Annotated in this window: 50 protein-coding genes (2 of these 50 only partly in view); 16 read left to right on the top strand and 34 right to left on the bottom strand. The window is 68.2% G+C overall.

What is annotated here, in order from left to right; genetic code table 11:
* The 6 genes from OXG83_17805 to OXG83_17830 form a co-directional block, all read right to left on the bottom strand.
* Positions 1-603, bottom strand: the 5' portion of a protein-coding gene (locus OXG83_17805; GenBank protein MCY3966870.1) for a hypothetical protein. 282 nt of this gene lie to the left of the window's left edge; 603 of the gene's 885 nt are visible here — the first part of the coding sequence; its start codon is at positions 601-603; its stop codon lies beyond the left edge, outside the window.
* A gap of 239 nt (positions 604-842) precedes the next feature.
* Positions 843-4,109 carry a sigma 54-interacting transcriptional regulator gene (locus OXG83_17810; protein MCY3966871.1) on the bottom strand — a complete coding sequence of 1,089 codons (3,267 nt, stop codon included), beginning with the start codon at positions 4,107-4,109 and terminating at the stop codon, positions 843-845.
* Entirely contained in the window at positions 4,106-5,422 is a 1,317-nt protein-coding gene (aroA, locus tag OXG83_17815; protein ID MCY3966872.1) for a 3-phosphoshikimate 1-carboxyvinyltransferase, read from the bottom strand. Before aroA ends, OXG83_17810 begins: the two co-directional genes overlap by 4 nt.
* Positions 5,419-6,096, bottom strand: a complete 678-nt coding sequence (locus tag OXG83_17820) for a UDP-2,3-diacylglucosamine diphosphatase (protein MCY3966873.1) — start codon at positions 6,094-6,096, stop codon at positions 5,419-5,421. The genes aroA and OXG83_17820 overlap by 4 nt, the downstream gene beginning before the upstream one ends.
* A gap of 15 nt (positions 6,097-6,111) precedes the next feature.
* The gene (locus OXG83_17825) at positions 6,112-7,185 is read right to left on the bottom strand and encodes an Mrp/NBP35 family ATP-binding protein (GenBank protein MCY3966874.1); all 1,074 of its coding nucleotides are present in this window, start codon (positions 7,183-7,185) and stop codon (positions 6,112-6,114) included.
* The gene (locus OXG83_17830) at positions 7,178-7,924 is read right to left on the bottom strand and encodes a lysophospholipid acyltransferase family protein (protein MCY3966875.1); all 747 of its coding nucleotides are present in this window, start codon (positions 7,922-7,924) and stop codon (positions 7,178-7,180) included. The genes OXG83_17825 and OXG83_17830 overlap by 8 nt, the downstream gene beginning before the upstream one ends.
* A 188-nt stretch (positions 7,925-8,112) precedes the next feature.
* On the opposite strand from OXG83_17830, the gene OXG83_17835 reads away from it, so the two are divergent.
* The 4 genes from OXG83_17835 to OXG83_17850 are packed head-to-tail and all read left to right on the top strand — an operon-like array spanning position 8,113 to position 11,071.
* Positions 8,113-8,892 (top strand): ABC transporter permease, encoded by a 780-nt coding sequence (locus OXG83_17835; GenBank protein ID MCY3966876.1) that lies wholly within the window; start codon positions 8,113-8,115, stop codon positions 8,890-8,892.
* Positions 8,879-9,679 (top strand): ABC transporter ATP-binding protein, encoded by an 801-nt coding sequence (locus OXG83_17840; protein ID MCY3966877.1) that lies wholly within the window; start codon positions 8,879-8,881, stop codon positions 9,677-9,679. Before OXG83_17835 ends, OXG83_17840 begins: the two co-directional genes overlap by 14 nt.
* Positions 9,669-10,799, top strand: coding sequence for an MlaD family protein (locus OXG83_17845; protein MCY3966878.1), 1,131 nt, complete (start codon positions 9,669-9,671; stop codon positions 10,797-10,799). The genes OXG83_17840 and OXG83_17845 overlap by 11 nt, the downstream gene beginning before the upstream one ends.
* Positions 10,796-11,071, top strand: a complete 276-nt coding sequence (locus OXG83_17850) for a Fe(2+)-trafficking protein (GenBank protein MCY3966879.1) — start codon at positions 10,796-10,798, stop codon at positions 11,069-11,071. The genes OXG83_17845 and OXG83_17850 overlap by 4 nt, the downstream gene beginning before the upstream one ends.
* On the opposite strand, the gene OXG83_17855 is transcribed toward OXG83_17850, so the two are convergent.
* Entirely contained in the window at positions 11,068-11,295 is a 228-nt protein-coding gene (locus tag OXG83_17855; GenBank protein MCY3966880.1) for a SelT/SelW/SelH family (seleno)protein, read from the bottom strand. The genes OXG83_17850 and OXG83_17855 overlap by 4 nt on opposite strands.
* A gap of 51 nt (positions 11,296-11,346) precedes the next feature.
* On the opposite strand from OXG83_17855, the gene folE reads away from it, so the two are divergent.
* The 4 genes from folE (at position 11,347) to OXG83_17875 (ending at position 14,366) form a co-directional block, all read left to right on the top strand.
* Positions 11,347-11,985, top strand: a complete 639-nt coding sequence (gene folE / locus OXG83_17860; GenBank protein MCY3966881.1) for a GTP cyclohydrolase I FolE — start codon at positions 11,347-11,349, stop codon at positions 11,983-11,985.
* 2 nt (positions 11,986-11,987) lie between these two features.
* Positions 11,988-12,587 carry a GWxTD domain-containing protein gene (locus OXG83_17865; GenBank protein MCY3966882.1) on the top strand — a complete coding sequence of 200 codons (600 nt, stop codon included), beginning with the start codon at positions 11,988-11,990 and terminating at the stop codon, positions 12,585-12,587.
* 38 nt (positions 12,588-12,625) lie between these two features.
* Positions 12,626-13,114, top strand: a complete 489-nt coding sequence (locus OXG83_17870; protein ID MCY3966883.1) for a 6-carboxytetrahydropterin synthase — start codon at positions 12,626-12,628, stop codon at positions 13,112-13,114.
* A 130-nt stretch (positions 13,115-13,244) separates the two neighbouring features.
* Positions 13,245-14,366, top strand: coding sequence for a helix-turn-helix domain-containing protein (locus OXG83_17875; protein ID MCY3966884.1), 1,122 nt, complete (start codon positions 13,245-13,247; stop codon positions 14,364-14,366).
* A gap of 46 nt (positions 14,367-14,412) precedes the next feature.
* Here OXG83_17875 and OXG83_17880 read toward each other — a convergent pair whose 3' ends face one another.
* The 6 genes from OXG83_17880 to OXG83_17905 form a co-directional block, all read right to left on the bottom strand.
* Positions 14,413-14,856 carry a PDZ domain-containing protein gene (locus tag OXG83_17880; protein MCY3966885.1) on the bottom strand — a complete coding sequence of 148 codons (444 nt, stop codon included), beginning with the start codon at positions 14,854-14,856 and terminating at the stop codon, positions 14,413-14,415.
* Between the two features lie 19 nt (positions 14,857-14,875).
* Entirely contained in the window at positions 14,876-16,822 is a 1,947-nt protein-coding gene (locus tag OXG83_17885) for a carboxypeptidase-like regulatory domain-containing protein (GenBank protein ID MCY3966886.1), read from the bottom strand.
* Positions 16,823-17,750: 928 nt separating this feature from the next.
* Positions 17,751-19,034 carry a TRAM domain-containing protein gene (locus tag OXG83_17890; GenBank protein MCY3966887.1) on the bottom strand — a complete coding sequence of 428 codons (1,284 nt, stop codon included), beginning with the start codon at positions 19,032-19,034 and terminating at the stop codon, positions 17,751-17,753.
* A 28-nt stretch (positions 19,035-19,062) separates the two neighbouring features.
* Entirely contained in the window at positions 19,063-19,299 is a 237-nt protein-coding gene (locus OXG83_17895) for a hypothetical protein (protein MCY3966888.1), read from the bottom strand.
* 41 nt (positions 19,300-19,340) lie between these two features.
* On the bottom strand, positions 19,341-19,892 hold the full coding sequence (locus tag OXG83_17900) for a TlpA disulfide reductase family protein (protein MCY3966889.1): 552 nt from the start codon (positions 19,890-19,892) through the stop codon (positions 19,341-19,343).
* Between the two features lie 50 nt (positions 19,893-19,942).
* Positions 19,943-22,738, bottom strand: a complete 2,796-nt coding sequence (locus OXG83_17905; GenBank protein MCY3966890.1) for a vitamin B12-dependent ribonucleotide reductase — start codon at positions 22,736-22,738, stop codon at positions 19,943-19,945.
* A gap of 327 nt (positions 22,739-23,065) precedes the next feature.
* Between OXG83_17905 and OXG83_17910 the strand changes: the two genes are divergently transcribed.
* Together OXG83_17910 and OXG83_17915 are read left to right on the top strand one after the other, a co-directional pair.
* Positions 23,066-24,628, top strand: coding sequence for a methylmalonyl-CoA mutase family protein (locus OXG83_17910; GenBank protein ID MCY3966891.1), 1,563 nt, complete (start codon positions 23,066-23,068; stop codon positions 24,626-24,628).
* Positions 24,625-24,900 (top strand): hypothetical protein, encoded by a 276-nt coding sequence (locus tag OXG83_17915; GenBank protein ID MCY3966892.1) that lies wholly within the window; start codon positions 24,625-24,627, stop codon positions 24,898-24,900. Before OXG83_17910 ends, OXG83_17915 begins: the two co-directional genes overlap by 4 nt.
* A gap of 6 nt (positions 24,901-24,906) precedes the next feature.
* On the opposite strand, the gene carB is transcribed toward OXG83_17915, so the two are convergent.
* From carB to OXG83_17965, 10 genes are all read right to left on the bottom strand, one after another.
* Positions 24,907-28,128 (bottom strand): carbamoyl-phosphate synthase large subunit, encoded by a 3,222-nt coding sequence (gene carB / locus OXG83_17920; protein ID MCY3966893.1) that lies wholly within the window; start codon positions 28,126-28,128, stop codon positions 24,907-24,909.
* A gap of 366 nt (positions 28,129-28,494) precedes the next feature.
* Positions 28,495-29,721 (bottom strand): ABC transporter permease, encoded by a 1,227-nt coding sequence (locus tag OXG83_17925; protein ID MCY3966894.1) that lies wholly within the window; start codon positions 29,719-29,721, stop codon positions 28,495-28,497.
* Positions 29,718-30,818 carry a glutamine-hydrolyzing carbamoyl-phosphate synthase small subunit gene (carA, locus tag OXG83_17930; GenBank protein ID MCY3966895.1) on the bottom strand — a complete coding sequence of 367 codons (1,101 nt, stop codon included), beginning with the start codon at positions 30,816-30,818 and terminating at the stop codon, positions 29,718-29,720. Before carA ends, OXG83_17925 begins: the two co-directional genes overlap by 4 nt.
* Positions 30,815-31,216 (bottom strand): methylmalonyl-CoA epimerase, encoded by a 402-nt coding sequence (gene mce, locus OXG83_17935; GenBank protein ID MCY3966896.1) that lies wholly within the window; start codon positions 31,214-31,216, stop codon positions 30,815-30,817. Before mce ends, carA begins: the two co-directional genes overlap by 4 nt.
* Positions 31,170-32,252 (bottom strand): methylmalonyl Co-A mutase-associated GTPase MeaB, encoded by a 1,083-nt coding sequence (meaB, locus tag OXG83_17940; GenBank protein ID MCY3966897.1) that lies wholly within the window; start codon positions 32,250-32,252, stop codon positions 31,170-31,172. Before meaB ends, mce begins: the two co-directional genes overlap by 47 nt.
* The gene (locus tag OXG83_17945; protein MCY3966898.1) at positions 32,249-34,093 is read right to left on the bottom strand and encodes a SpoIID/LytB domain-containing protein; all 1,845 of its coding nucleotides are present in this window, start codon (positions 34,091-34,093) and stop codon (positions 32,249-32,251) included. Before OXG83_17945 ends, meaB begins: the two co-directional genes overlap by 4 nt.
* 56 nt (positions 34,094-34,149) lie before the next feature.
* On the bottom strand, positions 34,150-34,899 hold the full coding sequence (locus tag OXG83_17950) for an ATP-binding protein (protein MCY3966899.1): 750 nt from the start codon (positions 34,897-34,899) through the stop codon (positions 34,150-34,152).
* Positions 34,896-35,252 (bottom strand): MerR family transcriptional regulator, encoded by a 357-nt coding sequence (locus tag OXG83_17955; GenBank protein ID MCY3966900.1) that lies wholly within the window; start codon positions 35,250-35,252, stop codon positions 34,896-34,898. The genes OXG83_17950 and OXG83_17955 overlap by 4 nt, the downstream gene beginning before the upstream one ends.
* A gap of 82 nt (positions 35,253-35,334) precedes the next feature.
* The gene (gene dnaK, locus OXG83_17960; GenBank protein MCY3966901.1) at positions 35,335-37,266 is read right to left on the bottom strand and encodes a molecular chaperone DnaK; all 1,932 of its coding nucleotides are present in this window, start codon (positions 37,264-37,266) and stop codon (positions 35,335-35,337) included.
* A 240-nt stretch (positions 37,267-37,506) separates the two neighbouring features.
* Positions 37,507-37,974: a DUF1844 domain-containing protein gene (locus OXG83_17965; protein ID MCY3966902.1), complete on the bottom strand. Its 468-nt coding sequence runs from the start codon at positions 37,972-37,974 to the stop codon at positions 37,507-37,509.
* A 19-nt stretch (positions 37,975-37,993) separates the two neighbouring features.
* Between OXG83_17965 and mazG the strand changes: the two genes are divergently transcribed.
* A complete protein-coding gene (gene mazG, locus OXG83_17970; GenBank protein MCY3966903.1) occupies positions 37,994-38,806 on the top strand; it encodes a nucleoside triphosphate pyrophosphohydrolase in 813 nt (270 codons plus the stop codon).
* A 21-nt stretch (positions 38,807-38,827) separates the two neighbouring features.
* Here the strand turns inward: mazG and OXG83_17975 are convergent, their stop codons facing one another.
* From OXG83_17975 to OXG83_18000, 6 genes are read right to left on the bottom strand one after another with little or no spacing between them, the layout of a single operon-like run.
* Positions 38,828-40,039: a S41 family peptidase gene (locus OXG83_17975; GenBank protein ID MCY3966904.1), complete on the bottom strand. Its 1,212-nt coding sequence runs from the start codon at positions 40,037-40,039 to the stop codon at positions 38,828-38,830.
* A 7-nt stretch (positions 40,040-40,046) separates the two neighbouring features.
* Positions 40,047-40,385, bottom strand: coding sequence for an STAS domain-containing protein (locus OXG83_17980; GenBank protein ID MCY3966905.1), 339 nt, complete (start codon positions 40,383-40,385; stop codon positions 40,047-40,049).
* Positions 40,382-40,849, bottom strand: a complete 468-nt coding sequence (locus OXG83_17985; protein ID MCY3966906.1) for an ATP-binding protein — start codon at positions 40,847-40,849, stop codon at positions 40,382-40,384. Before OXG83_17985 ends, OXG83_17980 begins: the two co-directional genes overlap by 4 nt.
* 14 nt (positions 40,850-40,863) lie before the next feature.
* Positions 40,864-41,352, bottom strand: a complete 489-nt coding sequence (gene dcd / locus OXG83_17990; GenBank protein ID MCY3966907.1) for a dCTP deaminase — start codon at positions 41,350-41,352, stop codon at positions 40,864-40,866.
* A gap of 36 nt (positions 41,353-41,388) precedes the next feature.
* Positions 41,389-42,363, bottom strand: a complete 975-nt coding sequence (gene glpX / locus OXG83_17995; protein ID MCY3966908.1) for a class II fructose-bisphosphatase — start codon at positions 42,361-42,363, stop codon at positions 41,389-41,391.
* Positions 42,360-43,607: an acyl-CoA dehydrogenase family protein gene (locus tag OXG83_18000; protein ID MCY3966909.1), complete on the bottom strand. Its 1,248-nt coding sequence runs from the start codon at positions 43,605-43,607 to the stop codon at positions 42,360-42,362. Before OXG83_18000 ends, glpX begins: the two co-directional genes overlap by 4 nt.
* Positions 43,608-43,663: 56 nt before the next feature.
* Here OXG83_18000 and OXG83_18005 point away from each other — a divergent pair, with 56 nt between their 5' ends.
* Positions 43,664-44,506 (top strand): CPBP family intramembrane metalloprotease, encoded by an 843-nt coding sequence (locus OXG83_18005; protein MCY3966910.1) that lies wholly within the window; start codon positions 43,664-43,666, stop codon positions 44,504-44,506.
* A 35-nt stretch (positions 44,507-44,541) separates the two neighbouring features.
* Here OXG83_18005 and OXG83_18010 read toward each other — a convergent pair whose 3' ends face one another.
* Genes OXG83_18010 through hflK form a run of 3 tightly spaced genes read right to left on the bottom strand, consistent with a single transcriptional unit; the run spans position 44,542 to position 47,761 of the window.
* On the bottom strand, positions 44,542-45,744 hold the full coding sequence (locus OXG83_18010) for a NupC/NupG family nucleoside CNT transporter (GenBank protein ID MCY3966911.1): 1,203 nt from the start codon (positions 45,742-45,744) through the stop codon (positions 44,542-44,544).
* 26 nt (positions 45,745-45,770) lie between these two features.
* Positions 45,771-46,727, bottom strand: a complete 957-nt coding sequence (gene hflC, locus OXG83_18015; GenBank protein ID MCY3966912.1) for a protease modulator HflC — start codon at positions 46,725-46,727, stop codon at positions 45,771-45,773.
* Positions 46,724-47,761 carry an FtsH protease activity modulator HflK gene (gene hflK, locus OXG83_18020; GenBank protein MCY3966913.1) on the bottom strand — a complete coding sequence of 346 codons (1,038 nt, stop codon included), beginning with the start codon at positions 47,759-47,761 and terminating at the stop codon, positions 46,724-46,726. Before hflK ends, hflC begins: the two co-directional genes overlap by 4 nt.
* Before the next feature lie 101 nt (positions 47,762-47,862).
* Here hflK and OXG83_18025 point away from each other — a divergent pair, with 101 nt between their 5' ends.
* The 3 genes from OXG83_18025 to OXG83_18035 all read left to right on the top strand — a co-directional run bounded on the left by OXG83_18025 (position 47,863) and on the right by OXG83_18035 (position 52,644).
* Positions 47,863-50,337 (top strand): PD-(D/E)XK nuclease family protein, encoded by a 2,475-nt coding sequence (locus OXG83_18025; GenBank protein MCY3966914.1) that lies wholly within the window; start codon positions 47,863-47,865, stop codon positions 50,335-50,337.
* Between the two features lie 417 nt (positions 50,338-50,754).
* Positions 50,755-51,375 (top strand): hypothetical protein, encoded by a 621-nt coding sequence (locus OXG83_18030; GenBank protein MCY3966915.1) that lies wholly within the window; start codon positions 50,755-50,757, stop codon positions 51,373-51,375.
* A 15-nt stretch (positions 51,376-51,390) separates the two neighbouring features.
* On the top strand, positions 51,391-52,644 hold the full coding sequence (locus OXG83_18035) for a hypothetical protein (GenBank protein ID MCY3966916.1): 1,254 nt from the start codon (positions 51,391-51,393) through the stop codon (positions 52,642-52,644).
* Here OXG83_18035 and OXG83_18040 read toward each other — a convergent pair.
* The gene (locus tag OXG83_18040) at positions 52,641-53,606 is read right to left on the bottom strand and encodes a hypothetical protein (protein MCY3966917.1); all 966 of its coding nucleotides are present in this window, start codon (positions 53,604-53,606) and stop codon (positions 52,641-52,643) included. The genes OXG83_18035 and OXG83_18040 overlap by 4 nt on opposite strands.
* Before the next feature lie 85 nt (positions 53,607-53,691).
* Between OXG83_18040 and OXG83_18045 the strand changes: the two genes are divergently transcribed.
* Complete coding sequence (locus tag OXG83_18045) at positions 53,692-55,368, top strand: ABC-F family ATP-binding cassette domain-containing protein (GenBank protein ID MCY3966918.1); 1,677 nt, start codon at positions 53,692-53,694, stop codon at positions 55,366-55,368.
* 29 nt (positions 55,369-55,397) lie between these two features.
* On the opposite strand, the gene metH is transcribed toward OXG83_18045, so the two are convergent.
* Positions 55,398-57,671 carry the 3' portion of a methionine synthase gene (gene metH / locus OXG83_18050; protein ID MCY3966919.1) on the bottom strand. Its footprint extends 1,203 nt past the window's final position, so the window shows 2,274 of its 3,477 coding nt (coding positions 1,204-3,477); the start codon falls outside the window, past its right edge; it ends in the stop codon at positions 55,398-55,400.

A 57,671-nucleotide genomic window follows, 5' to 3' on the forward strand; every position in this document is an offset into this window, starting at 1 on the left:
GTGCGGAATCCGGTCCCCATGCAACTTCATGTAGCGCTGCAGGGTCGGGCCCGAGATCCCGGTCTGCTGCCGAATCGCGGTCAGCGTCAGAAGCTTCGGTGCCGGTGCGCTTGGGGGAGCGGCCTTGGCGCGCGCCTTCCGCCGCCTTGCCGGCGCCTTGGCCTTCGGGGCAGCCTTTGCCTTGGGTTTCCGGCCCGGCCTGCTCTCCGCCCGAAGCTGCCGGAAGACCGCGACCGAATCCGGATGGTAACGGCGTTTGCGGCCCTCACCCTCATGCGGAATCCGATCACCGAACAACTTCACGTACCGTTGCAGGGTCGGATAGGAGATGCCGGTCTGCTTGCCGATACTCGAAAGGGTCAGCAGGCCGGTCCCGGACGCGGCAGTCTTCGCGGGCTTCCTGGCACCCCGCTTGCGACCGCCACCGCGGCGTTTCGAGACCCGTTCCTTCTTCAACTGGTTGAACACCTTGACGGCCCCGACCGTGTATCGCTGCTTTCGTCCTTCGCCCTCCGACGGGATTCGATCCTGGTACAGCTTCTTGTAGCGCTGCGCCGTCGCCATCGAGACGTTCGACCGGCGAGCCACCTCACCCAATGTCAAGAGCTTCTTCCTTCCAGCAGCCGCTGCACTCACTTCAGCACCCCCTCATGTCGAGCTTCGTTACTTGTCCGCTGTTCCCTCTCAGGGAACGACGATCCGTCTCCGCTCGACCATAGCAGAACATCACGGCGAACCCGTGTCGCATCGACGAATCCCTCTCCTTTCGATTCTGCAGATCTTCAGGAAAGAGGAAACGGCAGCAAACGGCGCGCGAACCTAGCAAGAGAAACCGGGGTCCGCTACGGATCGTAGTTCAGCTTTCTCACCAGGTAGGACAATGCCTGGCGACTCAGGCCCAGGGAGCGCGCTGCACGCGCCTGATTCCCGTCGGCGTCGGCAAGCGCCTTGCGGATCAGTTCTCGGCGATACCGTTCCAGTTTTCGGTGATAGCTGGTACTTTCCGCCTTGGGAGCGCGCCCCGCTTCCTTCCGAAGTCCCAGCATCTTCGCCGTGATCACCGGGTGTTCGGCCAGCGCCACCGCGCTCTCGATCGCGTTTCTAAGCTCTCGGACGTTGCCAGGCCAACGGTACTCCCGGATCTTCTTCCTGGCGCGTTCGCTGAATCTCAGCCTCTCGCGGTCGGTGCTGAACGCTTCGAGAAAGTGATCCGCGAGCAACATCACATCGTCGCCGCGATCACGCAGTGCCGGCGCGTCGACATTCGCCACCCGGATCCGGTAGTAGAGATCCTCTCTGAACTCACCGGCCTCAACCATCGCCAGGAGATCGCGATGGGTCGCCGTAACGAGACGAAAGTCCAAGCGACGCGTCTGGCTCTCACCGATACGACGCATCTCACCTTCCTGCAGGAGACGCAGGAGCATCCCCTGCGCCGCCTTTGGCAGTTCCGCAACTTCATCAAGAAACACCGTGCCACCGTCTCCGCTCTCGAAGACACCGATCCGCTCGCTGTCGGCACCGGTGAACGAACCTTTCGTATGTCCGAACAGATCCGACAGCAGCAAACCTTCGGGAAGGGCGGCGCAGTTCACCGCCATCCACGGCCCCGAGGCCCGCGCACTCGATTCGTGAAGTTGCCGCGCAAGCATTTCCTTGCCAGTACCCGACTCGCCCAGTATCAGCACGGGCAGATCGTGCACCGCCAGCTTCTCGACCCGCTCCTGCGCCGCCAGCAGCACCTTGCTGCGACCGATCATTTCGCCCACCGTCACATTCCTCGCCTCTCCCAACTCCAGGACGTGACGGGGGCGACGCGACGCCGTCCGGGTCGCAACTACTGCCAACAGGGCGCGGGCCGGTTCGTCGATACGGTCCGCGCTCAGTACGAGTCGGCCGGCGGGCGCGCCGATCGAGAACTGCTCCGAGCCGCCGGGTCCCGCCAGCAGAACCTCGGTCGGCTCCTCCTCCCCACCGACATCGGGCGACTCGTAGAGTGCGATGCGCGCCTCGGGATGACCGGCCGAGGACAGCAACGAATGAAATGTCCCCGGCGCTAGCTCTTCCACGTCCAGGAAGGAGCGAAGAGCTCTCCAGGGGCCCAACCGGGCGCTGTCCACTCGCTGCGCGAGGGCCTCGGCGCCGGTTTCTGACAGCGTCTGCACCGCCTCCCCGAGCAGCCTGGACGGTACAGCGACTCCCAGACAGACGAGATCATGGATCGCCATGGCTGAACGGAAAGCCCCCTGCGCTTCGAGCCGGCGCCAATCGTCGTCGCTTGGGGCCCGGCTCTCGCCGACCGCCTGCCACAACCCCTCGCAAGCGGCGCGTGCACCAGCAGCGCGTGCCTCCTCCGGCAGCCCGGCAAGAAGAAGCACTGGCGGCAGCTCGTCGCCGCCAAACCGTCGCCGGGCCGAGCGGTCCCCAAACGGCAGCGGAAGCGCTGCCAGGAGTTCCTCTCTAGCCTCCTCGCTGCGACCCAGGTGAACCAGGGCGCGGGCCGACAGCAGGCCGAGCGACCGCCGCCGACCTCCTTGCAACTGCCGTTTCCGCAACTCGTCCCGGACCGACTTGCACGATTCCAGGGCCGCACTCCAACGGCCCCATGTCAGGTTCAGCCGCGCCTCGAGTTGCCGTGCTTCGATGGTCCCGGCGGCGCTACCGGCCATCAGGCTCGCGCGGCGCAGGCTGTCGATCGTTTCCGGGACGCCGTCGAGCCGGCCGCCGCGCATCCGCGCCTCCGCCAGGCTGCCGTGCGCCGCGGCCCTCGCGGCGGGTCCGTCGCAGTGCCGGAAGAGCCTTACGGCAACGCGTGCGGCGCGTTCCGCGCCGGTGTCATCGTCCATTGAGAGCCGAAGGATCGCCAACTCGTTCCAGAGACTGGCCCGGTCGTAAACCGGAAGCTGTCTCCGAAACAGCTTGAGCGCCGTCGCCAGGACCTGAGCGGCTTCTTCGAAGCCGCCGCCGTCCATGGCGAGACGGGCCCGGGCCAGGCACGACCCCCAGTCTTCCGGCTTCTTGGTCCGGTCCATCAAGGAGGCCACCTCTTCGCCCGCACCGACCTCTCGCAGCGCCAGCGCAGCGAGCGCAAGCCACCGATCGGCAAGGGGACCGACCGCGGCCTCGCGGGCCCGCTCCGCCCAGGCTCTGAGCCCTGCCGAGCGACCCACCGCCGCATGGATCCTGATCGCCTCCTCGCACTGCTGGAGCTTTGCCGCACGGTCGAGACGGCGGTCCTCGAGCGCGCTCAGAGTGCGGCGAGCCGCCACGAGCCGACCCATCCTCACCTGACCCTTGAGACGGATCAGGACGTCTTCGGTCCGGTCAGAACGCTCCACCAGCGCGAGGGCGGCTTCGAACTGCCCGGCATCGAGCAGTGCTCTCGCCAACGCGCTCCGCTCTGACCGCTCGGTCGGCGGCTCCCGCCGGGCCTCGTCCACCGCTCGGCGCCAATCACCCTGGGCGATCCAGTCGATTGGCCCGCCCGAAGCCCTGTCGCCCAGCCAATGGTCCAGTGCCTCGCCGCCGCCGAGAACGAGAAGCAGCCGTTCGAGGTCGGCCCCGGCAACACGCAACAGCGAGCGCCGCCACCTGGAATGGCCGACGACCACAACTTCTTCGCCCCGTCCGTACTCGTGGACGCCAACCAGCGACCGCCTTGCCGTTCCGTACTCGTCTCCCCACAGAAAGGGAGCGTGATCCAGAATGTCCGCGACCAAGCGATTCGCGGGGAGCGGTAGCAGGAGGTCGCACCAACCCGCGACCACGGGTCGGAGCGCCGCCCTCACCGAGCTCCGGCCGACCATGTCCTCGCTGCCGAACAGCAACGAGGCGAACTGCCTCAGTACGGTCTGGGGAAAGCGACCGTCCCGCCCCTTCCGTACCATGCCCGTCTCGATGCGCAGCACCCCGCGCCCATCGACGACGACTCCGGTCCAGGACGGCAAACGCCACCCGGCGATCTGCAGATGGGCGAGCAACGCAGCACCCTGAAGTAGCAGACCGGCCCGTTGCCGATCGTTCAGCCTGCTCTCGGAGAGACCGACGGCGTCGACATCGTCCGGAACGGCTTCCAGAGCCTGGTGACGGATACGCAGAGTCGCAGTCATCGTGTAATTCCCTCAAGGTCGGTCCAGAAGCCGGGATAGGACTTGGCAACCACCTCCGGGCGCCGAATCGAGAGTCCTCCCCGGCGGAGGCCCACGAGCGCCATACTCATCGCGATGCGGTGGTCGTCGTACGTATCGACCGCGACGCGCGAAGAACCGGGGGCCGCGGAAAGATCGGGACTCCCCTCGATGCGCAGGCCGTGCGGCAGCTCTTCGACCGAGGCGCCCGCCCGCCGAAGCTCGGTTCCGATCGCGGCCAGCCGGTCGCTCTCCTTGATCCTCAGGTGCGCCACGTTGCGGATCGTCGTCTCGCCGTCCGCGAAGGCGGCGAGCGCGGCGAGGGTCGGCACCTGGTCGGGCATCCCGGAGAGGTCGCAGTCGAGCGCGCCCAGGGAGCCCCCGCCCTCGACTTCGATCGCCTCCGGCGTCATCCGCACCCGGGCGCCCATCCGCTCGAGGATCCCCAGGAAGGCGCGGTCCCCCTGGGTCGAGGCCGCGGCCAGTCCCCGGAGCCGCACGCGGCCGCCGCACAGCGCGGCCGCCGCCGCGGGATAGGCCGCCGCGGAGTCGTCGCCGGCGACGCGGTAGTGACCTCCCGGCGCCTCCGGCCGGTGAGGTTCGACCCGGAACTCGCGCGCGCCGCCAGCGCATGCGGACCCTACGGAGGAAGCGAAATCGGCCATGACCTGAAGAGTTGTGTCCACATAGGGACTAGAGACGAGAAACGGCGCGAGAAGCTGGATCGGCCCCTCCGCCCGCAGGCCCGCCATCAGCAGGGCCGACACGTACTGGCTCGACTCTCCGGCGTCGATTTCGATCCGGCCGCCGTTGAGAGAGCCCCCGCGGACCCGCACCGGGGCGCAGCCCGGTCGGCCGACTTCGTCGATCCTCGCGCCGAGTCCGCGGAGCGCTCGCAGAAGCGGACCCACCGGTCGTTCGCGGAGTCGGGGCGACCCGTCGAGGATCCAGTCGCCCGGTGTCACCGCGCAGCTCGCGACCAGGAACCGCAGCAGGGTGCCGGCGCTCCGGCAGTCCAGTCGCACCGGCCCATCGGGCGGGCCACCTCGCGGTGGTTCGACCCGCACTCCGCCGCAGGAGACGCGCTCGAGCCGCCACCCCATGCGCTCCAGGACGTCCGAGAACGCGGCGATGTCGTCGGCTTCGAGCAGGTTCTGGATCGTCGCCGGCCGCCGTCCGACGAGCGCCAGGTTGAGCGCCCGATGCGAGATGCTCTTCGAGCCCGGAGGCTCGACGACTCCCTCCACGCGGCCGGCGCGCCGTACCGGATAGGGATCCGGCAGGGTTTCGTTCATCCCAGCCACAGCAACTCCCTGTCGTCGTACCAGGCATTCGCGATCCGCACTTCTCCGCCGCCGACGGCCCACTGCCGCGCGGCGTGGAAGTGGCCGAGCAGGAGCACGTCGTACCCCTCGGCGAGACGGCGGGCGGCGTAACTCCGGATCGCCCCCTCCGGAATCCGGCTCTTGTGCTCCAGGTTGGTACCGGAGAGCCCCCGCTCGGTCGAGGTCACGAGCCGGCGGCCGAACGCAACCGGCAACCGGAAGGCCAGCCATCGGCTGATCGGGTTCTTCGACAACCTGCGCCAGCAGAGATAGCGCCAGTCGTGACGATTCAACCCATCGCCGTGCACCGCGAGATACGTCAGGCCGCCGGCCTCGAAGCGAACCTCCAGGCCGTAGTCGTCGAAGAGATCGCCGTACGCGCCACGGGCGACGAAGAAGTCGCGGTTTCCCTCCACGTAGGAAACCCGGATGCCGCGGCTCCTCAGATCACGGATCACGGACGCGAGCAGCCTCACCTCGGGTGTCTCGAAACGGCGCGAGCCGATCCAGAGGTGGAACAGGTCGCCGAGAAACAGCACCCGGGCGCAGCGCCCGGTCTCGAGCGCCCGGAGCTGTTCGGCCAGTTCTTCCCCGCTCCCCCCGGGACCGCCCAGGTGGGCATCGGCGACCACAGCGACACGCATCCGACAGCTCTGGCTCTAGACGATCGTCAGGGTCGGTCGAGAGGAGGCGAGCTCCACGAGCCGCCGCTCAACCGCCACGACGATGTCCTGGAAGATGCCCGTATGCGGCCCGTCGGGCGCCGAGACGACGATCGGTACACCGGCGTCGCTGCCCCGCACCAGCGCGCCGTCGAGCGGAATCGCCCCAAGGACTTCGCAGCCGAGCAGCTCCGCCGTGCGCTCGACGCCTCCCCGCTTGAAGATGTCGGTCGCCTCTCCGCAGTGCGGACAGACGAAGGTGGACATGTTCTCGATCATTCCCAGCACCGGAACCTCGACCTTGCGGAACATGGCCAGGCCCTTGCGGGCGTCGATCAGGGCGACGTCCTGGGGCGTCGAGACGATCACGGCCCCGGAAAGGGGCAGTTTCTGCGAGAGCGTGAGCGCCGCGTCGCCGGTGCCGGGCGGCAGGTCGAGCAGCAGGTAGTCGAGTTCGCCCCAGTCCACGTCGCCCAGCAGTTGGCCGAGCGCCTTCATCACCATCGGCCCGCGCCAGATGACCGGCGTGTCCGGATCGAGGAGGAAGCCGAGCGACATGACGCGCACGCCGTGCCGCTCGAAGGGCTGGATCTTGCCGTCAACTATCTCGGGCCGGCGATCGATGCCGAACATCAGCGGGATGGAAGGACCGTAGATGTCCGCGTCGAGTAGTCCGACCCGCAGCCCGGCCGCCGCCATCGCCGCGCTCAGGTTCGTCGCCACGGTCGACTTGCCGACGCCTCCCTTCCCGCTCGCGACCGCCACGACGTGGGAGACCCCCGGCAGGAGGGACGGATCCCTCGCCGTCGCCGGAGCCGGGGCCGTCGCCACTTCCAGCGAAACCTGCACGTTCGAGACGCCCTCGAGCGAGCCCACCGCGTCGACGATGCGCTGCCGGATCTCCGTGGCGGCGTCGGGGTCGCGGGTCGGCACCCGCAGATCGACGACCACGTCGCCGCCGCTCACCCCCACCCGCTGCACGAAACCGAACGAGACGATGTCCCTCTTCATACCGGGAAAGGTGATCGTCCGCAGGCACTCGCGAACCCTGGTCTCAACCGCTTCAGCCATCGCCTTCTCCCGCCGTTTCGAGGCCCGCCAATCGGCCGACGCACCGCTCGACGTCCCCCATGAACGTACGCCGCCCCTTCACGCCGACGCTGGCGGGATCCATCACCTCGCCGAACAGCAACTCGACCCTGGCCGGACGCACCGCCAGCTCGCCCTTGCGCCGGATGCGCCCCGTGCCGCGGATGCCGATCGGAGCGATCGGCGCCCGCCCCTTGAGGGCCAGCAGGAATCCGCCGCGCTGAAACGGCCTCATCCTGGGCCCGGAACTCCGCGTCTCCTCGGGGAACACGACCAGGGAGACGTTCGAGGCCAGCAACTTGCCGGCGGCGGCGAACGCCTCCGCGGCGCGGCTGCGATCCTCGCGATCCACCGGCACGAAGCCCGCCGCCTTGAGTCCCCAGCCGAATCCCGGCACCCGAAACAGGCTGCGCTTCGTCAGGAAGCGCACCGGCGACTCCAGAATCGCGAGCAGGGCCGCCACGTCGTACAGGCTCCTGTGGTTCGCCATGTACACCAGCGGACGGCCCTCGGTTGCCGCGCGCCAGGCCGCGTGGTCGCCCCCCGCGTAGTCCAGGCGCAGGCGGACTCCGCTTGTCATGAGCAACCCCCGGGCCCACCACCGCGCCACCACTCCGGCCCAGTCACGGCCTGGCAGCCACGAGGCGACGGCCGCGGCAACTCCCATCAGGGCGCTGCCGAACGCGAGGTAGAGGTTGCCGGTCACGGTCGCTACCGCCACCGCCCAGGCTCCGTGTTGCCGCCCATCCCGTCCTTCCGGCGCTTTCGCCGTAGACTTGCTGCGTTGCGTGCTGCGGCGCAAGTTGGGGCTCGGATTCGACAAGGTTCTGCTCAGCGCTGTCAGGAGGGGAAGCTAACACCTAGCACGCGCCGCGAGCACGACACACGAAGAGGTTGCCCCGCGGATTGATGCAACAGGCTGCACCCAGGATTCTGCTCGATTATGGGGCCCCGCTACGCCATGTCGGCAACCTCTCAATGCTCGCCGGCCGCGGTCTGACGGCTCTCGTCAGACCGCCGTACGAGTTCCGGTCATGGCTTCATCAGATGGAACATCTCGGCGTCAGTTCCCTCGGAGTCGCCGCGGTCACCACTCTGTTCACGGGCATGGTCCTGGCGCTGCAGACCGCGTACAGCCTGCCTGAGCTGGGGGTCAAGTACTACATCGGAAGCGTGGTTTCGAAGTCGCTGACCCGGGAACTCGGACCGGTCCTCGTCGCCCTGATCGTCGGCGGTCGGATCGGATCCGGCATGACCGCGGAACTGGGCACGATGAAGGTCACCGAGCAGATCGACGCGATGCGCTCCATGGCGGCCGATCCGGTCAAGAAGCTGGTTGTGCCGAAGCTTGCCGCCAGCCTGATCATGCTCCCCGTTCTCACGATTCTGGGCGATTTCCTGGGCATCCTCGGCGGCCTGTTCATCGCCACGAACCAGTTGAACCTGTCCTACGGCCTCTACACGAACGACGTCCTGCAGGCGCTGACGCTGGGAGACGTCCTGAACGGTCTCGGCAAGTCGGTGTTCTTCGCCCTGTTCATCGCGATCATCGGCTGCTACAACGGCCTGACGGCGAGCGGCGGTGCCGAAGGAGTGGGGCGTGCCACCACGAGAACCGTCGTCTGGGCATCCATCATGGTGCTCGTATCTGACTTTTTTCTGACGAAGCTGTTCCATGTCCTTTCCTGAGCAGCCGGCGCACCCCAACCGCGACGAAGTGCTCTATGCCGTCCGCGGGCTCTGCCGCCGTTTCGGCGACCGGACCGTCCTCGACGACCTGAGTTTCGACGTCATGCGCGGCGAATGCCTGGTCGTCCTCGGACGTTCCGGTTCCGGCAAGAGCCTCACCCTGAGGCAGCTCAACGGACTCGACGAGGCCGAAGCAGGCAGCGTGCTGTTCGAAGGAACCGATCTCGTCCAGTTGACCGAGCGCCAGTTGTACCCGCTGCGGCGGCGGATCGCGATGCTGTTCCAGTCGGCGGCCCTCTTCGACTCGATCGACGTGCTGGAGAACGTCGCCTTCCCGCTCCGCGAGCACGGCAGGCTGAGCGACGGCGAGATCCGTCAACGCGTCGCGGGCTCCCTGGCATGGGTAGGCCTGTCCGGGATCGAGGACCGCATGCCGGCGGCCCTGTCGGGCGGGATGAAGAAACGGGTCGCTCTCGCTCGCTCCCTGGTCCAGGAGCCCGAAGTCGTTCTCTTCGACGAACCCACGGCGGGCCTCGATCCCGTCACCTCGGCGACGATCGCCGAGCTGATCCGAAGCACCCAGGCCGAGTTCGGAACCACCTCGGTGGTCGTCACCCACGACCTGCGGCTCGCGCGCGAGGTGGGCGACCGCGTCGCTCTCCTGGATGGCGGCCGGTTCTGCTTCATCGGCACGTGGGAGCAGGCCGAGCAAAGCACGGATCCGGCGCTCAGAGCGTTCCTGGAAGGTCGACAACCGCCCTCGGAGGAGGACATCGATGCAGCGTGACTCGAACACAGCCAAGGTGGGCCTGACGGTGCTCGCGGCGCTCGTCGTCCTGGCCGCCTTCATCCTCGCCATCGGCGACCAGAGTTTTCTGTTCCGGGCCAGCAACACGTACCGCATCATGTTCCCGAGCGCCGCCGGCCTGCTGGAGGACAACCCGGTTCAGTTGAACGGCGTGACGGTCGGCAAGGTGGACCGCATCTTGCTGAGCGAGCGGCCGGACAGCGAGATGCTGGAAGTGCGGATCAGCGTCGAACGCCGGTACGCCAACCGGCTACGCCACGACTCCTTGGCCCGGATCAAGACGCTGGGACTGCTCGGCGACAAGTACGTCGAGATCACGTCGGGCTCCCCCGACGCGCCCCGCATCAACCCCGGCGAGGAGATTCCCGCCGCCCTGCCCACTGACGTCGACGACCTGATCGCCAGCGGCGCGGATGTGGTCGACTACGTCGTCTCGACCGCGCAGTCCCTGTCGACCATCCTCGCGCGCATGGAGCGCGGCGAGGGGCTGCTTGGCGAGCTCGTCGCCGGACGCGAGGACAAGCGGATCACCGACACGGTGATCCACACGCTGGAATCGATCGATCGCCTGACCACCCAGGTGGAGGCAGGCGAGGGCGTGCTCGGCCGCCTCTTGACCGACGAGGAGATGGGGGACCAGCTCGCCTCGTCCCTGGACAACATCGACGAAACCCTGGCCCTGCTGCGCGAGGGCGACGGTTTGGCGCCGGCCCTGCTCCGCGACGGTGAACTCAAGACCCGTTTCGAGTCGACTCTGGCCGAGACGGAGATCGCCGCGGCCGACCTGCGCGCCATCGCCGCCGACCTGCGGGACGCCGACGGACTGCTGCCGCGGCTGCTGACCGACGAGGAACTGAGCGAATCGCTGACGACCGAGGTGGAGGAACTCCTGGGGAGGCTGAACTCGACGCTCGAGCAGGTCGCCGAAGGCGACGGCACGGCGGCCAGGCTGATCAACGATCCCGCGATCTACCAGGCGCTCGACGACCTCGTCGTCGGCATCAACGAATCGAGGCTGCTGCGCTGGCTGGTCCGCAACCGCCAGAAGGCGGGGATCAAGAAGCGCTACCGCGAGGCGCAGGACGAGGAAAGCCGATGATCGTCTGCGCCCGCTGCAACAAGGAGCGCGAAGCGCTGGGCGATCCGCCGCTCCCCGGTTCCCTCGGCGAAGAGATCGGCCTCCGCGTCTGCGCCGGCTGCTGGGACGAATGGATGGCGATGGAGATCAAGGTGATCAACGAGCTGCGCCTGAACTTCATGGACCCCGACGCGCAGGCGACGCTCTCCCGCCACATGAAGGACTTCCTCTTCCCGGCCGAAGCCGACCCTGCCGGGCGACTCGACTTCGACTCGATCGGCGAACCGGCCTAGAGCAGGTCCGCGACCGCGGTCTCGACTTCGCCGTTGTTCGGGAAGCGGCCGAGTTGCTTCTTCGAGAACACCGGACGGCCGTCCAGGGCGACCTCGAACACGCCGCCGCTGCCGTCCACGAGTTCCGAGTCGAGGTCGAACCGCTCCTTCAACTGAGCCGCCAGACCGGCGGCTCGGGGGCGGTAGTTTCACATCACGCAGTATTCGATGGTGACTCGGCTCATCTGGATTCCCGTTCGGTGGTTGTCTTGAGCGGCCTACGGTAGCATGCCGCGATGCGTGTTCTGGAGCCGGTGGAGTCGCTTGCGACCCAGGAGCAGAGACAGCAGGAGGCCGCGATCCGTGTTCCGGACGAGCAGCGGGTGGAGCGCCTTGCGAAGCACGTTCGGGACATGCTCGTCGAACTCGGGCTCGACCTGGACGAGCCGAACCTGCGCACCACCCACGAGCGGGTGGCGCGGATGTACCTGGAGATGTTCCGGGGCCTGGATCAGGGTTCGAAGCCGCGGGTCACGACCTTTCCGAACGAGGAGAACTACCGGGCGATGGTCATGGAGAAGGACATCCCGTTCTACTCCATGTGTTCGCATCACCTGGTGCCCTTCTACGGGCACGCGCATATCGCCTACGTGCCCGGCGACAAGATCCTGGGGCTGTCCAAGTTCGCGCGGATTCTCGAGTTCTACGCCAAGCGGCCGCAGCTCCAGGAGCGCCTCACCGAGCAGGTGGTCAGCTTCCTCGAAGAGGAGCTCCGGCCGCGCGGCGCGATGGTCGTGATCGAAGCCCGGCATCTCTGCGTGGAGATGCGGGGCGTCGAGAAGTCCGGCGCGATGACCGTGACGTCCGCTCTCCGGGGCATCTTCCACGAACGGCCGATCCGGGAAGAGTTCCTGGATCTCCTGAAGGGTCGTTGACGGTGCGGCGCACGGCGGCCCTGGTCCTGGCCCTGGTGGGCGCGGCCTCGGCGGCGGTGGCTGCCGAGAGCCTCGAGCGGCTTCATCCGGACGACCTGATCAACCCCTTCCTGGGGCCCACTTACACGCGCTGGATGGTGGGCCCGGTCGGCCAGCTCGCCGACGAGGAGGAACGGACCCTCTTCCTGCTGCTCGAATCGAACGAGGAGGCGGCAGCCTTCATCGAAGAGTTCTGGAGCCGAAGAGACGGCAAGCTGAAGCGGCAGTTCGAGCTGCGTGCCGCCGAGGCCGACAAACGCTACTCGGAATCCGGCCTCCTCGGCCGTCGAACGGACCGCGGCATGGTCTACGTCCTGTTCGGCGACCCCGACAAGACGGAGTGGGAGGAGCACCGCGACATCGATGACCCGCACATCGAACTCTGGACGTATCCCAAGGGCGCGGCCAAGGGTCTGAACGGCAAGAAGCCGTCGCGCCGGTACCGCTTCGCCCGTGACGGCGACGTGATGCGGCTGTTCTCCAACGACCCGAACGACCCGAACAATCGCCGTCGCCGGATGATCCGCCGGATCAGGGAACCGCCCCGCCGCCCCTGGCGGTAGCGGCGCCGGACCCAGGGCCGGACGCTACGATTCGGGCCGTGCCCGGTACCTTCTCGCTTCGCCTCGACAAGGAGGACTTCAAGTTCTCCGCGGCGCACTTCACCGTCTTCGGGGAAACGGAGGCGGAGACGCTTCACGGTCACAACTACCGCGTGACGGTGGAACTGAGCGGCTCCGACCTCGACGACCTGGACTTCCTCGTACCCGCCGCCGCCACGAAGCGGGATGTTCGCGCTGAATGCGCCGCCCTGGATGAGAAGGTCCTGCTGCCGGCAGGCTGCCCGCACGTCGAAGTCGTAGAGCACGGCGCCACGGTGACGGCGGTACTGGGAGCCCGGCGCTACCAGTTTCCGCCCGCCGAAGTCGTCCTGCTGCCCGTCGCTAACGTCACGGTCGAGGCGCTCGCGCGATTTCTCTGGCAGCGTCTCCGGGATCGATGGGAGCACCTTCGAGATCGGATCCGTGTCGTTGAGGTCACCGTGACCGAGACTCCCGGGCAGGGCGCCAGCTACCGGTGCAGTCTGTAGCTGGCCGGCCGCCGACTCCTCGACGGTGCACCGTGGGTGACGGGGTAGTCGGCCCAAAATCGCCTAACTGTCACACAGACGTGCCATCTGCTCACACCAGGCTCACACGGCATGGCTACGCTGAGCGCCAATGCCAAGCCGCTCGTTTCGGTGGCGTCCGCGCCAAGCTCTGGTCTGGTGGACCGGTGGCAAGGACTCGGCATGGGCGCTGTATCTGCTACAGCAGGATCCTGCCTGGGACGTGCTCGGTCTCATCGCGCCGGTGAGCGAGATGAACGGTCGCGTCCTCCTTCACGGCGTGCGCAGCGAGATGCTGGAGCAGCAGGCGGCCGCGCTGGGGCTACCGCTGCAGTTGGTTCCGGTCGACTGGACCACTTCGCAGCGCGAGCGTGAAGCCGCCTATCAACGGGCCCTGAGCGCTGCTCGGGCGGAAGGCCTGGAGTTCGTCGTATTCGGCGATCTCTCGTCGCAAGAACGTCGTGAGCGCCAGTCGTTGGGAGTCGGGCGGATCGGGATGGAGGCGATCTTTCCCCTCTGGCGCCGGGATTCTCGCGAGCATGCGAAGGAGCTGGCGGCCGCCGGGGTGTCCTCCTGGGTGTGCTCGGTCGATACGGGAGCCGCTCCCGCTGAACTCGCTGGCAAACGCTACGACGAAGTCTTCGTGGACGCCCTGCCGAAGGCCGTGGACCCTGTGGGCGAGAACAACGAGTTCCACACGTTCGTGGAGTGGGCACCGGGTTGGCACCGGCGGGTCCCGGTGGCCGCCACCCGGCGGATCGAGGTCTACGACTTCGCATTCGCGGAGATGGAGCTCGTGGACCAGGACGAGCGCCCAACCGGTGATGCTGGTGCCGTGAATACACTCCCGGACGGCGCCGACCCCTTCAGCTACTTCGACCGGCTGGCCCGGGTCCGCCGCTACGTGGACGAACACCTCGCTGAAGACCTGGACGGCAACTCCGTGGCCGACGTCGCGGCGATGTCACCAGGGGGCTTTTCGAGATACCTCCGGCAGCACGTCGGCACGACGTTCGTCGTCTGGTTGGCCCACCGCCGGGTCGAACGAGCCTGCCGCCTGCTGCAGGAGCACAACGACGCTGTCGGCCAGATCGGCTACTCCGTGGGATTCCACAACGAACGGACCTTTCGCCGGGTCTTCCATGACCATGTGGGCTGCAGTCCGTCGGAGTATCGGAAGCGGTGGCTCGAGAAGAGGGTGCCCGCCGAGCCGGCTTCGGACCTCCGGCTCTAGCCTAGTCGGGCACGAGAAACCGCCACCGGCACCGGCTCTTTTGCCCCTAACGGGGCTGTCTGCTGGCAAACAGCGCGCCGTCTTTGCACAGAACAGCCTTGTAGTTCCTCTCGGCCACTCCCTCTGGGCGAACTGTGGGCGTTACTTCTACCCGTACAGCCTTTGCTCCGTTCCGCAGATAGGACATTCTCACCGGAACCCCAGGGCCTGCAGATCGAGCGAAGAACTCCAACACGTCGCTGTGGCTCTTGAATCGCACTTCGACGCCGTTCACGGTATCCAGGATGTCGCCAGCTCTGACGCCACCCAGAAAAGCAGGTGCTTGAGGAACCACATGCTCCACATGAACCTGCCCGGTGTCAGGATCAACCGCAAAGCCGACACCCATGTAGCCGACCTCTTCTCCAACGGGGACGCCTTGGCCGACCTCTGCCGCTATCAACGGGGAAACGATCACCACGACCAAGACAGACAACAGCCACTCTCGCATTTCCTTCTCCTCTTTGTCTCTACCGGAACAGCCTGTTCTCACTCCAGGCCGTTACCTCGCCAGCCGTGCAAGCGTCAGCAGACAGACAGTACGTCCACCTGCCTGGGGCCAGCTCGTTCACCACGTACTCGTCATCTTCCACGCGAATCTGCCATGAACCGTTGACTGTAAGGAGGTGGTCCGTACTCCACTGAACACCACCGGGCGACACGATCGATCCGCTGCTTGTACGGGGCACCCTCAGGCTGCCCCGCAGATTCTGAAGCTCCACCTGAATCGGACCCTGATTCAAGTCGAACCGCCAAGCGACCATCCCCATCCCGCGCTTGCGGACCACGACGTCCATCGCACGGCTCTCGAGTGGTAGCCATAACTCGACCGTTCCATCCGCTCTCGTGTTTCCTACGCTGATCGCGCGACTCAAGCCAACCGGCTTCGCCAGCACATGGGCGCTGTCCACCGGAACGCCGCCGAACGATCGAACCGACATGGTGACGCGCTGTTGTTCCTCCAGGCGCAGGTCAACTGGTGTCACTTTGCGGGACTCGCCGACCCTCGCAGTGACCCCACGTGTTCGAAGCTCGCGACCTCCGATCGTAGCGAGTGCCTCAACCTTGTAGGCCCCCTCGGGAACTCCTATGACCCGATACTCGCCTTCAGCGTCTGACGTGGCCCGCCAAAGGCCGGGCACGACGCGAGTGCCACCTTCGCTCTCCGACTCAAGCGGTATGACGGTGATCCGGGCCCCCAGAACCCGTTCAGATGCTCCGCTTGTCCGGTCCGTCCGCAACACACGACCCTCGATTCCTCCCGCTGGCAACTCGATTTCCACACGGGCCACACCGTCGTTGTCCGCTTCGACTTCGAAGAAGCCTGCCTCCACGACGGAATCCAGCACAACGCGATCCCATCCGCCTTCGCACGGCTTGCAGTCCGGCGATGGACTGACCTCCACGAACCAGTCTCCCCTGCGGGGCAACCAGCCTTCGAAGAAACCGCCTTCAGCGCTGCGCATCGCGGTCCTCTCCCGGCCCGAGGCACCGCCGAACCAGACGACCACGCCCTCGAGAGGTTCGTCGCCCCGCCGAATCTCCCCTACCACCGGTATCGCGTCCATTTCGACGATGACACGGTCGGAGCCACGGAACTCGATCGGCTCGCGAGCCAGGCGGTTGCCCATTTCGTCGCCGATCTGAAGCTCCCAGGAGCCTGGCGAAAGGCCGCTCCAGGTCCATTCGCCGGCGTCGTGAGACCCGGCTTCCAGCGTGCGGCCCCGCCGATAAACGGAGCCGTCTTCCGCGCGCGTGACGCCTTGCAGCTCCATGGTCAGGGCCTCCGTCTCCACGAAGAATGGCGTTGCGAGCGCCACGACCAGCCGAGTGTCCGCGGGCGAATAGAGGTCTCCAAGATCGACAGTGTCATGCAGAGAACCAATCGCGACTGTCCAGGTCTCGCTGGACCCGATCCGACGCAGTTCGTACTCTCCGGGCTGAAGTCCGCCGAACCCGAAGGACCCGAAGCTGTCTGTCCAGGCCGAACGAGAGAAGGTCTGGTACCCGTACTTGCTCCGCAAGGCGAAGCGGCTCGCCTCGTTTCTCTCGTCGTCCAGGAAACGTCCGACAAGCGAACCGCCTCGAACCGCCTCGACCAAGGTAGGCGTCATGCCCGCTGCAACGCTCACGTCCGATTGCCGGAACGGGACGAACGGGCCGAGCAGGACTTCGAGGGCCGCAACAGGGCCCAGGGCAAAGGGACAGAGCACGGCTACCGCCACCTCTTCCGGGGCTCGCTCAAGCTGGCAGCTGCCCCGATGGATGCCCGGATCCAGAAGCGCTCCCGCGGCCTTCGAGCCGCGGCTGACCCCGCCCAGGATGACCACGTCGCGGGCGTCCAGCTCGTCGATGCCGCGGTCGGCTCCGGCCAGCTCGAGACGAACCATGCCGGCGGGAGCCAGAACCAGGTTCAACTCTGTTTGATCCGTAGAGACAAGGGTACGGGGTCCCCACCATCCATCCGCAGTGGCTGACACTTCCCAAGTCTGGCCGACTGCGGGCAAGGGAACCTCGGCAAGCAGATCTGCCACGGCGCCTTCGGTTTCGGCTGAAGCGGATGCAAGGTGCGTCCCCGTCGCGGCCTCCAGGAAGCCCACCCGGACCTCGGCTGGAAATCGGGTATCTACTGCCCCCAGCACGTCTACGCGAAGCTTCACCCTCGCGGTCTCGGGTTGCTGGCCATGGAGTGCCTCCGCAACCGGGAGAGCGAGCGTCACCGCAACAGCGCCAACGCCCGCAGACCAGCGATCCCTAGAGATGAGGAAACGCCGGCTTCGCTGGCTGAAGAGACTCAGCATCAATACTCCGGCGCTCCAAAGTTGCATTCCGGAGCTAACTCCTCCTCACAGCGGATCGTCCTGCTTCCGTCCGGGTGGACAATGATCGTCCTGAAACATCTGACGCCCGCACTGGCGCTACCCGAAGGGCACCAACCATCATCCGAGCACGATCCACACGTGGCGAAGGCTGGCGCACCGCCCCACAGCAGCGCGAAGAACAGTACGCTCAGCAACGTGCCTCGAAGTAGTCTCTTCATCCCCAATACTCCTTTCCTGGAATCAATGGTCGGGCAAACAGCGCCCGTATGGAACGTGTTCCGCCCGTGGTCGGGACTCAAGACGTGGGGTCGTGGTCCGACTCAGCCAACGAACACATCCAAGAGGCTAACCAAGGAACCGCCAAGAAACCGGACACGTAGTAGCCAATTCCGGCCAGTTAGCGTCAGAACCGGCCAGATCCGAACATCAGGTCGCCTAATGGCCACTCCTGTCGATGGCGCCGGATCAAGAGGAAGCCGGTTGAGCGGCGGTAGAGGCCGACGCGCCAGCTGCTATCCCGGCTTCAGCAACGCCTCAGCAACTGCACGACCGTCTCCAGGTGGGCGGTCTGCGGGAAGATGTCGAAGAAGGTGATCGACTCCAGGTCGAACTTGCGGGTCAGTTCGCCGAGGTCGCGCGCCAGGGTCGCCGGATCGCAGGACACGTAGGTCAGGCGCGCCGGCGCGGCGCGCAGCAGGGCCCGACGGACCTTGCCGGGCAGGCCGACGCGGGGAGGGTCGACCAGCACCCGGTCGAGTCCGTCTTCCAGGCCCTCGCCGCCGGCGTGGCCGTCGACCCAGCTCTCGACCGCGGCCCGCTCGATCCCGCAGTGGCGCAGGCCGTTCAGCCGCAGGTTGTTTCGTGCGTAGCGGGCCGCGACCGACTCGCCTTCGACTGCCGTGACCGAGGCGTAGCGGTCGGCCAACCCGACCGTGAAGAAACCGACACCGGCGTAGAGGTCGACCGCCGTCTCCCCGCCGAAGGAACCGACGGCCGTCCGCGCCAGGGACTCGAGCAGCCCCCCATGGGCCTGGAAGAAGGTGCGCGCGTCGTAGGTCAGGCGATGCCCCAGCACCTCGACTTCCAGGGCGCCGCCCGCCTGCCCGGTCAGGGGGGGCGCCGCGACCACCTGGGCGTCTTCTTCCAGGCCATCGGTGGCCAGGCTAAGGCGGCCCGGCAAAGAACGCCCGGCTTGCGCCGCGTCGTCGAGCATCCGTGGCAGCTCGGCCAGCCGCGCTTCGAGCGCCGGCGCCAGCACCGGGCAACGGTCGACGCGGACCAGGTCGCGGCTACGACGGCGGCGGAAGCCGACGCCGGTCGACCCGTCCGCATCCTGTTCGACGTGGACCTGCGCCCGAAGGCGATAGCCCCACTGCCGATCCGCGACCGGTTCTCCGATGTCGCACCTGGCGAGCTGAGCCGGATCGATGCCGCCCAGCCGGCGCAGCGTCTCCAGGGCGGCGGCCGCCTTGAGTCCGGGCTGCGCGTCGTCGCGGATGTGCTGAAGCTGGCAGCCGCCGCAGCGCTCGTAGAACGGACACGGAGCTTCCCGCCGAAGCGGACCCGCCGCGATCACCCGCTCGATCTCGGCGCGGGCGTAGTTCGGCCGGCGCTCGGTGATCCGCGCCAGGACCATGTCGCCCGGCGCCGTCCGCGGCACGAAGATCGGCAGGCCACGCCAACGCGCCAGACCGTCCCCGCCCAGCACGACTTTCTCGATGCCCAGCTCGAGGCGGCTCACTCCGGCCAGCGCGGCAAGCGTCTCCAGGCGTTCAGCCGAGAGGGACTTCCGGCGAGTCGGCCGCATCGCCGTTTTCCCTGTCTCCGACGGGAACCTACTCAGCCTGACCGCCGGTATGGCGCCGGCCGTGAGCCCAGGTCGGATCCCGGCGCGCGAACTCGTCCAGTTCGCTCGGGACCTCCACCAGCGTGCGGCTCAGCTCCGGATTGCATACGTCGTTCTCGCACTCGTAGACGTACACGTTCCAGTCATCCCGCCGCCGGTACGCGCACAGAGTCTGGTACGTGTCGCAGTGCCCGCACTTGATCGAGAGGTTGCGGATGTTGATCACGGCGCGGACCGGCCTCCTCGAACGCGGCAGCGCCTCCGGCCTCAGCCGGAGAGGGCGGCGCGCGCTTCCTCGATCGCGTTGCGCACGACGCTGGCGCCGGTGAGGCCGATCGAGATGTAGGAGACCTCCCCGAGCGGGTTCAGCACCAGGAGGGTCGGCAGGGCGTACAACTCCGCGGTCTGCATCACCTCCGCCTCCGGGTCGAGCAGAACCGGATAGCCGAACGGCTTCTCGTCGACGTGCTTCTGGACGGTCTCCAGGTCCTCGCCGCTGTTCAGGGCCAGGAACGTGACCCCCTGATCGGCGTACTCGGCATGCAGCTTCTCCAGGATCCTGGCCTGGACGTCGCATGGCTTGCACCAGGTCGCCCAGACGTCGATCACGACGACCTCGCCGCGCAGATCGGGCGGGCCCAGGCTTCCTCCCTCCAGCGTATCGAGCTGGAAGCTCGTCAGGATCGGGTCGAGCCCGGCGACCTCAGGCGGCTCGGGCACCGTGGCCAGGTTCCACGCCAGAAAGCCGAGAAGCACGACGAACAGGGCGCCGAGCGCGGCGAGCCCCGCGAGCAGTCCGATCGCCAGTCGTCTGGTCACGCGGGCAGCTTAGCAGCGCTCGCCGCCGCCGGAACCGACCGCTACGGCTATCAACTGCAGCCGCTGGTGGAACCGCAGTTCATGCACTTGTAGCAACTGCCGTTGCGCACCATGATCGATCCGCAGTCGTGGCAGGACGGGGCGTCCTGCTGCAACAGGAACGTGACCGGGGCCAGTTGGCCGCCGCCGTCCGCCGCCGTCTCTTCCGCCGCGGCGCCGTTCGCTTTCCCGGCGTCCCTGCTCTCCGCGCGCGGGTCCGCGCGGTGGATCACTCCGGCGACCTCCTGCGCCTCGGGCGACAGGAACTTCGACGCCAGCCACCTGAAGATGTAGTCCATGACGGACTTCGCCATCGGGATCTCGGGGTTGTTCGTGAATCCCGAGGGCTCGAAGCGGCTGTGCGTGAACTTGTCGACCAGGATCTGGAGCGGCACGCCGTACTGGAGCGCCACCGACACGGCCTGGGCGAACGAGTCCATCAGGCCGGAGATGGTCGACCCTTCCTTCGCCATGAGCAGGAAGATCTCGCCCGGCTGACCGTCCTCGTACAGGCCGACGGTGACGAAGCCCTCGTGGCCATTGATCGAGAACTTGTGGGTCAGCGCGCGCCGCTCGTCGGGCAGGCGCCGGCGGGTGATGCCGGCCGCGATCCGGGCGTCCACCGCCGCCTGCAGGTCGTCGCCGTCCGAAGGCTCGTCGCTCGTGGTCGACAGCGGCTGCGACCGCTTGCAGCCGTCCCGGTAGATCGCCACCGCCTTCAGACCCAGCTTCCAGCCTTCGATGTAGGCCTCCTGGATCTCCTCCACGGTCGACTCCTCCGGCATGTTGATCGTCTTGCTGATCGCTCCGGAGATGAACGGCTGCGCCGCCGCCAGCATGCGCAGGTGCCCGAGATGATGAATCGACCGGGCGCCGTTCGCCGGCTTGAAGGCGCAATCGAACACCGACAGGTGCTCGTCGGCCAGATGGGGGGCGCCCTCGATCGTGTCGTGTTCGTCGATGTACTCGACGATCTGCTGGACCTCGGACTTCTCGTAGCCCAGCCGGTCCAGTGCCAGCGGCACGGTGCGGTTGACGATCTTGATCATGCCGCCGCCGACCAGCTTCTTGTACTTGACGAGCGCGATGTCGGGCTCGACCCCGGTGGTGTCGCAGTCCATCATGAATGCGATCGTGCCGGTGGGCGCCAGCACCGAGATCTGGCTGTTGCGGATGCCGTTCTCTTCGCCCAGTTCGACCACGCCGTCCCAGGACTTCTTCGCCGCGTTGAGCAGCTCGAGCGGTACGTGGGCCGGGTTGATCTCGCGCAGGGCGGCCCGGTGGTTCCGCATGACTCCGAGCATCGGCTCCCGGTTCTTCTCGAAGCCCTCGAACGGACCCTTGACCGCCGCGACCCGCGCGGACTGGAGGTAGGACGACCCCGACAGCAGGGCCGTGACGGCGCCGGCGTAGTCGCGGCCGGCTTCCGAGTCGTAGGGCAGGCCACGCGCCATCAGCAGGGCGCCGAGGTTCGCGTAGCCGATGCCGAGCGGCCGGTAGGCGTGCGAGTTCTCCTCGATCTTCGGCGTCGGGTAGCTCGCGTTGTCGACGACGATCTCCTGCGCCGTGATCACGATCTCGCACGTGTGGCGGAACGACGCGGTGTCGAAGCCCGAGCCTGGATCGTAGAAGCGCATCAGGTTCAGGGACGCCAGGTTGCAGGCGGTGTCGTCCAGGAACATGTACTCGCTGCACGGGTTGCTGGCGTTGATCCGGTCCGTGTTCGGGCAGGTGTGCCAGTGGTTGATCGTCGAGTCGAACTGCATCCCCGGATCGCCGCAGACCCAGGTCGACTCCGCGATCATGTGCAGCAGTTCGGCAGCCCGGTGGCTGTCCATGGGCCGGCCGTCGGTCACCGCGGTCGTCGTCCACTCCGCGTCGTCCACGACCGCCTGCATGAACTCGTCGGTGGCACGCACCGAGTGGTTCGCGTTCTGGTAGAAGATCGAGTCGTAGGCGCCGCCGGGGACGTTGAAGCCCGCGTCGTAGCCGGCCTCGATCAGGGCCCAGGCCTTGCGCTCCTCGACCTCCTTGCAGCGGATGAACTCCACGATGTCGGGGTGGTCGGCGTCCAGGATGACCATCTTCGCGGCTCGCCGGGTCTTGCCGCCGCTCTTGATCACGCCGGCGAAGGCGTCGAAGCCGCGCATGAACGACACCGGCCCCGAAGCCGTTCCGCCGCCCGCCAGCGTCTCGGCGGAGGAACGAAGCGCCGAGAGGTTGCTGCCGGTGCCCGAACCGAACTTGAACAGCATCCCCTCGGTCTTGGCCAGGCCGAGGATCGACTGCATCGTGTCCTCGACTGAGTTGATGAAGCACGCCGAGCACTGCGGGCGCTCCTCGATCCCGACGTTGAACCACACCGGCGAGTTGAAGCAGGCGTACTGGTGGAGGAGGATGTGAGTCAGTTCCGCGTGGAAGGCCTCGGCGTCCGCCTCGGACGAGAAGTAGCCGCCCTCGCGCCCCCAGTTCGCGATCCGGTCGGCCACCCGGGAGATCAACTGCCGGACGCTCGACTCTCGCTCGGGTGTCCCCAGCTGGCCGCGAAAGTACTTCGACACCACGACGTTCGTCGCCGTCTGCGACCAGGCCTTCGGCACCTCGACGCCGTGCTGCTCGAACACCGACTCGCCCTTCTCGTTGGCGATCACGGCGTCGCGGATGTCCCACTCGATGCAGTCGAAGGGGTGGGCGCCCGGTTCGGTATAGCGGCGCTCGATCGTCAGGCCGGAAGCGCTCGCGGTTGGCGCCGGTGCGGCGACGGCATTCGCCGACCGCGCGGCGCCGGCCGCAGCGGGCGCGGCCATCACCTGCCGACCGCCGGCTGAAGCCGCCCCTCGTGCGCTGCCGTTACCGCCCCCCTGAGCGCCTGAACCGTTGAACGCCATCTGCTCCTCCCTAACTGACGTCGCTAAACGTCGGAACTGGTCGTGAATGAGCAACTGTAGCCCAGAATGGTCTCTCCGCGCAAGGAGAATCGCCGCCCGAAACCACACTATGTAGCCACGGCCGGGACCTCTGACCACTAGATATGGACGTTCATGCGTCTATAGCTGTACACCGATCCATGCGGAGCGGGTTCGGAAAGAAGCCGCAGATCCTGCGGATTAGGAGCGGCGATAAGCTCCCTTCCCGTGAGCACCCGCACGACGAGTTCGGACATCGATCTGCCGTCCTTCTTCGCGCCCGAGGACGTCCGGGACGGCGGCGGCACGGCGCCGCCGGGCTCGTTCCCCTTCACCCGGGGCCTCTACCGGGACATGTACCGCAAGCGGCTGTGGACGATGCGCCAGTACGCCGGCTACGCCAGCGCCAGGGAGTCGAACCGCCGCTACCGCTACCTGCTCGACCAGGGGACGACCGGCCTCTCCGTCGCCTTCGACCTGCCCACGCAGATCGGCTACGACTCGGACGCCGCGCCCGCACGCGGCGAGGTCGGACGGGTGGGCGTCGCGATCGACAGCATCGACGACATGAGGGCCCTGTTCGACGGGATCCCGCTGGACCGGGTCACGACCTCGATGACGATCAACTCGACCGCATCGATCCTCCTGTCCATGTACCTGACGGTCGCGGAGGAGCAGGGGGTTCCCTGGTCGGCGATCGGAGGCACGGTCCAGAACGACATCCTCAAGGAGTACATCGCCCGCGGGACCCACATCTACCCGCCGAAACACTCCCTGCGCCTGGTCACGGACCTGATCGCGTTCTGCTCCGAGCACGCGCCGAGGTGGAACCCGATCTCGATTTCCGGCTACCACATCCGCGAAGCCGGTTCGACCGCCGCCCAGGAGATCGCCTTCACCCTCGCGAACGCGCTCTGCTACGTCGATCTGGTGCTGGCACGCGGCCTCGACATCGACCGCTTCGCCCCCCGGCTGTCCTTCTTCTTCAATGCCCACAACAACTTCCTCGAGGAGGTTGCGAAGTTCCGCGCCGCTAGAAGGCTCTGGGCCGAACTGGTCCGCGAGCGCTACCGGCCGAAGAACGAACGTTCCTGCTGGCTCCGCTTCCACGCCCAGACCGGCGGTTCCACCCTCACCGCCCAGCAGCCCGAGAACAACGTCGCCCGGGTCGCGATCCAGGCGCTGGCGGCCGTTTGCGGCGGCACCCAGTCGCTGCACACGAACGGCGCCGACGAGGCCCTGGGCCTTCCCACCGAGACCTCGGCGCGGGTGGCGCTCCGCAGCCAGCAGATCGTCGCCCACGAGACCGGCGTCGCCGATGTCGCGGACCCGCTCGGCGGTTCGTGGGCCGTCGAAGCGCTGACCGCGGAACTGGTCCGCAAGGCGCGGCGGATGATCGAGCAGATCGAGGAACTCGGCGGCGCCGCCCGGGCGATCGAGGAGGGCTATCAGCAGAACGAGATCGCCAATGCCGCCTACCGCCACCAGTTGGCCGTCGAAGCCAGGAGCGAGGTGATCGTCGGCGTCAACGCCTACACGCAGGAGGAGTCCGGGGACGCCCAGTTCCTCGCCGTCGACGCCGACGCCGAGGCGCGGCAGGTCCAGCGCGTGCGCCGCGTGCGCGAAGAGAGGGACGGAGCGGCGGCCACGGCGGCCCTGGACAGCCTGGAGCAGGCGGCCGGCGGGGACGGCAACCTCCTGCCGCGGATCCTGGACTGCGTCCGGCAGCGCGCCACGCTGGGCGAAATCTCCGACCGCCTGAGGGCGGTCTGGGGCGAGTACGAGCGGTGAAGTCGGCCTACGAGAGGGCGCTCGAGAAGCTCGAGAGCAGGGGCATCGCCGCGCCCCAGGAGGACGCGCTGGACGAGGAACAGCGCCGGCTCATCGAGGATCAACGGAGTCGCCACCAGGCGAAGCTCGCCGAACTCGAGATCCTCCACAAGAAGAACCTGTCCACCGATCCGGCCAAGCGGGCCCAGGAAGAAGAGAACTTCCGCGCCGAGAAGCAACGTCTCGCCGGGCGGCTCGAACGCGAGATCGGGCGGATTCGCCGCGGCGACTGAACGCGCTCAGGCGCCCGCCAGGGCCGGGGCTTCCAGATCCTGCAGGCTGGTCACCTGCAGCAGACTGTCGCGCAGCGCCTCGATCGCATCGACGGCCGCCATCGCGCCGGAGATCGTCGTCACGCACGGGATGTCGAACTTGAGCGCCGTGGTGCGGATCTCCATGTCGTCCTTGTACGACTCGCCGCCCAGGGGCGTGTTCACGATCAGGCCGACCTCGCCATTGATCAGGTAGTCGACGACGTGCGGCCGGCCCTCGGCCACCTTGTTCACGCGCCGCGTCACGATGCCCCGGCTGCTCAGGTAGGCGGCGGTGCCGGCCGTGCACAGCAGCTCGAAACCGAGATCCCGCAGCCGCTCCGCCACCCTGAACAACGCCTTCTTGTCCCGGTCGTTGACCGAGAGGAACGCCGCTCCGCTGTCCGGGAGCGCATGGCCGGCACCCAGCCAGGCCTTGGCGAAGGCGCTGCCGAAGGAACGTCCGACGCCCATCACCTCGCCGGTCGACTTCATTTCCGGTCCGAGCACCGGGTCGACGCCGTGGAACCGGTCGAAGGGGAAGACGGGCGCCTTGACGAAGAAGCGGTCGACCGGCGGTTCGGACACGAGACCGATCTCATCGAGGGTCTCGCCCACCATGACCCGGGTCGCGATCTGCACCAGGGGAAGACCGACCGCCTTGGCGATGAAGGGCACCGTCCGCGATGCCCGGGGATTCACCTCCAGCACGTACACGTCGCCGCCATAGAGCGCGAACTGCACGTTCATCAGACCGACCACGCCGAGCCGCAGCGCGAGCCGCACCGCGATGTCGCGCATCCGATCGAGATCGGGCTCGCTCACCCGGTAGGGCGGCAGCACCGCCGCCGAGTCGCCCGAGTGGATGCCCGCCTCCTCGATGTGCTGCATGATGCCGCAGACCACCGCGCGCCTGCCGTCCGAAACCAGGTCGACATCGACCTCGAAGGCGTCCTCGAGGAAGCGGTCGAGAAGCACCGGGCGGCCGGGCGAGACGTCCGCGGCGCGGCGCATGTAGTTCAAGAGCGTCGGCTGGTCGTAGCAGATGGACATCGCGCGACCGCCGAGCACGTAACTCGGCCGGACGACCACCGGGTAGCCGATCTCGTCCGCCACGCCGCAGGCCTCGTCGAGCGACACGGCGGAGCCGTTCGCCGGCAGCAGGATCTTCTCTTCCGCGAGCAGGTCGCCGAAGCGCCGGCGATCCTCGGCCAGATCGATCGCCTCCGGCGAGGTTCCCAGGATGTTCACCCCCGCCGCCTCCAGGCTGCGCGCCAGCTTGAGCGGCGTCTGGCCCCCGAGCTGGACGATCACCCCGAGCGGCTGCTCACGGCGGTAGATCGCCATCACGTGCTCGAGCGTCAGCGGCTCGAAGTACAGCCGGTCCGAGGTGTCGTAGTCGGTCGAGACCGTCTCCGGGTTGCAGTTGACCATGATCGTCTCGAAACCGGCCCGCCGCAGCGCGAACGTGGCGTGAACGCAGCAGTAGTCGAACTCGATTCCCTGGCCGATCCGGTTCGGCCCCGAGCCGAGGATCATCACCTTCCTGCGGTCGGTCGGCAGGGCCTCGTCCTCGACGCCGGGCGTCGAGTACAGATACGGCGTGATCGCCGAGAACTCCGCCGCACATGTATCGACCCGCTTGAACACCCGGTCCAGGTTCCGCCTCGTGATCTCCCGCGACACCAGGTCCTCCTCGCTGCCGAGCAGCGACGCGAGGCGCTGATCGCCGAGACCGTTCAGGCGGGCGCGGCGCAGGAGCGGATCGGGGACCGAATCGAGATCCCAGCAGGCGAGTTCCGCCTCGCACTCCACGACCGATTCGATCTCGCGCAGGAACCAGGGGTCGATGCTGGAGGCGCCGGCGACCTCTTCGACCGTCCAGCCCTGGCGGAGCGCCGCGAAGACGGCGAAGAGCCGCTGCCAGTTCGGCGTACTGAGCCGCCGCCGCAGACTGACCGGGTCGCTGACCAGCTCCTCCTGCTGCGGCCACGCGGCTTCCAGCTCCAGGCCGGAGAGGCCCTTCATCAGCGCCTCGCGGAAGTTGCCGCCGATCGCCATCACCTCGCCGACCGACTTCATCGACGTGCCCAGGGTGCCGTCGGCGCGCTCGAACTTCTCGAACGCCCAGCGCGGGATCTTGACCACCGTGTAGTCCAGCGTCGGCTCGAAGGCGGCGAAGGTCTTGCCGGTGATGTCGTTGGCGATCTCGTCCAGGGTGTACCCGACGGCGAGCTGGGCCGCGATCTTGGCGATCGGGAAGCCCGTCGCCTTGGAGGCCAGAGCGGAACTCCGGGACACCCGCGGGTTCATCTCGATGACCACGCGCCGTCCGGTCCCGGGCTCCACCGCGAACTGGATGTTCGAGCCCCCGGTCGCGACGCCCACCGTGCGGATCACGGTGAAGGAATCGTCGCGCATGTCCTGGTACTCGGGGTCGGACAGGGTCTGCTGCGGCGCCACGGTGATCGAGTCGCCGGTGTGCACGCCCATCGGATCCACGTTCTCGACCGAGCAGACGACGATCGCGTTGTCCGCGACGTCGCGCATCACCTCCAGCTCGAACTCCTTCCAGCCCAGAACCGACTGTTCGAGCAGGATGAGCGAAACCGGACTCGCCTGCAGGGCGCGGGAGATCACGTCGTCGATCTCGTCTCGGTTGAAGACCACGCCGCCGCCCTCGCCGCCCAGGGTGAAGCTGGGCCGTACGATGACCGGGAAGCCCAGGCGTTCGATGATCTCCCGCGCCTCCTTGAGCGTCTTCGCGGTACCGCTTTCGGGCACTTCGAGCCCGGCCTCGACCATGGCCCTCTTGAAGAGCTGGCGATCCTCGCCCAGGCGCAGGGCTTCGATGCCGGCCCCGAGGAGCTTCATGCCGGAGGTCCTGAGAAACCCCGACTCGGACAGCGCCAGCGTCAGGTTGATGCCGGTCTGGCCGCCGACCGTCGGCAGCAGCGCATCCGGCCGCTCCCGCTCGATGATCCGCTCCACGACCTCGGGCACCAGCGGCTCGACGTAGGTCGCGTCCGCGAACTCCGGGTCGGTCATGATCGTCGCCGGGTTCGAGTTGACCAGGATCACCCGGTAACCCTCGCGGCGGAGCACCCGGCAGGCTTGGGTGCCGGAGTAGTCGAACTCGCACGCCTGACCGATGACGATCGGCCCGGAACCGAAGATCAGGATCGATTCGATGTCCGTCCGCCTCGCCATGAGCGCGCGGAGTGTATCTGCAACCGCGGGACGGGAATTCGTGGAAATCTCACCCTCGGAGTAAACACTTTGGCCTCGAGTACCGTATAGTTCTCATAGAGGCGGCACCGAGTCGCCGGCACAGTGTCAATCGACTTTGGGCCCCGGCTCCCGTGTCGTCACCCACCGGGTTGCGACTGGACCGCGTCCGCGGCCAGCGGAACTGCAACCCACCACCCGGACATCGTCCGGACCTGCCTCAAACCTTCAGACCTCCGGGTCGGGCGGCCACGGCCTTCCGACACGCGATTCACCAGGGAGGGGTTGCTTTCACGCAACCCCTCCTTCCAATTGAGCTTCCCGACCGGCGCCCCGGCGTTGCCGCGCCTACTCCCAGCGCAGGGCACGCGCCGGTTCGACCGCCGCTCCCAGCCTCGCCGGCCACCAGCAGGCGAGCGCCGTCACCAGCAGGCTAAAGCCGGCCACCGCCAGCAGATCCAGGGTCCGCACGTCGAAGGGAACGCTGCTGATGAAGTAGATCTCCGCCACGCCCGGATCGAACCGCACGAGTTCGTAGCGCGTGATGATCACGCTGATCAGGGCGCCAAGGCCCAGACCGAGAGCCGTTCCCACGACGCCCAGGCTCATCCCGCCGAGCAGGAACACTCGCCGCACCCGCCGGGGTCCGAGACCCAGGGCGGCAAGCACCGCCGTGTCCCTTCCCCGCTCCCGAACCAGGACGACCAGTGCCGACGCGATGTTGAACGTCGACACGAGGACGATCAGGCCCAGGATGAGGAACAGACCCCACTTCTGCAGCCGGAAGGCGGCGAAGATGCCGCGGTTGCTGAGACGCCAGTCGGTCACCAGCGCCTCCGCGCCCACGAGTTCCTCGATCCTCTCCTGCACGGCGGACACCGAGGCCCCGGGTGCCGTAGCCACCTCGATGACCACCTGGCCTCCGCCGAGAGCGACAGCCGTTTCACGGTGGACGACGGCGTAGCCGCGGTCGTACTCGGAGAAGCCGGTCTCGAAGGCGCCGGCGATCCGGAGGGTGCGGAAGGCGAACTGGGGACCGGAAGAAGCCGGGGGGAGGATCGCCGTCAGGCTCACCCGGTCACCTTCCGACACGCCCAGCGCGCGCTGCAGTTCACGGCCCACGACGATCGCATCGGTCCCGGCATCGTCACGCGCGAGCTGATCCTCGCTGGCGCCGAACGACGAGGCGCCGGGCAGGACGCCGCGCGTGACGACATCGACGCCCGCCCGATTGCCGCCGCCGGAAAGCAGACCCTGACCAGCCACGGTCACGGCGACCGTTCGGGTGCCCGGCACGGTCCGCAGACGTTCGGCGAGCCCGTCCGCGGCCACCGGGTCCAGAGCGGCGTCGCCGAGCGGCTGGACGAGGAGCGGGCCCGCCTCGAGCAGCCGGGTCCGGACGCTGTCGCTGTAGCCGCTCATCAGGGCCATCGAGATGACCATGGAAGCCACACCCAGCGCCGTCGAGCCGAGAGCGGAGCGCGCCGTCCCGCTCAGCAGCCGGCTGCGCGCGCCGAACAGGTAGCGCGCGGCGATCCACCAGACCACCCTGCCACCGTCCGCCCCCTTGTTCACAAGGCTTCGTTTCGTGGCCCGGCCTCCTGGACGCAGACATCCAGGAACTCTCCGAAGAGGCGCGCCGCATCGTGCGGCCCCGGCGCCGCTTCCGGGTGGTACTGGACCGAGAAGATCGGTCGTCCGACGGCCTTGAACGCCTCGACCGTGCCGTCGTTCAGGTTGACCGCCGCCACCTTGCAGTCGTCGGGAAGGCTGTCCGCGCTCAGGGCGAAGCCGTGGTTCTGGCTGGTGATCGAGACCTGGCCGGTCTCCTCGTCACGCACCGGCTGGTTGCCGCCGTGGTGGCCGAACTTCAGCTTGAAGGTCTTGCCACCCAGGGCCAGACCGAGCAGTTGGTGGCCGAGGCAGATGCCGAAGGTGGGCACCCTGGCGTCGACCAGTTCACGCACCTCGCGGACGATCTCGTGGAGCGGCTCGGGATCCCCCGGGCCGTTCGACAGCACGACGCCGTCGACGCCCAGCGCCAGACAATCGGCTGCCGGCGTCCGCGCGGGCAGCACCGTCACCCGAGCGCCGTGCCGGACCAGGGAACGCAGAATGTTCTGCTTGACACCGAAGTCGTAGACGGCCAGCCGGACCTTCTCCTCGCTCTCCGGCTCGATGTCGTACGGAGACTCGCAGGTGACCTCGTCGACGAGAGCCCGTCCCTCCATCGTCGGCTGCTGGCGAACCTGGTCGATCAGCTCCTCATCGGGACGGTCGCAACTCGTGATCATGCCGCGCATGGCGCCGAAGTCGCGCAGCCGGCGCACGGCCGCGCGGGTGTCGATGCCCGCCAGGGTCGGAACGCCGTTCGTCTCCAGATAGGCGCCCAGGTCGGTATCCCCCAGACCGGAGCGGCGGCTGGTGAACTCACGGGCGACGAACCCCTCGACCCAGACCCGGTGCGACTCCTCGGCGCCGTCGTAGGCACCGTAGTTGCCGATGTGGGGTTGGGTCATGATGACGATCTGCCCCCGGTACGAGGGGTCGGTCAGGATCTCCTGGTAGCCCGTCATCGAGGTGTTGAAGACGATCTCCGCGAAGCGGCTGCCTTCGACCAGAGCCTCCCCGTGGAAGACGGAGCCGTCCTCGAGAATCAGGCGGCCACTCACGACGCTGGCTCGGAGAGTTCGACCAGTACGCCGCCGGCGCTCTTCGGATGAACGAACTGCACGGTCGCGCCCTCAGCCCCCGGCCCCGGCCGCTCGCGCAGCAGCTCCACGCCGTCCCCGCGCAGGCGCGTGTCGTCCGCGTCGATGTCGTCGCTCTTCAGGCAGAGGTGGTGGATTCCCGGACCCCGGCGCTCCAGAAACCGCGCGACCGGCGAATCGGCCGACAGCGGCTCCAGGAGTTCGATCCGGCTGGCGCCGCATGGAATCATCGCGACGCGCACGCCCTCGTGTTCGACCTCCTCGATCGCGGAGACCGCCAGACCCAGGTTCTCGTAGAACGTCCTGGCCTCTTCAATCGACGGCACGGCGATCGCGATGTGGTCCAGGGCGGTGATCATGAGCGGTTCCTCCGTCTCGCCGGAATCCACCGACGAACTCGGCGACCAGCCGGTCCGCAAGGTCATACGGATCCACCGGCCCGCCGTTTCCGGGCGCCCGATTCTGCTGCGATTCCGGCGCCCCGTAAAGAGCCCTCTCCCGCTCCGGATCCCCGGCTTCCGGAACGAGACCTCCAGACTCGACCGCGTCCATCGCGAGCCGCAGCACCTCGGCCCGGTAGAGGTCGAGCACCCGCCGGCGGAAACGGGCCGCCCGCCGGGCGGCGATCTCGCCGCCGGCTTCCAGCCCATCGAAGCACCCGGAGATCGCCTCGAGGAGTTCCGCCGTCCCCTCACCGGTCCGCGCGACCGTCGACACGACCGGCCGCCTCCCGCCCGCGCCGCCGGGCTCCGGGGAGGCGGCGTCCTCGATCGCAAGCCGCGCGGCGCCGGCCCCGGCCAGGTCGCCCTTGTTGACGACGAAGACATCCGCGATCTCCATCGTGCCGCTCTTGATCGCCTGAACGCCGTCGCCCAGACCGGGCGCCACAACCAGCACCACCAGGTCCGCGTTGCGGCGGATCAGCGTCTGGGCCTGCCCCGCGCCGACGGTCTCGACGAGAATCCACCGGAAACCCGCCGCGTCGAGCAGATCGGCGGCGGCGGCCGCCGCTCGCGCCAGACCGCCGGACGCACCGCGCGAGGCCATCGATCGGATGAAGACGCCCGGATCCGTCTCCAGGCCGGACATCCGAACCCGGTCGCCGAGCACCGCGCCGCCGGTCAGCGGGCTGGTGGGATCGAACGCCAGGACCGCCACGGGTTCGCCCCGCTTGCGGAGCTCCCGGGCCAGGGCGGCGGTCAGGGTGCTCTTGCCGACTCCCGGCGGACCGGTCAAACCCACCGTCATCGCCCGGCCGGCCCGGCGGAAGGCGGCCCTCGCCCACGCGGCCTCGGCGCCCCTCTCGATCGCCGTCAGGGCGCGGGCGAGACGCCGCGTCTCCCGCCAGGGCTCCGGGCCGTCCAGCCAGGCCTCGGGTGCGCCGTCCGCGGTCACGACCCGAAACTGCCGATGTCGACGGCACCGTAGTAGTGCCAGAGAATCTCCCGGTAGCTCAGACCGCGCTGCGCCATGAGGTAGGACCCGATCTGGCACATGCCGACGCCGTGCCCGCGTCCGCTGCCGTCGAACCGCCAACCGGCGACGTCGCCGGCGCCCGTTTCGGCGGTCATCCGGACCAGGTTCTCCGGTACATCGAGCAGCCAGCGGATGGCCAGACCCTGGACCTCGACCGAGCGCCGTTCGCCGATCAGGTCCAGCCTCGCGATCCGGCCCGAGACGCCCCGCTCGAGCACCTGCATCGACACCAGGCCCAAGCCGGGAAAGCGCCGCTCCACCGACTCCCTCAGCTCCCCGTGAGACCGCCAGACCGACCAGGGCACGGCGGCCGGTTGGCCTCCCGCAGAGGGTGCCTCGTGCACCACGAGAGCCACACGGCCACTGGCGAGGTAGGCGCGAACCCGATCCCCGGGAGCCATGTCGACCGCATCGACCGGAGCGCCCAGGTCCGCCGCCGGCGCGCCGGACGTCGCTGTGGCGATCGACAGTTCGGCCTCCGGCGCCAGGGGCAGCAACCGCCGCACGCCACGCTTGCGCAGTTGCAGCCAGCGGCCGTCCACCCCCACGAGATTCCCGGCCACGACCTGCAGCGCGCCCCTGGACAGGGCCCGGGCCAGACGCTCGCTCGGCCGGCGCGCCCGGACTCCCGCCATGCCGAGCGCCTTCAGCAGGTGCTGCTCCGGCGTTCCGCCGGCTCTTCCGACCAGGCGCACGCCGCCGCCTTCCACGCACGCGGTTCCGGTCGGACCTTCTCCAGCCAAACGCGGAAAGACGTTGCGCATGAGTTCCGTGCTGCCGCCGCAACTCGCCGTGAACAGGGCCTCGAGCGGCTCGCCCGACCGGACCAGGATCTCTCCCCGCGTTGCCGCCACCGCCTCATCCGAGCGCGGATGCTCCGCCTCGAGTCCCCCGTAGACCTGGCACAGGGGCGTCGCGCAGATGTCGTAGCCCTCACCCGCGAACTCGCTCCGGTGCCGCACCGCGTAGGTGCGCACAGCGACCGCCTGGGCCTTGGTCGCTTCGAACTCGGGGTACAGGTCCGGGCCCAACTCGCCCGGCACCACTCCGCGCACGTAGTCCTCGAGTGGCGCGGCGTTGACGACGTTGATGCCTGCACGGTCGTTCACGAACAGTTCGAGAGCGCCCCGATAGCGGCGGCCGAGAACATCCACGACGGCCCCGTCCGACTCCAGCCGGAGCCGCCTGCCGGCAATCCAACCGATGCCGTCGACAACGAAGCCGGGATCCTCCAGCACGGCGCCCTCGATCGCGATCCAGATGTCATCGAACCCTTCGACGCGGAGCCGGCCGCGGGCTTCCTCCGCCTGCTCCCGTTCTCCGTAACGCCCCACACGGACCCGATACAGCCCGGTGGCCGCGTCGAGGACGGAGGCCGCGTCCTGGTCGAGCAACCCGGCAAGCCGAACAGCCAGCCTCTCCGCCTGCCAGGAGTCCCGCAGCGCCGCCACCTGGAGCCGATGAACGCCCGCAGTCGCCTTCCCCGGTGCCGGCCGCACACTGAAGCGGCCATCCACCTCGTGCTTCTCGCCGTCCTCGGCCACCAGCCAGGAGCGGGACTCGCAGCAAGGAACTTCAAGGCGGTCCAGGTCCGTCGCGAGTCCTACCCGGATTTCCGCCGGCAGCACGATCCGCCCCGAAACACGACTCCCGTCGGGTGCCGGAGCCGGCCGTGCCGCGGCAACCAGCAGGCAGGCCGCCACGCCCACGCCGAAGCCGATCGCCCACCGCCCGACGTGCTCTGGCTTCCGCTTTCCCATCCGCCTCTTCCATACGTTATTGGAAATAGGCGAAACGGCGCTTCTCGGCCAGCGTTCTACCGGTGCTGGTGGGCCTGGACGTCGTGCCGGTAGTCACCGACGTCGTCGCTGATGCGGATCGGCTTCGCCATATGGTGCAGGCGGCTGACCAGGCTGGCCGAGACGCGGTCGGCAAGCGTCTGGCCGGCGGAGACGTCGTCCTCCCCCTCAGCCGCCAGGTCGTAGTTGCTGGTGAAGAGGGTCGGCCGCTTGGCCATGTAGCGGCCGTTGATCAGGAGGTAGAGAATGTCCAGGACGAAGGGCGTCGGCCGTCTGGCACCGAGCTCGTCGACCACGACCACATCCGCCTCCTGGAGCGGCCGCAGCAGATCGGTCTGGCTCAGCTCGTTGCCTGGCTGGAACGTGGACTGGATGTCCGCGACCAGCTTCGTGAAATCGACGAAACGGCCCCTCACGCCGTACTGCTCCGCGAGCTCGATCAGCACGGCCACCGCCAGGTGCGTCTTGCCCCGGCCACTCGGGCCCACGAAGACCAGGCCCCGTTCGCTCAGCGATCCGTCGTTCTCCAGGAACTCGTCGATGTACTCGTCACAATCGTGGCGAGCCCTGAGGAGCTGATCGCCGACATCCCCTGCCAGGCGGAAGTTGCTGAGCCGGCAACCCTGGTACTTGGGCGGAACGCCCAGGTCTTCGAGCCGCCGGCTGCGCACGCGCGCCGAGTGGCAACTGCAGCGACGCGCCCGATTCGTCGCCAGGTCGACGACCCAGCCACGGTCCTGGCAGAACTCGCAACCGGCCTCGCTCAATCCTCTTCCTCGACCTTCACCAGGGCGCCGCTTCGCACCCAGACGAGCGCGTGCCGCCGCCGGACACCGCGACGCCGGTCCGACACGTCGCGTTCCACGATCTCGAGCAGACGATTCCGCTCTTCCTCCAGCCGCGCCAGTCGCTCCTGCAGGGCCAGAACGACCTCGACGCCCGCAAGGTTGACGCCCATGTCGCGGGTCAGCGTCAGGATCGACTCCAGCCGGTGAAGGGAGTCTTCGTCGTAGAGACGCGTGTTGCCGTCGCTTCGTTGCGGCTGGAGCAGTCCCTCCCGCTCGTAGAGGCGCAGGGTCTGCGGGTGAATGTCGTAGCGCTCGGCCACCTTGCTGATCATCACGTAGCGACCGCCCCCCACTCGCCGGCGGCGGGACGGGGGGCGGCGCTTCCGTGAGGACCGGGACCCGACCATGGCGACCCTAGTTTGCCTTCTCGTCCCCGGATGTGTCGTCCACGTCGACGAAGTCGGCATCGATCACATCGTCGTCGCCCCCGGAGGCCGGACCTTCCGGTCCGGCGCCCGCTCCCGGCGCACCCTCCGGCGGCGCCTGAGCACTCGTCTGCTCGTAGATCACCTGGGCCAGCTTGTGCGAGGCCTGGGTCAGGCCGGCCGAAGCGCTGGCCATCGCGGCGGCGTCCTCCGCCTCCATGGCCTTCTTCGCTTCCTCGATCGCCGACTCGATCTCGCCGACATCGGTCTCGGACAGTTTGTCCTTGTGCTCGGCGAGGTTCTTCTCGGTGCCGTAGACGAGGGAGTCGAGCTGGTTGCGGGCGTCGATCACCTCCCGGCGCTGCTTGTCCTCCTCGCTGTGCGCCTTTGCGTCGTCGACCATCCGCTCGATCTCGTCCTTGTCGATGCCGCCTGAACCGGTGATCGTGATCTTCTGCTCCTTGCCCGTGCCCTTGTCCTTGGCCGAGACGTTGACGATGCCGTTCGCGTCGATGTCGAAGGTGACCTCGATCTGCGGCATGCCCCGGGGCGCGGGCGGGATCCCCACCAGATGGAAGCGACCGAGTGTCCGGTTGTGGCCCGCCATCTCGCGTTCGCCCTGCAACACGTGGACCTCGACCGAGGTCTGGTTGTCGCCGGCGGTGGAGAACGTCTCGCTCTTGCGCGTCGGGATCGTCGTGTTCCGGTCGATCAGCTTCGTGAACACGCCGCCCAGCGTCTCGATGCCGAGGGACAGGGGCGTGACGTCCAGCAGCAGGACGTCCGTGACGTCTCCCGCCAGCACGCCGCCCTGAATCGCGGCGCCGATCGCGACGACCTCGTCCGGATTCACTCCCCTGTGCGGCTCGCGGCCAAAGAACTCCTTGACCGCGTTCTGCACCGCGGGCATCCGGGTCTGGCCGCCGACCATGACGACCTCCTCGATGTCGCTGGTTCCGAGACCCGCATCCTTCAGAGCCTGCCGGCACGGGCCGAGCGTGCTCCCGACCAGGTCTTCGACGAGCTGCTCCAGCTTGCTCCGGGACAACTTGACGTTCAGGTGCTTGGGACCCGAGGCGTCGGCGGTCACGAAGGGCAGGTTGATCTCGGTTTCCTGCACTCCGGACAGCTCGATCTTCGCCTTCTCGCCCGCCTCCTTGAGGCGCTGCATGGCCATCGGATCCTGGCCCAGATCGATGCCCTGGTCCTTCTTGAACTCCGCCAGCAGCCAGTCGATGATCCGCTGGTCGATGTTGTCGCCGCCGAGGTGGGTGTCGCCGTTCGTCGACTTCACCTCGACGACCCCCTCACCGACTTCCAGGATGGAGATGTCGAAGGTGCCGCCACCAAAGTCGTACACGGCGATCGTGCGGTCGCCCTCCTTGTCCAGGCCGTAGGCGAGCGCCGCCGCCGTCGGCTCGTTGACCAGCCGTTCCACGGTCAGACCGGCGATCTGGCCGGCGTCGCGCGTCGCCTGACGCTGGGCGTCGTTGAAGTATGCCGGCACGGTGATCACCGCCCGGTCGACCGGACCGCCGAGGTAGTCCTCCGCCGCCTGCTTCAGCTTCTGCAGGACCATGGCAGAGATCTGCGGCGGCGTGTAGCTCTTGCCCGCGGCCTCGATCTGGACGTCATCGCCCGAACTCGTGACCGAGTAGGGGACCATCTTCTGCTCCCCCGAAACCTCGCCCAGGCGCCGGCCCATGAAGCGCTTGATCGAGAAGACCGTGTTCTGCGGATTCGTCACCGCCTGCCGCTTCGCGACCTGTCCGACCAACCGCTCGCCCTTGTCGGTGAACGCGACAATCGACGGCGTGGTCCGACTTCCCTCCGAGTTCGGAACCACCTTCGGATCCGAACCCTCCATCAGGGCGACGACGCTGTTCGTCGTCCCCAAGTCGATACCGATGATCTTGCTCAAGTTCTCGTCTCCCGATCGCCCGCGCCAACCGGCGCGAACGGTTGTTTTCCTGGCTCTTCGGTTCGCCGCCGGGGCTGCGGCCCCGACGCGCCGAGCATCCTAAGACCTAAGCGGCTTGATGTCAAGTCCTGCGGAGCGCATATCTGATATCTATACGCTCATATACGCGCGGCCAGGCCAGTACACCAACCCGATCACGGCGCTCCAGGATGGACCAGCGCCCCTTTCCCGACTGTTGGGTCAGCTACGGGTCTTCTCGACGTAGCGCATCCGGAGCTGGGCGAGCAGGTCCTCGAGCAAAGCCGTTTCCTGAGCGCTCACGTTCCCCCGGGTCTTCTCCTGGAGCACCCCCAGCAGGTCGATGTGCATGCGAGCCCGCGGCAGATCCTCAGCACTCTGGCCATCCGGAAGCTGCGCATCGCCGAGCAGGAAGGCGATCGGCTCGGCGAGCATGGCCACCAGATCCATGAAGCCGGGCCCGGCACCTGCCGCCGGCGACGGGCCCGCGGCGGCCTCTGCGGGTCCCGTGCCCGGGCCGCCCAGGGACGGTTCGCCGCCGTCCACGCCCGAGGTTTCGCGCGGGGCAGTGTCCGGTGCCGCGGGCGACGGGGCCTCGGCGCCTTTCGCGTCCTTCTGCTGCTCGAGAAAGCGGTACTCTTCGCGCAGCTCGCCGTCGTCCGTGAACATCCTCCTGTCGGTGACCTTCACATCCGACCCCCACCGAAGAATGAGCGATCGTAACAGAGCCGGCGGAGCGGCACGGGACCCCTCCTCACTGGCTCCGATCGGCACCCTGATCGACCGGCTCCGCCGGGATTGTCCCTGGGATCGCGAGCTGTCCCTTCGGGATCTGCGCGCCTACCTGATCGAGGAGGCGCACGAGCTGGCCGCCGCGATCGACGAGCGCGATCCCGCGGCGATCAACGAGGAGCTGGGCGATCTGCTCTTCGAGGCCGTCTACGTCGCCCGGCTCGCCAGCGCCGAGCTGTCGGACGTGCCGGTCGGCGACGCGATTCGAACCGTGATCGAGAAGATGGTGGCCCGTCACCCGCACGTGTTCGGCGACGAGGAGGCCTCATCCGCGGCCGAGGTCGCGGCCCTCTGGGAGCAACGCAAACGTGATCGGGCCGGACGTTCCGTGCTGGACGGCGTACCCGCATCGCTGCCGGCCCTGGTCGGCGCCTACCGTCTCGGTCAGAAGGCGGCCGGCATCGGCTTCGACTGGGACGCGGCCGCCGCCGTGCGCGCCAAGGTGTCCGAGGAGCTCGAGGAGCTGGACCGGGAGATGGCGACGGACGAGTCGGCGCCGACGACGAAGGTCGAAGAGGAGTTGGGCGACGTCCTCTTCGCCGTGGCCAATCTGGCTCGCCATCTCAAGGTGGATCCGGAGCGCGCCCTCGCGTCAGCGAACAGGAAGTTCCGCCGCCGCTTCGCGGTGGTGGAAGCGGAACTCGAATCGGGAGTCCGCGCCGAGATCGACGGCAACCGGATGGAGTTGATGGAACGGCTGTGGGAGCGTGCCAAGCGGGAAGAGGAGTAACCCCGCGGCTACCGCGGTCGCCTACAGGTTCGCCGACTCCGCGGGAGGTTCCAACATCTTCTCGATCGCACCTTCGAGCACCGGATCCGACCCGTCTTCCGGCTCGGCGAAGAAGAAGGCGCCGAGGCGGTGCTCCTGCTCCATGCGGATCCTGCTATTCAGCCGCTCGCCGTCCGGATCGGTGTAGAACGCCGAGGTCAACTCCAGCACGCCTCCCTCGTTCGGCAGCTCGATCTGCTCCACCTCGCCGGCGTAGCCGAAGGTTGGTTCACCGTAGAGTTCGGCGCCTCTCGCCTTCTTCAGCACGGCGGTCAGCACCTCGGCGGCTCCCTGAGAACTCCGGTCGACCAGTACGGCGATGTCGCCCGAGTAGAGGCCGCCGACGCCTTCGAAGCTCAGGAGTTTCTGGTCCTCGCGATCGACGAGGCCGCCCAGCTCACCCTGGGCGAACCGGCCTGCCACCTCGTAGGCATCGGCGACCGATCCTCCGGCGACACCGCGCAGATCGATCAGCAGCGAGTCGCCCTCGTACCCGGCGAGCGCCGCGTCGACGTGGTCCGCCGTTCCAGCGGCGAAGCTCGGGATCGTCAGCACGCCGACACCGCCCACCTCCTCGAACTCCGGCGGCAGGAGGTCGTACTCGGCTAGAACGAGACTCACCTCGAGCGGGTCCTCCACACGGCTTCGAACGAGTTCCACCAGCACGTTCGAGCCAACCGGACCGGCCAACTGCCGGCGCACCTCCCAGAGCGGCATTTCCCGAGACGAACGGCCGTTGATCATGGACACGATGTCGCCCCGTTCGAACCCCGCCAGATCGGCCGGACTGCCGCGGTCCACCGCGGCGACGTAGGCGGTCCCGCGCTCCTTGACCACCAGCAGACCGCTGTGACGGCGGCCGATCTCCCGCGCGGCCCGGTACGACTCCACCGCGCTCGCGGGCACGTACACCGAGAACGGATCCAGCGCGTCGGTCACTCCGTCCAGAGCGCCCGCCATCAGACCGCGGCCGCCGACTTCCTCGACGTAGGAGCCGCGGATCAGCCGCAGGACTTCCTCCCACAGCGTGATGTACTTGTAGATCGAGTCGGTGCCGGGTTCGTCGTCGCTGGCACCCAGCCACGCGCCGCTGGCGAGGCCAAGGACGAAGAGCAGCGAGACGCAGACGAAGAGCAGCCTGCCGCCGACTCCCGCCCGGCGGTTCACCGGCGGACGCTCTCCGTCTGCGATCACGGCTTCCTCAGGAGACCGACGCGACCGCCTCGTCCTCGTCCTGCATGATGTCGAGCACCGTGACCAGCTGGGTGATCTGCAGCACGCCGAGCACGCGCCTCGGCAGCGCGAACAGACCCAGCTTGCCGCCGCGGTTGGTCACCGTGGTGTAGGCGGCGATCAGTTCGCCGACGCCGGACGAGTCGATCGTCCGCACGCGGCCCATGTTGAGCAGAATGTTCACAGCGCCCGCACCGACCGCTTCGTGAACGGCCTCCCTCAGAGCAACGTCCCCCTCGCCGATGGTGATCCTGCCCTGGAGATCGAGAATCGTCGCTCCATCCCGCTGGCGCTTGTCAATCTTCATTCCGCTCCTCCCTGGTCTCCTTCGGCGCCCGCGCGCGGACCACCGAACTTCTTGTGAAGCCGGACCTTCGTGCCGCCCTCGGCGCCAAAGTCGTACTCGATCTTATCCATGAACTTCCTCATGTAGAAGATTCCCCGGCCCTGTGTCTTCAGCAGGTTGTCCGGCGCCAGCGGATCCTCCACCGCGGCCGGGTCGAACCCGCTGCCCTCGTCTTCCACCGTGATTTCGATCCCGTCCGCACTCACTTCAAGCGCCACCTCGACCTTCTTCTCGGGGTCCTGCGCGTTGCCGTGCTTGATCGCGTTGGTCAGCGCCTCCCGCAGCGCGATGCCCATCCAGTAGCCGCTCTCCTCGTCTACCTCCAGCGGTTCGAGTACCTCGTCCACCACCGCCAGCACCAGTTCGATGTTCTCGTACCGGCTGCCGACGCTGAGCCGGATGGTCTGCCGAGAGGGTGCGGACACGGTCCTGGGCCCGCTCAGCTCCGGGCCCGCGTCGCACCGAGCTGGTGCTGATACTTGCTCTTCGCGCCCGGCTCGCCGTACGCGATCTCCGGCTCCGATTCCATCGCGATGAAGATCAACTGGGCGATCCGCCGGCCGGCGTCGAGCACGAAGGGGACCGGACCGAGGTTCTGCAGTTCGAGCGTGATGTTCCCCTCGAAGCCCGGATCGCACCAGCCGGCCAGGGAGTGGTTGATCCACAACCGGCCCAGGGTCGACTTGAGCTTCAGGTCGCACGCCACGGAGCGCGGGATGCGCACGAACTCGAGGGTCGTGGCGAGCACCACCTCGTTCGGAAACAGCTTGACCTTTTCGCCGCGAAACTCCTCCGGGTCGCGCGTGGGGCAGATCCAGTGGTCCCCGACCCGGACGTCGTAGCTGGCCGCGTTCACCTGCTCGGGTTCGAAGGGGGAGACCCCGCCCCCCTCGCCCCAGGCGCGGATCCAGTGGTCCGGCTTGATCACGGCCGCTCCGCCATTGTGCCGTCCACGTTCCCCACCTCAGTAGAAGTAGACGGGACCGCCGTCCTCGCCCCGGTGAATCGTCTCGACGAAACGAATGACGCCCTCCTTGAGCGACATGGTCAACGTCGACGTCCGGAAGCCGTCACCAAAGAAGCGGACGCCCCGGAGCAGGTCACCGCCGGTGACGCCGGTGCAGCAGAACAGGATGTCCTCCCCCGGCGCGAGCTCTTCCGTCGTGTAGATGCGGTCGGGATCCTCGATGTCGAACTCGGCGAGCCGCCGCTTCTGCTCGTCGGAAAGCGCCGACAGCCGCCCCTGAATCTCCCCGCCGAGGCAACGCATCGCCGCCGCCGTGATCACTCCTTCCGGCGCGCCGCCGGCGCCGATCACCGCGTGGATGCCGGTGCCACGGACCGCCGCCGCGATCGCCGTCGACAGGTCGCCGTCCCCGATCAGCTTGATGCGCGCCCCGGCGGTCCGGATGTCGTCGATCAGGCCCCGGTGCCGGTCCCGGTCGAGAACGACCACGGTCAAGGCGCTGACCGCGCAGTCGAAGGCGGCCGCGATCGCCTTCAGGTTGTCCTCTACCGGAGCGTCCAGGTCGACCTTGCCGCGGGCGGTCGGGCCGACCACGATCTTGTCCATGTAGATGTCGGGCGCGTGGAGCAGGCCGCCGCGCTCGGACGCGGCGAGCACCGCCATCGCGTCGGAGGCCCCGGTGGCGCAGAGATTCGTCCCCTCCAGCGGGTCGACCGCGAAGTCCACCTGCAAATCGCCCGGGGCCCGGCGGCCGACCTCTTCGCCGACGTAGAGCATCGGCGCCCTGTCCCGCTCCCCCTCGCCGATCACCACCCGGCCGTCGATCGCCATCTCCGCGAGGACCCCGCGCATCGCCTCGACGGCGACGTGGTCCGAGTGGTGGCGGTCGCCGTATCCCATCGTCTGGGCGGCCGCGACCGCGGCGGCCTCGGTGACGGCGACGAAGTCGTGGTCGCGGAGTTCCCCGGTCACGAACCGGCCCCAGCGGCGACAGCGGCCGGTGCGCGGTCGGTTGCCGCCTCCCGCGCCTGCCGGCGGCTCATCGGCGGGTTGAAGGAGGGGATGCCGGTCACCGCGGCGCCGATCACCAGGCCGTGGATGTCGTGGGTGCCCTCGTAGGTGTAGACCGACTCGATGTTCAGCATGTGGCGCACCACCGGATACTCGTCGGAGATGCCGTTGGCGCCCAGGATCTCTCGCGCCAGCTTCGCGCATTCGCGCGCGACCCAGACGTTGTTCCGCTTGCACATCGAGACGTGCTGGGGTTCCATCGTGCCGGCCGTCTTCAGGCCCGCCAACTGGTAGACGAGGAACTGTCCCTTCGTGATCTCGGTGATCATCCAGGCCAGCTTCTCCTGGACGAGTTGGTGACTGGCGATCGGCTGGCCGGCGAACTGCACCCGCTGGCGGGCGTACTCGAGCGCCGTGTGGTAGCACTCCATCGCCGAACCGAGGCCGCCCCAGCAGATGCCGTAACGGGCCTGGTTCAGGGTCTGGAGCGCGCTGCCGATGCCGCGGGTCCCCGGCAGGATGTTGCCTTTCGGAATGCGGCAGTTCTGGAACGAGAGTTCGCCGGTCACCGAGGCCCGGAGCGAGAACTTGCCGTGCTGCTCGGCGCTGACGAAGCCCTCCGTCCCCTTCTCGACGAGGAACCCGCGGATCCCTTCGTCGGTGCGCGCCCACACCACGGCGACGTCGGCGACGCTGCCGTTCGTGATCCACTGCTTCGCGCCGTTCAGCACCCAGCAGTCTCCGTCCCGCCGCGCGCGCGTGCGCATCGCCGAGGGATTCGAACCGAAGTCCGGCTCCGTCAGGCCAAAGCAGCCGATCATCCGCCCGCTCGCCAGTCCGGGAATGAAGCGGTCCTTCTGCTCCTTCGAGCCGAAGGTCAGGATCGGGTACATGACCAGGGAGCTCTGCACCGAGACCATACTCCGGATGCCCGAGTCGCCGCGCTCGAGTTCCTGCATGACCAGCCCGTAGGCCACGTCGCCGAGGCCGGGCAGCCCGTACTCCGTGAAGTTCGCCCCGAACAGGTTCAGGTCGCCCAGCTCAGGCGCCAGTTCCATCGGAGAGCGCGCCTCCCGATGGCACTGCTCGATGATGGGCTTCACCCGTTCGTCGACGAACTGACGGACGGTGTCCCTGATCAGCCGCTCCTCGCCGCTGAGCAGCGAGTCGAAGTTCATGAAATCAACGCCGGGAAATCGCTCCAAGGCACCCTCCTGGATGGTCTGCGGCAGCGCCGAACCCTAGCAGTAGGATGCCGGCCGTGACCCTGGTTCGATTCATCCTGCCACTAGTGGCGGGCGTCGCCTGCGCCTGGTGGATCGATCGCTCCACCGCGGCGCGCGGGCTTCTGCCGCCGCGTTTCGGAAGCGCTACCGGCGAAGGTCTTGAGCGCCGCCTCGCCGCCATGGCACTGCTGGGGCTGGTGCTCTGGATCGGCGTCTTCGCGGCCGTCGGCCAGATCGGGCTGCCGTCCGTCATGGACCAGATCGACTTCGAGAACCTCTCACCGCTACGGCTGTTCCAGATGCACGCGATTCTGGTCGCCTTGCTGGCGGCCTGGCTGATGCTCGGCTACTGGCGCTGCGGGCATGGCGCCGGCACCGTCATCATGACCCAGCTCGGCCTGCGCACCCGCACCGGTCAGTCGATCCCCACCGAGGTGGGAATCGGACTCGGCGCCGGCGTCGTGCTGTGGGGCGGCGTGCTGGCCCTGGTCCTGCTTTCGGCCTTGATCGTCGGCGCCGCCGGCGGCTTCGAGAACCTTCCCAACGAAGCGCCGCAGATGGTGCTCTGGATGGGGAGCCTGCCACTCCTCCTGCGGCTCATGGTGAGCCTCTCCGCCGGCGTCGTCGAGGAGGTCTTCTTCCGCGGCTTCCTGATGCCGCGAGCGGGCTTCTGGCTGTCGAACGTCCTGTTCGTGCTGGGCCACATGAGCTACGAGCAGCCCTTCCTGCTTCTGGGCGTCGCCCTGCTATCGATCGCCTTCAGTTTGCTGACCCTCTGGCGCGGCAACATCTGGCCCGCGATCGTCGCCCACTTCCTATTCGACGCGATCCAGTTGCTGATCATCGTGCCCTCAGCCGCTGAAGCGGCTGGAGGATAGGTCCCGCCGCGCCGTCCAGTCCGTCCGACGCCGCCTCAGACCAACAGGCCGGCGATCGTCGCCGTCTGCAGGCAGGCGAGGGTGCCGGCGATCATCGCCCGCAGGCCGAGGCTTGCCAGCTCGCTCTTGCGTTCCGGGGCGATGCCGCCGATGCCGCCGATCTGGATCGCGATCGACGAGAAGTTCGAGAAGCCGCACAGGGCGTAGGTGGCGATGACACGGGATTTCTCCGACAACTGGTTCTCGGCCGAGATGTCCTCGAAGCGGGAGTAGGCGACGAACTCGTTGGCCGCGGTCTTCAGGCCGAGGAGCGTTCCAACCGCGTCCGCTTCCACCCACGGCACCCCCATGACCCAGGCCAGAGGCCGGAACAGGAAGCCCAGGATCATCTCCAGGTTGAGTCCCGGAAGCCCGATCCAGCCGCCCACCGGCCCGAGCAGACCGTTGATCAGCGCCACCAGGGCGATGAAGGCGAGCAGCATGGCGCCGACGTTGAGCGCCAGCTTCAGGCCGTCGCCGGCGCCCTGGGCGGCGGCGTCGATCATGTTCGCCCAGGGCGTCTTCACCTTGAAGTCGGCCTTCGCCGAGACCTTGTCGGTTTCCGTTTCCGGAATCATCAGCTTGGCCATGACCAGGGCGGCCGGGGCCGACATGACGCTGGCCGCGATCAGGTGGCCGGCCGAGATACCCATGCCAACGTAGGCAGCCATGACACCGCCGGCGACCGTCGCGAAGCCGCCGGTCATCACCGCCATCAGTTCGGAGCGGGTCATGTTGCCGACGTAGTGGCGGATCAGCAACGGCGCCTCGGTCTGGCCGACGAAGATGTTGGCCGAGGCGGACAGCGACTCGGGGCCGGAGGTACCCATCACCTTCGTCATCACGACGGCAAAGACCTTGACCACGCGCTGGATCACGCCGAGGTGGTAGAGCACCGCGACGACGCTCGAGAAGAAGATGATCGTCGGCAGCACGCGGAAGGCGAAGGGGACGAGAGCCACGGCCTCCTCGCCGAAGACGAACTCCGAACCGACGTCGGCGAACTCGAGGAAAGTGGTCACAGCCGCGGTGGCCCACTCGAAGAACGCCTCCCCCGGCGCCGTCTTCAGAATGAGCAGCGCGAGGACGAACTGGATCCCGATGCCGGTGGCGACAGTCCGCCAGCGGACCTGCCGGCGATGGGTAGAAAGCAGCCAGGCGATGCCCGGAATGACCAGGAGTCCGATCAGGCCGGTCATCTATCGACTGACCGCCGGCCCCGCAGCTAAGGGCCGCTGGCCTTCAGGAAGCTGAAGTAGTCGCTGTCGGTCGACACGACCAACCAGGTGTTCGGGTCGATCGTCTTCTCGAAGGCCTCCATCGTGCGCAGAAACTCGTAGAAGCTCCTCGACTGGACCGACTGGTTGTAGGCCGAGGCGTAGATTTCGGTGGCCTCCGCGTCGGCCCGGCCCCGGATCTCGGTCGCCTGGCGGTAGGCCTCGGACTCGATCCGCTTCAGGTCGCGGTCCATGTTGCCGAGGATCTCCGACGCCCGGCCCTGGCCCTGCGACCGGAACCGGTCGGCGATCCGCTGCCGTTCCGAGATCATCCGGTTGAACACGTCCGGCTCGACCTGCTCGCCGTAGTTGATGCGGCGGAACTGAACGTCCAGGACTTCGATGCCGAGATCGTCGGTACGCGTCTGCGCCGCGGCCAGGATGTCCTGCCGGATCTCGTCCCGGCCGGTCACGATCTCTTCGAGGCCGCCGCCCGCGTCCTCTTCGAGGCCGCCGCCCGCCTCCGGATACGACTCGTCGGCGGCCGCCTCGCGGTTCGAACTGCGGATGACCTCGATCAGGTCGTGGTTGGCGATCGCGTTGCGGGTCTCGCCGTCCAGGATGTCGTCGAGCCGCGACTGCGCGCCGCGCTCGTCGCGCAACCGCTGGAAGAAGAGCAGCGGATCCGAGATCCGCCAGCGGGCGTAGGTGTCGACGAAGATGAACACCTTGTCGCGGGTCGGCAGCTCCTCCGCCGCGCCCTGCCACTCCAGGAAGCGGCGGTCGAAGTACTGCGCCTTCCGCCAGGGCAGCTTGAACTTGAGCCCCGGCGTGTCGATCGCGTCGCCGACCGGGCGGCCGAACTCGGTGATGATCGCCTGGCGGTCCTCCCGCACGACGAACAGCGACAGGTTGGCCAGCAGCAGCAGCACCAGGACCAGCAGAACGCCCAGGATCCTCTTCACGGCGTTCCCTCCCCGGCCTGCTGCGCCGCGACCTGCCGCGCCGTCCTCGCCGTGCTGACTCCCTCAAAGCTCATGATCGGCGTCAGGCCGTCGACGTCCTCGTCGACGACGATCTTCCGGCCCACCTTCGGCAGCACCCGCTCCATCGTCTCGATGAACAGCCGCTTTCGCGTCACCTCCGGCGCCTGGCGGAACTCCGCGTAGAGGGCGTTGAAACGCGTCGCGTCGCCCTGGGCCCGGTTGACCCGATCGAGCGCGTAGCCCTCCGCCTGCTGGATCGTCTGCAGAGCCTGCCCCTCGGCCCGGGGGATGACCCGGTTGTACTCCGCCTCGGCTTCATTCACCAGCCGTTCGAGCTCCTGCTCCGCCTGGTTGACCGCGTTGAAGGACGGCTTGACCGGCTCGGGCGGATTGTTGCTCTGGAGCACCACCTGGTCGATGTCGATCCCGGTCTCGTACTGGTCGCAGAGTTCCTGCAGGTCGCGCCTGACCGTGCCCTCGATCTCGGCCCGGCCGACCGTGAGAACCTCGTTCACCGTGCGGTCGCCGACCACCTTGCGCATGACCGCCTCGCTCATGTCGCGGAAGGTGTCGTCCAGGTTGCGAACGCGGTACAGGTACTGGTACGGGTCGACGACCCGGTACTGCACCACCCACTCGACCACCGCCGCGTTCAGGTCGCCCGTCAGCATGTTCGCCTCCTCCGCGTTGCCCACGAAGGAGCTGCGCACTGCCACGCTCTCGCTGCGGAAGCCGAACTCCTGCTTCAACTGGCGTCTGACCGGCACCTTTTCCAGTTGGTCGACCACCGGGATCTTGAAATTCAGGCCCGGATCCCTCGTGCCGGCGTACTTCCCGAGACGGAGGATGACCCCCACCTCCTCGGGCTGCACCGTGTAGACGCTGGACAGGGCCAGGAGGCCGGCCACCACCACCACCGCGATGATCTTGAGGCCGCCCAGCCGATCGCGGACGGCCTTCCCCAGGTTGTCGAGATCGAGCGGGCTGTTCCCGCCGCCGAAGTTGTCTGCCATAAGGCCCTCAGGCTATGCCATCGACCCCCCGATGACAACCTGTGAAGCGCCGAAACTCCCCGGCCGGCAAGGAAACCCGGCGTGCTGGAGAACGCCTTCCGGTGGCCCGTTCAGGCGGTAGTCTCGCCGCCATGCCGCCGCGCTTCGACGACGACGCGAGGACGCTCCAACTGTCCGTGGCGGACCTGCTCGACCACCGCTCCGCCCGACACCTCGGGTTCGCCAACCGCGGAGGATTCGAGCGGCTCTGGGTCGGTCAGGCGATCCACAGCCGCTACCAGGAACAGGCGATGGAGCGCGAGCCGACCTACCGGCGCGAAGTCGAACTCTCACTGGAGTTCGTTCATCGCGGCTGGCAGGTGACGCTGACCGGCCGCGCCGACGGCGTCTACACGGACGAGGACGGCGTTCTGGCGATCGAGGAGATCAAGTCCGTACGCCCGAACACCGAGCCCTCACCGGGCCTGCTGGCGACCTACCGGCTGCAGGCGGCGATCTACGGCTTCATCCTCCACCGGTCAGGCGCGGATCCGCTCCCGGTCCGGGCCGAACTGGTCCTGATCGAGATCGGCACCGCCGGGATCGAGCGGCTGGACGTCGAACTCGACTGGGCCGAACTCGACAACCGGATCCGGGCGCAGCTCAACGCCCTCGTGCAGGACTACGAGGCGGCGCGCGCACATCGCCAGCGTCGCCAGCTCGCGGCCGAACGGCTCGAGTTCCCCTTCCATCGACCACGGCCCGGCCAGCAGGAGATCATCGACCGCACGGGAATCGCGGTCGAGCAGAGGGAGCACCTGCTGGTCCAGGCGCCGACCGGTCTGGGCAAGACCGCGGCTGTCCTGTTCCCGGTCCTGCGCGAGGCGCTGGCGCGGGACCTCCGGGTGTTCGTCCTCACCGCGAAGAACACCCAACAGGCAATGGCCAACCGGGTGATCGACCTGTTGAACCCCGAGCGCGCCTTCCACGCGCTGCACCTGCGAGCCAAGGCCCGCATGTGCGCGAACGACGAGATCATCTGCCACGAGGACTACTGCCAGTACGCCCGCGACTACTACGTCAAGCTGCAGCGCAGCCAACTCCTGCCGCGCCTGCTCGAAGAGCACAGCCTGCTCGAGCCGGACGCGATCTACGACGCGTCGAAGCGAGATCGCGTCTGTCCGTTCGAGATCAGCCTGGAACTCGGGCGCCAGGTCCAGGTCGTCGTCGGGGACTACAACTACGCCCTCGACCCCTTCGTCAAGCTGACCGAGTTCCAGGGCGACGCGGACCTCTCCGGCACCGTCCTGATCGTCGACGAGATCCACAACCTCGTCGACCGCGGACGCGGCTACTACAGCCCCGAACTGACCGCGCAGAGCTGCCGGGACGCCGCGGCGAGCCTGCGCCGGGCGGGCCGCGGCACGGAAGGCGGGCCGACACAGCGCCTCCGGGAACTCTGCGCCGGCCTGGAGGAGCTGATCCGGGACGAGGTCGACCTGGCAGTCGACCTGCCCGACCGCAACGCCGTGGCTGAGGGAGCCGCGCCCGAAGAGCAACTCTGGCGCCTGCGGCCCGCCTTCGACCGCGGCTTCGTGGACTACCTGGAGTTCCGCCGCGACACCCGCTCGTTCGCCGCGAACGACGCCTTCGTCGAGCTCTACTTCAAGCTGCTCCGGTTCCTCAACACCCTCCAGCTCGCTGCCTCGCCGAAACACGCAGAGTCCTTCAGCTTCCTCTTCCGGCGCACCGCCGGTGAACCCAGCTTCAGCCTGCTCTGCAAGGACGCGAGCGCGTTCCTCGGCGCGACGATCAACCGTTGCCGCTCCTGTATCGGCCTCTCGGCGACCCTTCAGCCGTTCGAGTTCTACCGCGACCTGCTCGGCTTCGACGGCGCGCGCACCTCGACCCTCGAGGTGCCGAGCGCCTTCCCGGCCGGGAACCGGCGGATCGTCGTCGACACGTCGGTCACGACGACGTACCGAGCCCGCGACGACAACTACGGCCCGATCGCCGAGCGGCTATCCGAGTTCGCGTGCTCGGTGCCCGGGAACTCGATGGCGATCTTCCCCAGCTACCGGTTCCTCGCCGAGGTCGAGGAACGATTGCCCGATTGCGGCCGCAACGTGGTCGTCCAGCAGCAGACGACCAGCGAAGCGCGGCGCCAGGAAGTGCTCGACGCGCTGACCAGTCCGCTGGCCGGCGACACCCTGCTCCTGGCGGTGGCGGGGGGCGTGTTCTCCGAGGGCGTCGACTACCCGGGCGATGCCCTGCTCGCGGTCGCCGTCGTCGGCCCCTGCCTGCCCGCGGTGACGGTGGAGCAGAAACTCCTGCAGACCTACTACGACGAGCGCTTCGAGCGCGGCTTCGAGTACGCCTTCGTCGTGCCGGGCATGACCCGCGTGGTCCAGGCCGCCGGCCGGCTGATCCGTTCCGCCGACGACCGCGGCGTGATCGCCCTCCTCGACCGCCGTTTCCTCCAGCGGCCCTACCGCAAGCACCTCCCGGCCGAGTGGTGGCCGGAGTCGGAGGATGCGGATGGCGCCGGGCTCGCGGGTCACCCCGCGACCACCGCCGCCGCGTTCTTCAGCCCATGACCGGCCTGCTCCGACGGATCGAACGCTTCATCGCCACCGGCGAGGGCAGGTTCGGTCGTCTGGCAGCAGCAGCGGCCCGTTCCGGAATCGAGCGGGTCGAGCCCTACCGCCGCCTTTGCGAACGGCGCGGCATCGCGCCTGCCGCACTCGACGACTGGCGTTCGGCGCCTCCGGTCCCGACGTCGGCCTTCAAGTCGCTGCACCTATCCGCCGCCGAGCCCCGGGTCGTCTTCCGCAGCAGCGGCACCACGCTCGGTGGCGAACGCCGGAGCGTCCACTACCACCCGTACCCCGATCTCTACCGGACCGTGATCGACGCCACCTTCGCCGGCGCCTGTCTGCCCGCGGGCGTGGGGCGGATGCCCATGCTCTCGCTCATCCCGAACCGCGCAACCGTGCCCGACTCGAGTCTCCTTCATGGTGGATCACGTGTTCGAGCGCCACGCCGCGCCCGGCAGCGCCTGGGCCGCGTCGAACGCCGGCATCGACCTCGATCTCGCCTGCCGGTGGCTCCGCGCCCGCGCCGAGGGCGAACCGGTCTTCGTCCTCGCCACCGCCCTCGCCCTCGTCCTGCTCCTCGACCGGCTCGAAGCCGAGGAGAAGCCGGCCATCCGCCTGCCGCCAGGCAGCCGCGTCTTCGAGACCGGCGGCTTCAAGGGCCGCACTCTGGTCACCACCCCCGAGGCGGTAAGGCAACGGGCCAAGGCCCAGCTGAGCCTCGGCCCGGACGCCGTGGTGCGCGAGTACGGCATGACCGAGCTGACTAGCCAGGCCTACTCCCGCCCCGGCGGCGAGCGTCTGCGAACGCCGCCGTGGATGCCGTTCAGGGTCCTCGATCCGGAGACCCTCGAAGAGGTCGAGCACGGCCAAGCCGGCCTGCTCTCCTTCTTCGACCTCGCGAACCTCGGCTCTGTCTGCCACGTCCTGACGGAAGACCTCGGCGTCCGCGAAGGCGACGCCTTCCACCTGCTCGGCCGCGCCACCGGCGCCGAACTCCGCGGCTGCTCGCTGACCGCCGAAGAACTGGGCGCCGCGTGACGAAGTTAGACGTTCGTGAACCGTAGAGAATCCCGCCAAGGCAACGCCCGATCTCTGGGTGCGCGGACCTTCTGGTCCGCATCCGGCGCGGAGCGCCGGTTCCGGAGGAGCTCACTCAAGGACACGACCCAGAGCCTCGCCCAGGGCGCTCGCGCGCTTCGAGCCATCCCGGAAGAGGACCTCCCCGCCGCCTGGAACGACACCCTTGCCGCCTTCCTCGATGCCGGCAGCCCCGAACGCCGCGAACTCGATCCCGACCTGCTGCAATCCACCGGCCTCTCTCCCACCGGTCTCGACCGCGGCCTTCAAGCCATCGGCTCCGGAATGGTCGGCCAACCCGCGGCCGCCGAACTTCGCCGCCCGCACTGCCAGCAGGCGGACGGCTTCAGCCTCGTGGTTCTGCCGGCCAGCCCACCGGGCCTGATGCTTCAGTCCCTCCTCCCTGCCCTGGCCGCGCGCGCACCCGTCCTGTTCAAGTCGTCACGGGCCGAGCCCTGCTTCGCACCGGCATTCCTCGCCGCCCTCGCCCACCGCCTGCCCGCCCTCGACGAGGCCTACGCCAGCGCCACCTGGACAGGGGGCGACGCCTCGATCGAGGGCGGGCTCTACTCCGCCGCCCGGCTCGTCGCCGCCTACGGCAACGAAGCAACGATCGACTCGGTGAGAGCCGCAGGCACTCGCCGCCTCATCACCTTCGGCCCGAAGCTCAGCCTCGGCTGGGTCGGACGCGACGCCGACGTGGAGCAAACCGCCCGCGGCATGGCCCTCGACATCGGACTCTTCGACCAGCGCGGCTGTCTCTCCGTCGAGGCCGTGTTCGTCAAGCCCGCCATTGCGACCACCTTCGCCGCCGCTCTCGCCGAGGCCATCAGGGAACTCGCGCTCGATCTCCCACCCGGCCGCAGCGACGCCGCCGAGCGCGCCGGCGTCCGCCTCGCCCGCGAGGACGCCGACCTCCGTGGTCTGCGCCGCTACGGCGACGCACTCGACGCCGGCACCGTCATCCTCGATTCCGACCCGAGCATCCGCCCCTCACCCGGCCTGCGCACCGTCCGCATCCACCCGGCCGAGGGCGTCCCGACCCTCAACGAGTGGAACGGCCGGCTTCAGGGCGTCGCCGTCGCCGGCCACATGCCCGCGACCGTCCGCCGCGCCTTCGACCACGCCGGCGTCTCCCGCTTCGCCCCCGCCGGCGAACTCCAGGCGACCGAAGCCGCCTGGCGCAACGGCGGCATCGATCTCGCCGCCGAGTTCGCAGGCAGTGACTAGGGCTCCGGCGGCAGCCCCGACACCGTCTCGACCACCACGCCGTCCTTGACCCGGCACGACCGCGGCAGCGTGCGGTACAGCGGATTCAGGAACGTCGGCGGCGCCTCGCGGATCTCGAAGGCCGGGCCGTAGGACCAGAAGAACGTCCGGTTCTCGTCCGGGGTCGCGGAGCTGAGCACCCACATCCGGCCGCCGTCGAAGACGTGCTGGTTCAGGCTGTCGACCGCCTTGCCCAGGTCCTCGTCGAGGTCGGCGATGACCAGCCAGTGCTCGCCCTCCTCGAGCTCCGGCACGATCGTGAACAGACAAAGCCTGCTGTCGCCGTCGCCGCTGCAGATCTCTTCGATCGCGAGACCCGGCTTGAGCCGGGTCGCCAGGTTGTCGAGCGGCAGGTCCGGCGCGGCGCGGGCAAACGCCAGCAGGCCCACGGTCAGGACGCCGACGACGGCGAGCCGGATCCACGGCACGGTGTCGGCCGCCCGCCTGCCCAGAAAGGCGATGGCCAGTGCCGGCACCATGAGCGCCAGGTCCTGCCAGAACGCCTCGGCCGGGGTGCGCTCGACCAGGTTGCCGAAGCAGCCGCAGCCCGCCTCGTCCTCGGTCGCGATGCCGCGCAGGTCGCGGTAGTAGGCCCGGCCCGTCAGGAACAGGAAGAAGGCGACCAGCAGCGCCGACGGCCCGAGCACCCACATCCGCCGGAGCCCCAGGATCAGCGCGCTGCCGAGACCCATCTCGAGCGCCAGCGCGATCGCGGTGACCACGACGGCCGGCAGCAGGAAGTCGAGACCCTCGATCTCGATCAGCTTGACGAATGCCTGAGGGTCGAGCGCCTTGACGACTCCTCCAAACACCAGCACCGCACCGAGAAAGGCGCCGCCGGCCCATCCGATCAGACTCAGAGCGCCCTCCGGGAGGCGCCCGGGGACCGCCGCCCGGGTCTCCTGGCGCACCCTAGTCGACACGGCTTGCTCTCATCGGTCCGTAGTCCATCCGTTGCTATCCTGACCGGCGCTCCGAGACGGGCCAGATCGCGCCGCAGACTACCCCATGATCTCCATCTCCAACCTCGGCAAGAGCTTCGGCGAACAGACCCTGTTCACCGGCGCGAGTGTCCGCTTCGCGAAAGGCGAACGCTACGGACTCGTGGGCTCCAACGGCTCGGGAAAGTCGACCCTGCTGCGCATCCTGAGCGGCGACGAACCGGTCAGCGAGGGCTCGATCTCCATCCCGAAGCGGTGCCGGCTCGGGGTGCTGAAGCAGGACCACTTCGAGTACGAGGAGGTTCCGATTCTCGACGTCGTGATGATGGGCAACGCCGAGCTCTGGGACGCGATGGTCGAGAAGGATCGGCTGCTGGAGCGGGCCGACGAGCACTTCGACGGCGACCGCTTCGCCGCGCTCGAGGAGGTCGTCATGCGCTGGGACGGCTACTCGCTCGAGTCCCGGGCCGCCGAGATCCTGGAGGGGCTGGGGATCGAGACGGAGGTCCATCGTCAGCCGCTCTCGACTCTCTCCGGCGGCTTCAAGCTCCGCGTGCTGCTGGCGCAGACCCTGGCGGCGGCTCCCGACGCGCTGCTGCTCGACGAGCCGACGAACCACCTCGACATCCTGTCCATCCGCTGGCTCGAGAAGTTCCTGTCCGACTTCAGGGGCGTGGTCCTCGTCGTCTCCCACGACCACCGCTTCCTCGACAACGTCTGCACCCAGATCGCCGACATCGACTACGAGACGTTGACCGTCTACCCCGGCACGTACTCCAACTTCGAGCGGAAGAAGGTTGAGGAACGGGCCCGCCGCGAGGCCGAGATCGCACAGCGCCAGCAGGAGATCGACCACCACCAGAAGTTCGTCGACCGCTTCCGCTACAAGGCGAGCAAGGCGCGGCAGGCCCAGAGCCGGGTGAAGCTGATCAACCGGATGACGATCGAGCCGCTGCCGCAGAGTTCGCGGCGCTATCCGCTGTTCCGGTTCGCGTCGCGGCGACCCTCCGGCAAGCGCGTGCTCACCCTCGAGGGCATCTCGAAGAGCTACGGCGACAACCACGTGCTCGACGACGTGTCGATCGAGATCGGCCGCGGAGAGCGGATCGCGATCATCGGTCCGAACGGGATCGGCAAGTCGACCCTGCTCAAGATCGCGATCGGCGAGGTCCCCGCCGACTCCGGCGAGATCGACTGGGGCTACGAGACCCACCCCGGCTACTTCGCCCAGGACCACCGCCAGCAACTGCTGGACAGCCAGGGTGCGGAGCGCAAGACGGTCGAGAACTGGCTCTGGGACTGCTGCCCCGGCGAACCGATCGGCTTCGTGCGCGGCCAGCTCGGCGCCGTCCTGTTCTCCAAGGACGAGGCGATCAAGCGGATCGGCAGCCTCTCCGGCGGCGAGGCGGCACGTCTCCTCTTCTGCCGCCACATCGTCCTCAAGCCCAACGTGATGGTGCTGGACGAGCCGACGAACCACCTCGACCTGGAGGCGATCGAAGCGCTGATCGAGGGGCTTTCCGACTACCCCGGCACCCTGCTCCTCGTGTCCCACGACCGCTGGTTCGTGAGCCGCCTCGCGACCCGGATCATCGAGATCTCGAGGGACGGCGTCAACGACTTCGTCGGCAGCTACGACGAGTACCTCGACCGCCTCGGCGACGACCACCTCGACCGGGCGGCGGCGCTGGTCAGGGCGAAGAGGGAGAAACGGGAGAAGAAGGCGGCAGCGCAGGCTCTCTAGCAGCCGGCGCCCCGCGGCCCAGCCTCCTCTCAGACGCCGAAGTAGCGCGCGTCCGGGTGGTGGAACACCAACGCCGACACCGTCGCCTCGGGGTCCATCATGTCGCCCTCGGTGAGTTCCACGCCGATGTCGGCGGGCTGTAGCGCGGCGAAGAGCTGGCGCTGGCCGGCGAGGTCGGGGCAGGCCGGATAGCCGAAGGAGTAGCGCTTGCCGCGGTACCTCGCGGCCAGGCGGTCGCGGGTCGTCATCTCCGGCGGATCGGGGAATCCGAGCTTGGCCCGGAGCCGTTGGTGCAGGAGTTCGGCGGCGGCTTCGGCGGTCTCGAGCGCCAGCGCGGCGTAGGCATGGCTCTTCAGGTACTCGCCGCGGGCCTTGAACCGCTCGGCCGCCTCGCGCACGCCGGCCCCGGCGGTAACCACGAAAAGGGCCACGTGGTCACCTCGCGGCAGCACGTAGTCGGCGAGGCAGAGGCCGTCTTCGCGTGGCTGCCGGGGCAGGAGCCACTCGGCCGCGACCTTCTCGCCCGCTTCGGCCGGTTCCAACAGGACGAGCCGGTTGCCCTCGCTCCGGGCCGGGAAGAACCGCCACACTCCATGCGCCGCCAACTCGCCGCGCGCGAACTCCTTGAGTTCCTCGACGACCGCCTCGACCTTGAGCAGCTTCGGATCGTTCGCAACGCGCAGCCGTTCCACGGAACCCTTCAGTCCCAGATGCTTCGCGTAGAGCATCTGCAGGTTCAGGTGCGGCCAAACGTCGTCGAGGTCGAAGCGGGCGGTGTGCCGCTCCAGGTCGGGGGGCTGAGGCGCCGGGACGTCGGCGCGCACGGCCCTGCTGCGACGGTCCCCCGCCGACGCTTTCGCTCCCCTCGAGCCGGTGCGAACCGGCGCCCGGTCCCGCACGCGGAGCGCGTCGATCCGGTCGAGCTGCTCGCTCCGGCGCCCACCGTCGCACAGCCGCTCGATCAGGTCGAGCCCGCTCATCGCATCGCCGGCGTAGGTGCAGACGCCGCCGTACTCGGGCGCGATCCGGTTGTGGGTGAACCGCCGCGTCAACGCCGCGCCGCCGACCACCAGGTCCGTCTCGATCCCCGCGTCCCTCAGATCCCCCGCGGTCGCGACCATCTGCTGGGCGCTCTTGACCAGGAGTCCGGAGAGGCCGATCACGTCCGGTTTGTGCTTGCGGGCGGCCTGGACCAACTGCTCGCTCGGCACCTTGATCCCCAGGTTCACGACCTCGAAGCCGTTGTTGGTCAGGATGATGTCGACCAGGTTCTTGCCGATGTCGTGGACGTCGCCCTTGACCGTGGCGAGGATCACCCGGCCGCGGGTCATGCCCTCCATCCGCTCCATGTGCGGCTCGAGGTGGTCGACCGCGGCCTTCATCACTTCGGCGCTCTGCAGCACCTCGGCCACGATCAACTCGTTGTCGTTGAACAGCCGGCCCACCTCGGCCATGCCGGTCATGAGAGGTCCGTTGATGATGTCCAGCGGATCGGGCCAGCGCGGGTCGGCGAGCGCCGCGTCAAGGTCCGGGCGCAGGCCCTCCTTGCTGCCCTCGACCACCGAGCGCGACAGGCGCTCCGGCAGCGGCAGCAGATCCCGCGGCGCCTGCTCCTGCCAGCCCTTGCGCTCCCGAAACGCGGCGGTAAACGCCTCGACCGCGCGCTGTCCCGCCTCGACATCGCCGGGCCGCAGATCGAGCAACGCCTCCGCCAGCACCCGTTCAGCGACCGGGATCTCGGCGTAGCGCGCCAGGCCCTGGGTGTTGACGATCGCCGCGTCGAGGCCGGCCTGGGTGCAGCGGTAGACGAACACCGCGTTCAGCACCTCCCGCCCCGCGAGGGGCAGGCCGAAGCTCACGTTCGAGATGCCGAGGATGGTCCGGGTGCCCGGGAACGCCTCGCGGACCCGGCGCACGCCATCGATCGTCGCCGCCGCGGAACCGAGATAAGCCTCGTCGCCCGTGCCGCAGGGGAAGACGAGCGGATCCCACCAGATCTCCTGGGGCTCGATCCCCCACCTGGACGTCAACAGCTCGTACGAGCGCGCGGCGACTTCGAGCTTCCGCTCCACCGACACCGCCATGCCCTCTTCGTCGATCAGCCCGACGACCAGGGAGCAGCCGAACTCCCGCGCCAGCGGCACGACCCGCTCGAAACGCTCCAACCCGTCCTCCAGGTTGATCGAGTTCAGGATCGACCTTCCCTGGCACCAGGTCAGCGCCCGCGCCATCACCTCGTGGTCCGTGCTGTCGATCATGAGCGGCACCTTGACCCGGCGCACCAGCCGCTCCAGGAAGCGCTC

The sequence above is a fragment of the Acidobacteriota bacterium genome, from assembly GCA_026707545.1.
In the GTDB taxonomy this organism is placed as follows: Bacteria; Acidobacteriota; Thermoanaerobaculia; order Multivoradales; family Multivoraceae; genus Multivorans.

Excerpts from the sequence above, each read along its gene's own strand:
- OXG83_17810 (MCY3966871.1), bottom strand. The coding sequence starts at position 4,109 with ATGACTGCGACTCTGCGTATCCGTCACCAGGCTCTGGAAGCCGTTCCG.
- aroA (MCY3966872.1), bottom strand. The coding sequence starts at position 5,422 with ATGAACGAAACCCTGCCGGATCCCTATCCGGTACGGCGCGCCGGCCGC.
- OXG83_17820 (MCY3966873.1), bottom strand. The coding sequence starts at position 6,096 with ATGCGTGTCGCTGTGGTCGCCGATGCCCACCTGGGCGGTCCCGGGGGG.
- OXG83_17825 (MCY3966874.1), bottom strand. The coding sequence starts at position 7,185 with ATGGCTGAAGCGGTTGAGACCAGGGTTCGCGAGTGCCTGCGGACGATC.
- OXG83_17835 (MCY3966876.1), top strand. The coding sequence starts at position 8,113 with ATGCAACAGGCTGCACCCAGGATTCTGCTCGATTATGGGGCCCCGCTA.
- OXG83_17840 (MCY3966877.1), top strand. The coding sequence starts at position 8,879 with ATGTCCTTTCCTGAGCAGCCGGCGCACCCCAACCGCGACGAAGTGCTC.
- OXG83_17845 (MCY3966878.1), top strand. The coding sequence starts at position 9,669 with ATGCAGCGTGACTCGAACACAGCCAAGGTGGGCCTGACGGTGCTCGCG.
- OXG83_17850 (MCY3966879.1), top strand. The coding sequence starts at position 10,796 with ATGATCGTCTGCGCCCGCTGCAACAAGGAGCGCGAAGCGCTGGGCGAT.
- folE (MCY3966881.1), top strand. The coding sequence starts at position 11,347 with ATGCGTGTTCTGGAGCCGGTGGAGTCGCTTGCGACCCAGGAGCAGAGA.
- OXG83_17875 (MCY3966884.1), top strand. The coding sequence starts at position 13,245 with ATGCCAAGCCGCTCGTTTCGGTGGCGTCCGCGCCAAGCTCTGGTCTGG.
- OXG83_17880 (MCY3966885.1), bottom strand. The coding sequence starts at position 14,856 with ATGCGAGAGTGGCTGTTGTCTGTCTTGGTCGTGGTGATCGTTTCCCCG.
- OXG83_17890 (MCY3966887.1), bottom strand. The coding sequence starts at position 19,034 with ATGCGGCCGACTCGCCGGAAGTCCCTCTCGGCTGAACGCCTGGAGACG.
- OXG83_17905 (MCY3966890.1), bottom strand. The coding sequence starts at position 22,738 with ATGGCCGCGCCCGCTGCGGCCGGCGCCGCGCGGTCGGCGAATGCCGTC.
- carB (MCY3966893.1), bottom strand. The coding sequence starts at position 28,128 with ATGGCGAGGCGGACGGACATCGAATCGATCCTGATCTTCGGTTCCGGG.
- mce (MCY3966896.1), bottom strand. The coding sequence starts at position 31,216 with ATGATCACCGCCCTGGACCACATCGCGATCGCCGTGCCGTCGATTGAA.
- OXG83_17945 (MCY3966898.1), bottom strand. The coding sequence starts at position 34,093 with ATGGGAAAGCGGAAGCCAGAGCACGTCGGGCGGTGGGCGATCGGCTTC.
- OXG83_17955 (MCY3966900.1), bottom strand. The coding sequence starts at position 35,252 with ATGATCAGCAAGGTGGCCGAGCGCTACGACATTCACCCGCAGACCCTG.
- mazG (MCY3966903.1), top strand. The coding sequence starts at position 37,994 with ATGAGCGATCGTAACAGAGCCGGCGGAGCGGCACGGGACCCCTCCTCA.
- OXG83_17980 (MCY3966905.1), bottom strand. The coding sequence starts at position 40,385 with ATGAAGATTGACAAGCGCCAGCGGGATGGAGCGACGATTCTCGATCTC.
- OXG83_18010 (MCY3966911.1), bottom strand. The coding sequence starts at position 45,744 with ATGACCGGCCTGATCGGACTCCTGGTCATTCCGGGCATCGCCTGGCTG.
- hflK (MCY3966913.1), bottom strand. The coding sequence starts at position 47,761 with ATGGCAGACAACTTCGGCGGCGGGAACAGCCCGCTCGATCTCGACAAC.
- OXG83_18030 (MCY3966915.1), top strand. The coding sequence starts at position 50,755 with ATGGTGGATCACGTGTTCGAGCGCCACGCCGCGCCCGGCAGCGCCTGG.
- OXG83_18045 (MCY3966918.1), top strand. The coding sequence starts at position 53,692 with ATGATCTCCATCTCCAACCTCGGCAAGAGCTTCGGCGAACAGACCCTG.